The following is a 57,671-nucleotide window of genomic DNA, read 5'->3' as shown; positions in this document are numbered from 1 at the left end:
TAAAGCTCCTTCCCGGCCGGTGGGTCCGCCGTCACGACGTAGCCGGTTTGCTGGCGAAGTGAGTGAAGGGCTGCGGCGAGCGTGATCGGCCTCGGATCGATAGCGACCCGGCGGGGGGTGAACGCGATCCGGGCCTGGATCGCCGGGAGCAGTGCGAGCGCGCGGCGGCGGATCTCGGGGTCGTCGCTGGTGGTGGCGCGTTGCACCGCGGGCAGCGCGGCGGCCCCCAACACGCGCAGCGACTCGGACGCCTGTTCGCGGGTCGCGAACTCCGGGGCTCCGAGTTGCCGGGTGAGTTGTTCCGGGGAAGGGGCTTTTAAAGGGGGCTCGGCAGACGGGCCGAAACCGGCGCAAAGAACGAGGGCGATGAGCGAACGGGGCATCCGAATCGTCCCTGGTGTCGTTGGGCTCCCGCCTCCGCGGGCGGGCTGTGATACCCCGCAGCGTACGCGGGGCACGCTCCGATACCAAGAACAAACAACCGGCGGACTCAACCGGTCGCGATCACTTCATGATGTCCTTGACCACCACGCCGTGGACGTCGGTGAGCCGGAAGTCGCGCCCGCTGTAGCGATACGTCAGCTTCTCGTGGTCGATGCCCATCAGGTGCAGGATGGTGGCGTGCAGGTCGTGGACGTGAACCTTCTTGTCCACGGCCGCGAACCCGAACTCGTCGGTCGCGCCGTAGGTCATCCCGCCCTTCACCCCGCCGCCGGCCAGCCACACCGTGAAGCCGTGGTTGTTGTGGTCGCGGCCGTCCGCGCCCTCGCTCGTCGGGGTGCGGCCGAACTCGCCGCCCCACAGCACCAGCGTCTCGTCGAGCAGCCCCTGCTGCTTCAGGTCGCGGAGCAGCGCGGCCACCGCCTTGTCGGAGTCCTTCGCCTTGGTGCGGTGCCCCTTCTCGATGTCCCCGTGGTCGTCCCACGGCTGGCCGGACCCGTAGAACACCTGCACCATCCGCACCCCGCGCTCCACGAGGCGCCGGGCGGTGAGGCACGCGTCCGCGAAGTACCCCTTCCCGTAAGCCTCGCGCACCTTCACGGGCTCGCGCGACACGTCGAACGCCTCCTGCGCCTCCGTCTGCATCCGGTACGCGATCTCGAGGGACTGGATGCGGGCGTCGAGTTGGTCGTCGCCGCCCCGCGCGTCCTTGTGCAGCCCGTTGAGCCGGTTCAGCAGGTCGAGCTGCTCCCGCTGGGTGCCCGCGCTCACGCTGGTGTTGCGGATGTGGTCGATCACCCGCTTCGGGTCGAGGGACGAGATGTGGCAGCCCTGGAACACGCCGGGCAGGAAGCTGTTGTTCCACAGCGCCGGCCCGACCACCGGCTTGCCGGGGCACAGGACGACGAACCCGGGCAGGTTCTGGTTCTCGGTGCCGAGCCCGTAGGTGAGCCAGGAGCCCATGCTCGGGCGGATGGGCTGCGTGTTCCCGCAGGTCATCAGGAGCAGGCCGGGCTCGTGGTTCGGGATGTTGGTGTGCATCGACCGGATCACGCAGATGTCGTCGATGCACGCCCCGATCTCGGGGAACAGCTCGCTGACCTCGATCCCCGACTGGCCGTACTTCTTGAACGCGAACGGGGACTTGAACAGCGCACCCGTTTTGCGCTCGGTCGACTTCCCGGCGGCGCCGGGCGCCTTCCCGTGCTGCTTGGTCAGCTCGGGCTTCGGGTCGAACGTGTCCACCTGCGACGGGCCGCCGTTCATGAACAGGTGGATGACGCGCTTCGCCCTCGCGGGGAAGTGCGCCACCTTGGGGGCCAGCGGGTTCGCGCTCGCGCCGGACGCGCGGGCCTCCGCGCCCCGGGCCTCGTCGGCCAGGAGGCCGGCGAGCCCGAGCATCCCGAGACCGGTGCCGCTGCTCTTGAGCATGTCGCGGCGCGAGATCCCACCGTTAAGCATCGTCGGCACCCTCGGGGTTGTCTTCGTTGATCTCGTACAGGAAGACCTCGGACTCGGCGACCGCCTTGTCGTAGTACTCGACGTAATCGCTTTCCACGTCCTCGCGCTTGACCGGCGCGTGCTCGATCACCTCGGAAATGAACCAGCCGTGCTCGGCGATGTTCCCGGAGGTGATGTGCAGCGCGTTGTTCTGCGTCTGGTCCTTGATCCAGCAGTGGACGGTGGCGGTGCTGCCGTCCGGGTCGTCGCTGTTGGGGGCGGGCACCGTGTTCTCGTCGCCCTCGCCGCTGAAGTCGAGCCGCTCGGCCGTCACCTGGAGGTACTGCATTGGGATGCGGACCCAGTCGTTCTCGACCGGGTCGTCCCCGCCGGCCCGCGCGGCCGCCTCGAAGATGCGGCCCGCGAGCTCTTGCGCTTCCGGGGCGGTCAGGGCGGTGCCGCCGTCGGGGGCCTTCAGTTTGACCGTGTCGCCGTCGTGCGAAACTTCGATATCGGCCCGCTGGTTCGGCTGGCTGCTCATTCCGTCACCCGCTTGAGTTGCGTCCGTACTCGCGGGGCGGTGGGCGGTGCCCACCCGACGACCCCCGCAGCTCTCAGTCTACGTACAGCAGCTCGTTACTGGCGAGAAGAACCTGGGCGTATTGCTGCCACCGGGTGAGCTTGTCGCCGGCCTGCAGCGGCAGCGCCAGGAACCGCAGCGCGAGGTCCCGCTCCGATTTCTCGGGCGCCCGGCCGAACGCGAGCCGGTACGCCGCGGCCACCCGCGCCTCGTCGGTGGAAGCGGCCGCCTCCACCCGCTTCGCGAACGCCTGGGCCTGCGCCACCATGAACGCGCTGTTCAGCGCGAACAACTGCTGCTGAGGAACAGTGGTGACGGTGCGCTTGTCCGCGGTCACGTTCGCGTCCGGAAAGTCGAACAGTCGCAGGAGCCCGTCCAGCTCGTGCCGGCTCACCTTCGCGTAGACGGTCCGGCGGCGGGCGGCCGGGTCGCGGAGGTCGAAGGCGGGGCCGCCGAGCTGCGGGTCGAGGTTCCCGCTGACGGCCAGCAGCGTGTCGCGCCAGTCCTCGATCTCCAGCCGCTTGCGGGCGCCGCGCCACAGGTACACGTTCGCGGCGTCCACCTTGTCGTTGGCCGCGTCGGGGCGGCTCTCCAGTTGGTAGGTGGCCGCGGTCATGATCTGCCGGTGCAGCCACTTCGCCGACCAGCCGTTCTTCACGAAGTTGATCGCGAGCCAGTCCAGCAGCTCGGGGTGGCTCGGCTTGTCGCCCAGCGCGCCGAAGTTCGAGGGCGTGCCGACCAGCCCGCGGCCGAAGTGCCACGCCCACACCCGGTTCACGAACACCCGGGCCGTGAGCGGGTTGTCCTTCGAGCCGATCGCGTTCGCGAGGTCGAGGCGCGAGTACCCGCCGCCCGCCGCGACCGGCGACGGCAGCACCTGGAGGAACCCCTTCGGCGCGTCCTCGCCCTTCGTCGCGGGGTTGCCGCGGACGTACACCTTCATCCCGGCCCCGTTCCCGCTGATGACGTGCGCCACGGGCGGGGCCGGCGGCATCGTCTTCTTGATCTGGGCCAGCTCGTCGGTCGCGCCCTTGTACGCGAGCAGCTTCGCGAGCCGCGTGACCAGCGGGTCCTTCTTGGCCTTCAGTTCGCTCTGGAGCTTTTTGGACCGGTCCTCGGCCTTCTTGAGGTTCGCCTGCGCGGCCTGGTACGCCTTCACCTCGTCCGGCGCGCCGAGCTGCGCGTCGGACATGTCGGTACCCATGTAGATGCCCGCGAGGGAGTAGTAATCTCTCGTCGGGATCGGATCGAACTTGTGGTCGTGGCACCGGGCGCACGCGACGGTCAGCCCCAGGAACCCGCGCGTCACGGTGTCCACGCGGTCGTCCAGCTCTTCGGCGATCGCCTGCGCGGCGGCGGTGTTCTTGTAGTACTCGGCGCCCAAGCCGAGGAACCCCAGACCCGCGAACTTGGTGAACGGGTCGCTCGGCGCGTCCGGGAGCATGTCGCCGGCGATCTGGAGCTTCACGAACCGGTCGTAGGGCATGTCGGCGTTGAACGCGGCGACGACCCAGTCGCGGTAGCGCCACGCCTGGTTTCTGGGCTTCACCGCGAACGTGTGCGCTTGGTCCTCGGCGTACCGGGCCACGTCGAGCCAGTGCCGCCCCCACTTCTCGCCGTACTGGGCCGACGCGAGCAACCGGTCGACGACTTTCTCGAACGCGTCCGGCGCCTCATCGGCCAGGAACGCGTCCACCTCCTCCGGCGCGGGCGGCAACCCGGTGAGGTCGTAAGAGGCGCGGCGGATGAGGGTCCGCTTGTCGGCCCGCGCGACGGGCGTCAGCCCCTTTTCCGCAAGTTTGGCCGCGACGAATGCGTCGATCGGGTGCGTGGGGCCGGCAGGGACGGGAGCCGCTTTCGGTGCCTGGAACGACCAGAACTGCTTGCCCTTCTCGATGTCGATTCCAACGGCCTTCGCGGTTTCGCCGGTGCGCGGGTCAACGGCCCCGTCGGCGATCCACTTTTCGAAGTCCTTGATGACGGCGTCGGGCAGTTTGCCCTTCGGCGGCATTTGGAGGTCGCCGTCGTACTTGAGCGACTTGAGCAGCGTGCCGGCCTCGGGCTTCCCCGGCACGAGCGCCGCCCCGGTGTCGCCGCCCGCGAGCAGCGCGGCCTTCGTATCGAGCTTCAGGCCGGCCTTGAGCTTCTTGTCCTTCTCGGCGGTCTCGGAGTGGCACTTGTAGCACTGTTCGACCAGCACCGGCCGGATTTTCGTTTCGAAGAATTCGACCTTCTTCGCGTCGGCCGGCGCGGGATCGGACGCCCGGGCCACCGCCGACGGTGCAGCGAAAAGCGCGGCAACGAGTGCGAATCGCAGCATAGGTTTCAGCTCGGCAGGAACCCGAATCGCATTCGGGTCAGTGGCGGGAGAACCATCCGGTCGCAAGCAGGCGGGAGAGGCACGAGTCCGTGATTATATTATCAGCGTCGAACGGGCACAGCAAACGGGAAATTCGGCGCCTCACCCTTTCCGCGATCGATTGCAAGCACCGTGTTCTTCGCCCGGGCGGTTCCCGCGCACCGTCAGGGGGCCAGCAACAGCAATCCGTATTGCTTGCGTGGTGGGCGGTTCGGCTGCAACGAGCGTGCAGCATCCGGCCACCACGGCCGAGACGACTGGAGACGCCTTCCAACCAATACGAGCTATGCGGTCAGGGCGGCGATAACTCGTGCCAGTGAGTGCTCCGGGAGATGCGCTGCGGCCGGCCCGGGTGACTCACTCACAAGTGGCAAGACGGCCCCCAGTTCGACTCCGAACGCGTGCGTCAGATCCCGTTGCAGCACGGGATGGTCGAGGGAGCAGGGCACCTCGCTGAGTACCAGCGCGACGTGCGGGACACCTAACCGCCGAACCACCTCAACCGCGACCGCGGCGGCTTGGTACTCTTGCCGGTTCGGGCGCAGCACCAGCACCGCCCAATCGGCTGCGGCCGCGATCAGTAGCGCGTCTTCGTCCAGTCCCACCGGTGCGTTCACAAACAGGAAATCGAAGGACAGCGCGTCGGCTATTGTCCCTAAAGCGTCGCCGATCGCTTCGGCGTCGTAACCAACCAAGAACGGGCCGGACGGAATCAGGTGTACGCTCCCGGCCTTGGCCCCTCCGGCGAGAGAGACGCGGTACGCCGCGTCCCGAAGTGCGCATCGGCCGGTCAGGTGATCGCCCAAGGTGTGGGTGATTAGGCCGGGATCGAGGTTGAAAAGGGCACGTAACCCGGTTGATGCGGCACCGATCTCGATTACCCCGACGCGCATTCCCAGCCGCGCGACCGCCGCGGCGATGTGGGCGGTCGGGTCGCATTTGTTGGCGCCGGCCGGCGAGTGGACGGACACAATCTTGTGCATGGGTGAAACCTGAACGCGGAACCCGGGCGACGACCGCGGTGCGTGCCTCGGGCCGTTGAATCGGCGGACCGTCACTCTCCGATCACGTCCTCGAACTTGAACACCGCGACGTGGCGAACGTTCGGGTTCAGGTCGGTCTGATGAGCCCCGAAGTAGATCGTTCGCTTGCTTCCGGTGCTCGTCACGGTGCTGATCACCAGGGGCGTACACATAACGTTGTTCTCGTCGCGCCCGGCCCAATTGTAGCCAGGTAACTCGCCACGCCACCACACCACCGCTCCCGTCTGCGGGTTCAAACAGAACATCCGTCCTTCGCGTGACACCGCGTACACGGCTACCGGGAACCCGCCCTCCGCGGCTACCGCCGGCGCGCTCGTGACCGAACTGCCGATGCCGGCTTTCCAGCGCAGCTTGCCGGTGCGCCGATCGAGCGCGTACACGAACCCGTCGCGGCAGCCGGCGTAGATCGAGAACGCGTCGGCGGCGAGCCCCGTGTGAACCGACCGCGGTAACGGGTACCGCCACTTCTCCTTTCCGGTCGTCGCATCGAGACAGCACACGGCCCCAGCCGCCTCCGTGTCACGCGCCGCGCCCTCTTCGTCGTAGTGCCACACGTCGGCGCCCATGTTTCCGGTGCCGACGCCGTAAAACACATTCCCCTCACTCACAAGCGGCTGACCGAACACACGCAGCCCGAGGTCGGTGCGCCACTTCTCCGCCCCTGTAACGGCATCGAGCGCGACTGCGACGTAGGAGTACAGCCCGCTGCCGACGAACACGGTGCCGTTGCTCACCACGGGCGCCGCGTCGATGTGGATGCCCGTTTCTTTACCCCCCTTGAGCTGCCACACCGGCGCGCCGGTGTCGGCGCGGGCACAGTAGAGCCCGTCGTCGCCGGCCGGGAAGTACACCTTACCGCCCGCGACCGCCGGCGCCCCTTCGGTGTGGCTCGCGGTTTTGAACGGCTCCTTCCAAACGGGAACGCCGGTGCTGGCACTGACGCAGAACAGGCGCCGGCCGCGGTCCTCGTGCATTCCCTCGCCGCAGTACACCTTTCCGTTTGCCACGGTGGGCGTGCAGAACACCGCTTTCAAGTCAGGGTCGTCGAGCGCCCATTCCACTTTTCCAGTTGCGCGGTTCATGCAGAGCATGCGCCCGTCGGCCGGGCTCGCGCTAGTGCCGAACACGAGACGCTCACCGTCGAGGGCGAGGTTTGACATGACCCGACCGAACACCTTCTCTTTCTTGTTGCCCTCCAACTCGAAGGCCGCGATCGCAACGGGCTCTCCCACGAGGCGCGGCCCGAAAACCGTTTCGGCGTCGCCGGTTTCGGTGCCGGTCGCGACCGGACCGCTGGTTGGGGCGCTCGTGAGTAACACGGTTGCGAACCCGCACAGCACGAGCGTTCCGAGCGCGACCGCTTCTCCGGGAAGGCTGAGCCGCACGGCCGGCGCGCAACCGCCTGCGTCCGAGTCGGCGCGGTGGGTCAGTGCGCGGTAGCCGGCGTACAGCGTGGCGGCGAGCAGCGCCAACCCAATGAACGTGAACTCGCGCATCGGTACGCGGAGGGTGCTGTCCCAGCCCGCGAAGAGAGCGGTCAAGACCGTACCGAGCGCCGCAAAGGCTGTTAAGCCGGCCAGCGCGAGAATCTCAGTGCGGTCCGGCGGTGCGGTGACCTCGGGCGCGGCGGCCGCCATCCGCCGGTACCGGCACCCGGCCCACACGGACCCGACGAGCGCGAAAAGGGTGAAGTAACTGGCGATTGCGGCGGGTCCGAACCCGCTCCCCGGCGGGAGCCAATGCGGGCGGTACGTGACGAGTGCGAAGTACACGAGTGCGAGGGTACTGTTCAGACTCGCGACGACGAGAAACGCGCGCCAGCGTTTCATGCCGATCGCCAGGCGCGCGAACACTCCGGGGAAGAGCGCCGCGACGACCGCCAGCGGACCGACCAGCACGAACGAAGGGATCACGCCCAACAGTGCGAGCGAGCCGGGCTCTCCGGTGGCGGTAAACGATGGGTCTGTGGTGGCGCGTTCGAGCGGGGAAAGGGCGGCTGTGGCCGCGCGAGCCACTAAGGCAGACGCCAGAAGAGCGAGAAACGCGAGGGCGCCGAAGCGCGGGATCAACAAGCGCATAGCGAGTGGATTCCTCGGGGCGGCGTCCGGTTGAGTGTAACCGAACGCCGCCCGGAAGCCCACCCGCCCGTTACACGAGCCGCGACCGTCGCTGGAGCAGGGACTCACGTGCGCCGGAACTGCTTGTCCAGTTCGGCGCGGCTGAAGAGGAGTGATGTCGGGCGCCCGTGCGGGCAGTGGTGACTGTCCTCGGCCATCTCGCGCAGTCGGAGGAGATACGTGATCTCCTCCGGTGAGAGCTTGTCACCGGCCTTCACCGCGGCCTTACACGCCATCGTCGCCATCAGCAGGTGGAGGAGCGCTTCCTTTGTGGGGGCTCGCTCCTGCGTGACGATGTGATCGATCACCCCGCGCAAGATGACGTGCGGGGGTTTGCGTCCCAGCAGTGTGGGGTAACTCGATAGCAGGATCGTGTTGCCGCCGAAATCGGACACGTCCAGCCCCAGTTCGGCGAGCGCGTCGGCGCACTCCAGTACGAGCGCGGCCTGCTCGGCGGGCAAGTCGACAGGCTCGGGGATCAGGAGCCGCTGCACCTCGAGTTGGCCCGCGCGGATGCGCCGGCGGAGCTGCTCGAACAGGATGCGCTCGTGCAGCGCGTGCTGGTCAATGACCAGCATTCCGTCGGGCGTTTCGAGCACGAGGTACGAGTCGTGAAGCTGAATCGCAGAACTGGAACCGGCCGGCGCGCCCGCAACGGGCGGCGCGGTGCTCGCTGGCGCTGGTGGCGCGGGAGCCGGTGTGCTTTCTTGCGGCTCCCCGGGGCTAATCTGCTCCATCGGCGGAGCGCTCACAAATTGGCGAGCGGGGGCCGGAGGCGCTTCGGACGCGATTTGCGCGTCGAACTCGCTCGGCGCGATGTCTGTGTTCTCCTCTTCTTCAGAGCGGTCAACGGGGGACGGCTCAGATTCTTCTTGCTCTTCAAAGGGGGAGGAGGTGAGAGCCGCAGGTCTTTCGCTTGGCGCTTCGACAACCGCTGCGCGTGACGGCGGCGGAACCGGGCGTGAGGGCGGCTCCGTCACGCGCGATGTGAACAGTGACGGCCCGAACGATGACGATGACGCCGGCCGGACCGGCGTGCTGGTGCGAACCGGCTCCGCTTCTCGCGCCGCGGGTGCCTCGCGCACCTGAACGCCAGCGGGCGTGCGCCAGAACGGGTCCGCAGCCGCCCCGAGTTCCCAGGGCGCGAGGGTCTGCTCCGCCAGCTCGCGCCGCGGCGAAGTGAACAGCGACGGCGTTTCAATCTTCGGCTCCGGCTCCTCGGCGAGCGCGCCGTCCTCAATGCCCTGCGGGACCGTCAGGTGCGGGATGAGGTTCTCTTTCAGCAGCCGCTGCTTGATGGTGGCCCGCACGAGCGAGTAAACCAGCGAGTTCTCCTGGAACCGCACCTCGGACTTCGTCGGGTGAACGTTCACGTCGAGCTTGTCGGGCGGGAGCGTGAGGAACAAGAAGCCGATCGTGTACCGGCCCGCCATCAGCAGCCCGCGGTACGACTCTTGAAGGGCGTGCGACAGGCTCCGGTCGCGGAACCAGCGGCCGTTCACGAACAGGTACTGGAGCTTCGAGTTGCCGCGGTCGCACTTCGGGTCCGCGATGTAGCCCCGGAGCCGCATGGGGCCGTCGCCGGAATCGATCTCGTAGAGGGCGTCGCGCACCTCGCCGGTGAAGAACAGCGCGATGCGGTCCAGGAGGCCGGCGCTGCCGGGGATGTCGTACACGAGCCGGTTGTTGTGCCGCAGCGTGATGTGGAGCGCGGGGTGCGCGAGCGCGAGGCGCGTGACCGTTTCGCACACGTGCCCGAGTTCGGTGGCGACGCTCTTGAGGAACTTCTTGCGCACCGGCACGTTGTAGAACAGGTGCCGCACCTCCATGCGCGTCCCCGGGGCGCCGTTCCACGGGCGCGGGTCGGAGATCCCGTTGCCGTCGCATTTCACCTCGCACCCGCTCGCGGCCGTGTGCGTGCGCGACTGGAGCGTTATTTGCCCGACGCCCGAGATCGACGCGAGCGCCTCGCCGCGGAACCCCATCGTGCGGATCTGAAACAGGTCGTCGGCGGTGGTGAGCTTGCTGGTGGCGTGCTGCGAGAACGCCAGCGCGAGGTCGTCCGGGTCGATCCCGCACCCGTCGTCGACGACGCGAATGAGTTCGGTGCCGCCGGCGTCGAGGTCGATGTCGATGCGGGTGGCGCCGGCGTCGATGGAGTTCTCCAGCAGTTCCTTGACGACGGACGCGGGGCGCTCGATCACCTCGCCCGCGGCGATCTTGTTGACGACGTCGGGTGGCAGTTGGCGGATGCGTGACATTGAGAACCTGCGGGCACAGAAGGCGACGCATTTAGTATCGCGTTCTGGCGGGGCGAAAGTGAACCCCAGTTGGTTCGGCGCGCCGGTTGCAGTCGTGGCCGGGGGGCCATCGTTTTGAGAACGCATCGATATGCAGGAGCCACAAATGAAGCCGGTTCGCGCCACGGTTCTAACTGCCGCTACCTTTGCGCTCGTTATGCTCGTTGGGTGTGAGCGACCGGCGCCGAGCACGCCCCCTGCTGCACGCGAAAAAGAAACCGATATCCGCATTCGCACGCCCGGCGCGGATGTTGACATTCAGGGGCGCGGAAAGGGAGCCAACGATAAGGACCGCAAGGTCGATGTAGACGTGCGGACGAAGGACCGGTGACCCGTCGATGGGTCACCGGTGGCCGAAAAGCGCCTGAAAGTCGAGGAACGTGGAGCCGCCAATTGCGAGGTACAAGCCGACGAGGCACCCGAGGCAGGCCATTCACGGTGCCGTCCGTAATTGCAAGGTGTTTCCAGGGAACGATTAGTGCGCTCTATGGACGGGCGGCCTCATGATTCTTGGCGCGGTGCTCGAGCGGTTCATTAGCGAGAGCCCGTTGAACGTCATGTCACGGGCCAGCATCGAGCACGTGCTATCGGCTTCGGCCCTGGACGCGCTGTTCGCGCGGGTGGCGGAGCGCGTGTACACGCGAGAGCTGCTGTTCTCCACGGTGGTGGAGCTGATGGGTGCGGTGGTGTGCGGCAAGGCGCATCATGTGCAGTCGGCGTATCAGCAGATGGCCGATCGGATCCCGGCCTCCCTGAAGTCGGTGTACGAGAAGCTGCAGAACATCGAGGCGGCGGTGTCGGCGGAGCTGGTGCGGCATGTGGCGGATCGGTGCCACGATGCGTTCTTCGCGATCCGCCGACACGGGACCACCACACTCGACCCGGCCGGGGAATGGACCCCGGAAGTGCGCACCGATACCGGGTGGGTGAGCGAGCGACCGGTGTGGGTGTGCGTGGGCGGGGAGCCGGTGCCGCGGGTGCGCTGCGTGCGGGTGCGGTTGGACCATCCGACCGGAGACGGGGACGCGGAGATCGAGATCCTGGCCGACGTGCCGGAGGACGAGGCGGTCGCGGCGGTGGTGGCGGTCCTGTATCGGGGTCGGTGGCCATCGAAGGCGCGTTCCACGAGTTGACCGTGGCGCGGCGGTGCGAGGTGAACACACGCGGGTATCCGAAGGCCGCGCTGTTCGGGTTCGCGGTGGAAGTGGTGGGTACAACGTGCTGGCGGTGCTCAAGGCCGCGAGGCGGGCGGTACATGGGGCGGATGTGGTCGCGAGCCAGGTGCCCGGGTACTACATGGCCCTCGAGTTGGCGACCGTGTACACGGGCATGATGATCGCCCTCCCGCCCACCGAATGGGCCGCGTTCGGAACCATGTCGGGCGCCGAACTGGACCAACTGCTGCGCGCCTGGGCCGAGAAGATTAACCTGAACAAGGTTAAAAAAGCACCCGCGCGAATGCCCACAAAAAATAAACTCGAGCGCATAGAATACACGAGAAAACATGTATCGACTGCTCGGTTATTAGCTGACGAAAAAGAGACCTGTCAGTCGCAAAGCGGCAACCAAAACAAAGGCGCCCCCCATCGTGAATGGCCTGCCCACGGCGCGAATGCCGTCCGAGCTTTGACAACACCTGTGCAGCCGATTGTGTAAACGCCGAACCGCCGACCTTGCGGCCGGCGGTTCGTGAATGTGCGGGTGTTCGCAGGTCACTTGTCCAGGCAGTCTTCGGCGTAGGTGCTCTCGTACACGAACTTGGTGCCCTCGCCCTGGTGGTTGGCGAGTTCGGCCTTCGCGCTGAGGCGCGACGCCTGATACTTGCCAGCACTCGTGTTGAAGTACACGTCACCGGTCCAGAGCATCGGGACGAGCGGCACCTGCTCGCCGGTGGTCTTCGGCGGGGCCTTCAGCGCCGTTTCCACGCCCACGATCAGGTAACCGTCCTTCGTGCCCTTGTTGGTGTACTTCTGGGTGAAGTCGTAGCTCTCGCCGGTGCCGGCGGGCGGGTCGAGCTTGAACGCGAACGGGCGGTCCCAGGTCTTGCCCGCCTCGGGAGCGGCGTCCGGCAGCACCAGGCGGAACGGCAGCTCCGCTTGCAGCCGCGCCGCGGCCCCGCCCTTCGCTTCTTTCACCTCGACCAGTTTGCCTTGCGCATCAATGCGGACCGTGACGATCGGCTTGTTGAGGTACTCGGCCATCGCCTTCGCGTCCTCGGGCTTCGCGGAGTCGGTGGTCGTGGTGCTCCCGTCCGGCTGGCGGAACTCTTGCTTCATCTCCGCGATGCTCATTTCGAGCGTCGCAACGCCTTGCTTGTCAACGTCTTTCACGGTCCACTTGCGCACGAGAACGAGGCTCGTCTTGGCCTCCGTCGCGACCGGCTTTTCGCTCTTCTCGTCCAGCACCGTTTCCTTCACGATCGTCTGCTGGACGACGCGGTACGTGTGGACCTTCCCGGCCTCCCACTTGAACCGCGGCGCCGCGGGGGCGGGCTGCGCCAGAACGGGCGCCGCGCCCAGGAACGCAAGAGCGAACACCGTGAACCGCGTCATGCTGAAGCCTCCCGGGCCGGAAATGGGCCATGAGTGGCATGCACATAACGCGAACCGAAACCGGCGCGAAGGGCAATCAGGGGGCGTGTCGGTTCAGGAACGATACCAGCGCCGGCAGGTACAGTTCGCCGGGCAGCCGCACATGCCCGATGCCGTCGAGTCGCACGAACTCCTTCGGCTGGTTGGCCGCGACGTAGAGCTGCTCCGAGTGGCTGAACGGCACCACCGTATCGGCCCTGCCGTGAACGAAGAACACCGGTCGCGGGCACTTCGCGATTTTGGACAGGTTGTCGAACCGGGTGCGCATCAGCGTTTTCGCCGGCAGGAACGGGAAGCGGTTCTTTGCGGCGTCGGGCAGACTGGTAAAGGTATAGATGAGAACGAGCGCCCGGTGCTCGCGCTTCGTAGCCAGTTCGACCGCGGTTCCGCCGCCAAGCGATTCGCCGTACAGAATGATGCGGCTCGTGGCGACCTTCTGCTCGTCTGTGAGCCACTTGTACGCGGCTTCGCCGGCCGCGTAGCACCCGTTTTCGGAGGGTGTGCCACTGCTCTTCCCGTAACCGGGGTAGTCGAAGAGCAGCACCCCGGCGCCGGTCGCCAGGCGCAAATCGGCCGCGAGCCCGCCGCGGTGTGTGAGGTTGCCGCCGTTGCCGTTCGCGACCAGCACGGCCCCGTGGTGCGGCGTCTCCGGCGGAATCCAGCGCCCCGCGATTTTGTTTCCGTCGGCCGAGTCGAACGACACATCTTGCGAGCGGCGGTCTTCGGGTTCCAGCCACTCCTCCTGGGTCGATGTGGGGACGAAGACGAGCCGCCGTTCGAGGAACCAGAACACGATGACGATCCCCAGGTAGGTGATCAGGAAGAGCACGGCCCACCGGCGCGCCCGGCGCCAGAGTGAGCGTTGCGGGGCTTCGCTCACGAACTCTCCTCAACAATGAACCCCTCGGCGGCGAGGATCAGATCCGCGAGCGCCGCCCAGGCTGTGGACGGGTTGTCGCGGTCGACCAGCACGAACGGCACGCCCGCGAGCCGCGCTGCCTCGCCCTCCTCCTCGTCGGTGTCGCCGATGCTGGCGATCACCCGGTACTCGCGGGCGAGGGTCGCGTGGGCCTCGGCTTTGTGGCGCCGGGGGCTTTTCCAGTTGGGGCAGTAGTGGACGTTGCGGTAGCCCGGCAGGCGGTACTCCGCCAGGAAGTCCTCCGTCCCGCGGCGGCTCACGTCGGTACGGGCTGTGACGTAGTGAACTTCGACCTTCTGTCGGTGGAGGCGCGCGAGCACGTCGAGCGCCGCACGCAGCGGGCACGCGAAACTGGTGCAGACCGTGTCGTCAAGATCGACGATCAGCGCCAGCCGTTTGGGCGGCGCGTCCGCGCCGAAGAGCTGTCGGGCGAGGTCGGACATGATTTCGATCCGCAGCGCGACGCGGGCGAGCGCGGTTCGATGCAACAGAGACAGGCTTGTCGCTCGTACTGTGCTCGCCCGCGCCGCGGATGTTCCTTCATTTGCCTTACACGGCCGGCACGCACTCCAGGCCGAAGGTTTCGGCCACGGCCTGGTTCGTCACCTTCCCGGCCTTGATGTTGACGCCCGCCAGCAGCGCCGGGCTCTCCTTCACGGCCCGTTCCGGCCCCTTGCTGGCCAGTTGCATCGCGTAAGGAAGGGTCACGTTCGTGAGGGCGTAGGTGCTGGTGCGGCCCACCGCCCCGGGCATGTTCGTGACGCAGTAGTGAACGATGTCGTCCACGATGTAGGTCGGGTTCGCGTGCGTGGTCGGGCGGCTCGTCTCAAAGCACCCGCCCTGGTCGATCGCCACGTCGATCACCACCGCCCGCGGGAGCATGTACTTCAGGTCGTCCCGCGTAACCAGGTTCGGGGCCTTCGCGCCCGGGATCAGCACCGCCCCGATAACAAGGTCCGAGAACTGGAGGCACTCGCGGATGTTCAGCCGGTTGCTAAACACCGTGGTCACGTTCTGCGGCATCACGTCGTCGATGTACCGCAGCCGGTCCAGGTTCACGTCGAGGATGAACACGTTCGCGCCCAGCCCCGCCGCGACCCGGGCGGCGTTCGCACCCACCACCCCCGCGCCGATGACCGAAACCGTGGCCGGCGGCACGCCGGGGACGCCGGCGAGCAGGATGCCGCGGCCGTCGAACGGGCGCTCCAGGTACTTCGCGCCCTCCTGGATGCTCATGCGCCCCGCCACCTCGCTCATCGGGGTGAGCAGCGGCAGGGTGCCCTTCGCGTCGCGGATGGTCTCGTAGGCGATGGCGGTGATGCCCGACTTCAGGACGGCCTCGGTCAGGTGCCGGTCGGCCGCGAAGTGGAAGTAGGTGAACACCGTCTGGCCCGCGCGCATGTGGGGCCACTCGGACGGCATCGGCTCCTTCACCTTCACGATCAGGTCCGCCCGCGCCCACACCTCGGCGTCGTTCGACACGATCTGCGCGCCGGTCGCGGCGTACTGGTCGTCGCTGATGCCGGACCCCGCGCCGGCGCCGCTCTGGATGAGCACCGTGTGCCCCGCCCGGGTCAGCTCTTCCACGCCCGCGGGCACCATCGCCACCCGGTACTCGTCCTGCTTCACTTCTTTCGGAACGCCGACAATCATGAATGGCCTCGGAAATTCAACGGAGAGGTGTGTAGAGGCATTGTGGGGCTGCGGGGGAGTGAATCAAGTCGCGCGGCTCTCATGATGAAATCGGTTGCCCCCCGCGCCGTCAGTTACCTAGGATTGGGAAGGCGCCACGTCTCGCCGGTTCCTGTCGCAGGTGACCTCATGCCGCCGCGTATTGCCGTCGCGGGGATCGTCGCGTTCTGGATCGCCACCACCGGGTACGTCGCGTACCGGGACGTGTGGCCGCGGCTGTTCGCGTCCGGGCCGCCCCCGGTCGCCATCGAACTGGCCGACGAGGCGAAGCAGAACGTCCCCGCGAAGTGGACCCTGTACCGCAACGGGCAGCCCATCGGGAAGCTGACCACGCTGATGAAGTACGACGACGCGACCGACGAGTTCCAGTTCACTTACCGGTACAGCAAGCTCCGGCTCGAACAGGGCGGCGTCGCCCTGGAGGTACCGGACGCCACCTCGGACGTGCGCATGACCCGCGCCGGCGACTTCAAGGAGCAGGCGCTGAGCGGGAAGCTGGAAGTGGTCGCGGGCAAGTCGCGGTTCGGGGGGCAGATCGACGTCCGCGGGACCGTCAGCGGCGGCACGCTGACCGGCCACGGGTCGGTGAAGAGCTCGTTCGGCGACTTCGAGGCCGATCTGGAACCGGTCCCGGTGCGGCAGGGGCAGCCGCTGAACCCGTTGCAGCCGGTGAACCGGATCGCGGGGATACACGGCGGGATGCGCTCGTGGGTGGTTCACGAGTACAACCCGCTCCAGGACGCGCTCGCGGACCTCATTCGCAAGCAGCTCGCCAAGAGCGGGCTGCCGCTCGGCGCGGCGAAGCCGAAGGAGCCGCTGCTCGCGGAGGTGGCGGGCGAGCCTCGCGTCTTGAGCTGGCAGAACCAGGACATCCCGTGCTGGGTGATCGAGTACCGCCGCAAGGAGGACGCGATCGCCCGCACGTGGGTCCAGGTGCGCGACGGGAAGGTGCTGCGCCAGGAGGCGTTCGAGGGGGGTGAGGCGCTCCGGTTCGAGCGGGAGGATTGAGGGATGTGTGCACGCAAGCCCCGGGCGCCAAGACCTACCCCCCCCGGCCCCCCCTCCCTAAAGGGAAGGGGGGAGATCGAACCTTCGTGCACCGATAGCAAACCTGGCGCGCCAGAAGCAGGTGCGACGCGTCCCACCCTTCCCGGGGCAGAAGGTGAGTATGAACCTTCGTGCGCCGATAGCGAGTCCGGTGCGCAGGAGGCGAGCCAACCGGACTCCCCCTTCCCTTTAGGGAGGGGGGCCGGGGGGGTAGGTTCTTCGCGCCGCCCGCCCGTGCCGCACCTCGTGACCGGACAAGCCGTTGATCCGGCCAAGCGCGAACTCGCGTACCGGCTCCGCCGCGAAATGACTCCGGCCGAACAAGTCCTGTGGTCGCACCTCCGTGCGTCGAAATTAAACGGCCTCCATTTCCGCCGCCAGCAGATCGTTCACGGGTTCGTCGCCGATTTCTACTGCCACGCCGCCGGCGTCGTTGTCGAGGTGGACGGCGGCGTTCACGACACCCAGGTCGAGTACGACGCGGCTCGCGATCAGGCGTTCGCCATGCTCGGCCTGCTTGTCCTGCGGTTCCGCAACGAAAATGTGACCGAGAGCATCACGACCGTCCTTGATCGCATCGCCGCGGCCTGTGCGGAACGCATCGCAGCAGCTACGGGATCACCGGCCGGATGAGTGCCCGCCTGTCTCGCTCCCCTCCCTTTAGGAGGGGTGGGGGTGGGTCTTCGGAGCGAGTTTACCATGATCCAAATCGACACCGTCACGAAGCTCTACGGCCCGAAGGTCGCGGTGCGGGATCTTACCCTGCACGTGCCCGCGGGCGAACTGTTCGCGTTCCTGGGGCCGAACGGGGCCGGGAAGACCACCACCATCAAGATGCTCTGCGGGCTCCTGTTCCCCACCACGGGGAGCGTCCGCATCGGCGGGTTCGACGTGCGCGCCCAGGGCGACCAGGCCCGCGCGCTCGTCAGCTACGTCCCCGACCAGCCGTTCCTGTACGAGAAGCTCACCGGCCGCGAGTTCCTCCAGTTCACCGCGGACCTGTACGGAATGCCCCCGGGCCGGTCCGCGGACAAGATCGAGGAGGTGATCGAGCTGTTCCACCTCAACGAGTTCGTGGACGACCTCACCGAGCGGTACTCGCACGGGATGCGCCAGCGCACCGTGTTCGCCGCGGCGCTGGTGCACGAGCCCAAGCTGCTCATCGCCGACGAACCGACCGTGGGGCTCGACCCGAAGAGCATCCGCGAGCTGAAAACGCTGCTCCGCCGGCTCGCGGCCGAGGGGATGACGGTGTTCCTCAGCACGCACACGCTCGACATCGCCCAGGAGCTCGCCGACCGCATCGGGATTCTGGACCGCGGCACGCTCCTCGGGTGCGGCACACTGACCGACCTGCGCAAACAGGCCGCGATGGACGGCAGCCTGGAAGACCTGTTCATGAAGATCACCGAGGAAGACGCGCCGCAGCCGGCGCTGCCCCTCGCGTAGCGCGTCTGACCCGGCCCGCCCCTCACACCCACTGGTGGCCCATGTCCCCAACCATCGACGCCCGGCCGGCGGCGCCCGCGCAAGCGGCCCTGTTCCGGCGCCTGCGGCTGCAACTGTTCCGCAACGGGCTGCGCGTCGCGCTCGAGAACGGCCGCGTGCGGCTCGTCACCATGATCGCCACCAGCGCCGTGGTCGCGGCGTTCACGTTCGCGGTCAGCCTGTACCTGTTCAACCAGCTCCGGGTGAACAACATCCCGTTCAAGGGGGCCATCGTCGAGGCGCTCTTCGAGCTGCTGTTCTTCACGCTCGGGACGATGCTCATCTTCTCGACCGGCATCATCCTCTATGCAAGCCTGTTCACCAGCCCCGAGGCGCGGTTCTTGCTGTGCTCGCCGGCCCGCGCCGACCAGATCTTCGTCACCAAGTTCCAGGCCGCGGTAACGTTCAGCTCGTGGGGTTTCGTGATCCTCGGCGTGCCCATCTTCGTGGCCTACGGGCTCATGTCCGGCGTGCCGTGGTACTTCTACCCGCTGCTGCCGCTGTACCTGCTCGGGTACGTCATCCTGCCGGGCTCGGTGTCGGCCGCGGGGTGCCTCCTGCTGGTGCGGTACATGCCGCGGAACCGCAAGCAGTTCTTCGCGCTCGTGGGGCTCGTGGTCGCCGCCGGGCTGCTGTTCTGGGGTTACCGAATTCTCGTGGGGTTCCGCCGGTCGCTGGTGAGCAGCGGGCGGGAGCTGGACGACCTGATCGGCCAGTTCGACCTGCTCCGCAGCGGGTTCTCGCCGAGCCACTGGATGACCCGCGGCGTGATGGCCGCGGCCCGCGGGGACCTCGCCGCCGCGCTCGTCCCGCTGGCCCAGGTGTGGAGCAACGGGCTGCTGTGCTTCCTGGGCGCGGCGTGGGTCGCGAAGCGCGTGTACCGCACCGCCTACGACCGCCTCTCCGCCTTCGGGCGCGACAAGAAGGTCTACAAGACGAGCCCGCTCGACCGGCTCATGGAGGCGCTGGTGTGCTACCTCGACCGCCGGACGCGCGTGCTGGTGGTGAAGGACTTTCGCACCTTCCGGCGCGACCCGACCCAGTGGGCCGTGCTGGCCATCTTCGGCGTGCTGATGCTGATCGGGGCCAGCAACTTCCGGCAGTACTACTCCGCCGACCTCGGCATCATGGACAAGTACGCCATTAGCCTCATGAACCTGAGCGGGACGGCGATCCTCCTGTGCGCCGGGCTGAGCCGGTTCGTGTTCCCGCTGATCTCGCTGGAGGGGCGGAAGTTCTGGATCCTGGGGCTCACCCCGGTGAGCCGCGACCAGATCCTGTGGGGCAAGTTCGCGTTCGCGGCGACCGGGTCGCTGGTCGTGGCCGAGGCGCTCATCCTGACCAGCGACGCGCTCCTCGGGCTGCCGCTCGAAGGGCTGGCGCTGCACGCCGTGGCGGTGGCGGTGGCGGCCCTGGGGCTGAGCGCGCTGAACGTGGGCCTGGGCGCGTACCTACCGACGTTCCGCGAGACGGACCCGTCGAAGATCGTGGTCGGGTTCGGCGGCACCGTGAACATGGTGACCGGGCTCGCGTTCCTGGTCGCCGTCATCGGCGTGATGGTGGTGCCGTTCCACGTGGCCCAGCTCGCGAAGGGCGCGACCGCGGGGGCGGCCAAAATCAACCCGTGGGTGTACGCGGGCATCCCGGTGGGGCTGGTTCTGGGCGCGGCGGCGGCGGTGCTGCCGCTCCGCGCGGGGGCGAAATCGCTCCGCGAGATGGAGTTTTGAGCGCGGAACCGGAGTGGAAGCAGTTCTGACAGGATAAATAGGTGTCAGCAGCACTTCAGGATAAAGCAGACAGGAGAAAAGCAGTTTTTGACAGGATCGACAAGATGACCAGAATTTCAAAGACAACAGAACAGTGCTTGTCTTAAATCCTGTTCATCCTGTCGATCCTGTCAAAAACTGCCTCCATGTTGAACCAGCGTTACAGCGTCTTGAGGTACTCGATCACCTGGGCGCGCTCATCGGCGCTGAAGTCGTCGCCGTAGGTGTGGCCGGCGTTGCTCCGACCGGGCTTCGAGGTGTCGTAGATCTTTCGCGACTCGTGCGCGCTCAGCTTGCCGGGCACGGCGCCCAACTCGGTCACCTTCCAGCCCACACGCACCGGATCGTAGTTCGCCTCGTCGGTCTTGTAGCTGCGTGTGTACAGCTTCGGCCGCCCCTTCGAGTTCAGCACCCCGTCGAGGGTGGGCACGCTCGCGTTGTGGAGGTACGGCGCCGTGGCCCAGACGCCGTCCAGCGGCGGCGCCTGGTAGCCGTCGGTCCAGCGGAGCCGCTTCCCGTTCACGAACCACCCGCCGCTCTCCTCCTTCCCGAACCACGACTCCGAGTACTCCTTGCCGTAGTCGGCGCTGATGCCCCGGTGCCGCGCCGGGTCGGTGCCGATCTCCGCGAGCGGGATCACCTTGTTCGGGTACGTCCACTTCGCACCGTAGGTGCCGTGGCACGTGGCGCAGTGCTGTTTGAAGAGCGATTCGCCCTTGGCCGCTTTCGCCGCGTCGATCGGGAACGGGTACTTCGGCGGTTCGAGGTTCGCGAGGTATGCGGAGATGTCGCGGAACGCCGGCTCGTGCTTGTCGAAGTCCTTCGCGGTGGTGAGCGGGTGCATCATGAACTGCATCAGCGTGCGCACCGACCGCGCGTCGGTGGCCCCGGTGTAGTAAATGGTGCGCTTCTTCTTCATCAGCCACCACGCGGGCACGTCCTCGCACAGGTCGTCGTGCAGCCCCAATTCTTTCCGCGGGGTGCGGAGGCTGAGGTCCGGGTTGCGGAACCCGAGCAGGTACACGCCGAACCCACCGGCCTCGGTGGTGCCGCGGACGTTCGAGAACGTGAACGGCAGCTTCGGCGTCAGTCCCTCGGCCCGCGCCATGTCCTCGAACAGCGCCTGAATGTCGAGCGTGCTGTTCCCGAGCCCGACGTAGCTCTTCCCAAAGATCGAGCCGCCGTGGCACAGCATGCAGTCGATGCCGACGCCGGTGTTGAGGAGCAACGGTGCCTTGCGCAGCCCCATCGGTAGGCCGTCGTTGGGGTACGGCGCGGCGTGCAACCCGTAGCGCTCCAGAACCGCCCGGTCGTAGTCCGCGGGGCGCTCGCCCACGTCCCAGCTCTTCCAGGCGTTGGGCAGCGCGAGCCGGGTCCAGAACGCCGGTATGAACGCGGTGCGCGTGAGCGCCTGGTAGCCGCGCTCCGCGGGCGCCGGAGCCTTCTCCGCGGCGCCCGCCGGCGTCGCAACAGAAACCGCGAGCAGCGCGACGGCGAACCGTGTCATCACTTCCTCCTGCGAGTGGCCGGCGCCATTCTACCCGCCGCCCGGCCCGGCTCCAATCAACCGCAAACTCGGGCGGCACCAAACAGGGCGGCGCAAGCGGGCGGCGCCGGTGCGTCACAGGGGTGTCAGCGGGAAGAACAAGCAACTGTGCCGAACACCTCACCTCCGAACGGAGCACCCCGATGGTTCGCTCAACTCTTTTGGCTCTGGCCGCGCCGGTCGCGCTCGCCGCCACACTGTTCAGCCCCGGCACGGCGGAAGCCGCCAACCGGTTCGCGGTGACCGGGATCGAGAACAAGAGCACGCACACGATCACTTACCAGTACAAATGGGGCGACGACCCGTGGCACACCGCCACACTGAAGCCCGGCGAAACGCGGCTGCACTGGTGGACCTACAGCAAGGCGAACGAGAACAAGTCGCCCGCGCTACGGGTACGGTTCGACTCCGAGTTCGACCCGAAGCAGAAGCCGTTCTTCATCGAGTACGCGCTGAAGCGGAGCGCGGCCCCGGCCCACGACTGGGAGGACGCCCACAAGTACGTCTTCACGAACGACGGCAACAAGTTCTTCATCGACCTGCACGAGAAGAAGTGACCGCTTGAGGCAGAAGGCAAAAGTGAAAAGGCAAAAGGGAACCGCCTGCGGCGTAAGGCAAACGCTGAAAGGCAAGAAGGAAGAGGTTGCGGCCGCTCCCTTTTGCCTTTTCACTTTTGCCTTTTAGCTTGATCCGGTCGGGCTTGAATGTGGCTTCCGCACCCTGTTACAGTTTGCGGCGGGGGAAAGCTCACCATGCGTTGCATCGTCACCGGCGCCGCCGGGTTCATTGGCTCGCACCTGTGCGAGCGGTTACTCGCCGACGGCCACGCGGTCACCGGCATCGACTGCTTCACCGACTACTACCCGCGGCCGGTCAAGGAGCGCAACCTCGCGCACCTGATCGACAAGCCGCACTTCACGCTGCGCGAACTCGACCTGTCGCAGGGCGTGCCGGCGGACGTGACGGCCGGCGCCGAGTGGGTGTTCCACCTCGCCGCGATGGCCGGGCTGACGCGGAGCTGGCTCGACTTCGACAGCTACAACCGCCACAACCTCACCGCGACCCACCGCCTTCTGGAGTCGCTCAAGGGCTCGCCCACGCTGAAGCGCGTGATTTACGCGAGCACGTCGAGCGTGTACGGCAAGTACGCGAGCGGCGACGAGTCGCTCCCGACCCGCCCGGGCTCGCCCTACGGCATCACCAAGCTGGCCGCCGAGCAACTGTGCCGCGTGTACGCCGACGAGTTCGGCGTGCCCAGCGTGGTGCTGCGGTATTTCAGCGTGTACGGGCCGCGCCAGCGCCCGGAGATGGGCTACCACCTGTTCATCAACGCCATCCTACAAGGGAAGCCGATCAAGCTGACCGGCGACGGCCTCCAGGTCCGCGGGAACACGTACATCGACGACTGCGTGGAGGCGACGGTCCGCGCCACGCAGGCGATGCCGGGCGAGGCGTTCAACCTCGGCGGCGGCGAACTCGTCACCGTGCTCGAGGTGTTCAAGAAGCTCGAGCGGATCATCGGCAAGCCCGCGATCATCGAGCGGCACCCCGCCCGTGCCGGCGACCAGCTCTCGACCGGCGCCGACGTGACGAAGCTGTTCAAGCACCTCGGGTGGAAGCCCACCACCGGCACCGACGAGGGCCTCGCGAAGCAAGTGGAGTGGCAGAAGACGCTCCTGTGACCCAGAGGTGCCCATGCTCGCTCGCGCCGCAGTCGGCTCGATAACCTTGTGCGCGGTTGTTCTTGGCGGCTTGGCTCAGGAACCGAAACAACCGCAAGAGGTCAAGTTCAAGCCGACGCTCATTCTGACCGGTTCGCACAGCGCGATCCGGAAGAACAAGTTTGAAGTCGTTGCGAACGAACGAGATTGGCAGAAGTTGTGGAAAGAGCACCGCGGCGACGCGGCAGCGCGACTCTTCACCGACGCCGATCAGAGCTTCGACGTCGACTTTGACACGCATTACGTTGTGGCCGTTTTCTACGGCGGTTCCCCTGAAGGTCGGGTGACGCCCCGGCGGCGCGGCGAAGCGCTGCTGATCGGCTACGAAAACCTGTACTACCAAACCGAGGGAGGGGCCGTTGATACATCCCCTGATCTCTCGAAGGCGCAGGAAGCGACGACCGCACACTACGCCTTCCTCGTGCTCTCGAAGCCGATGAAAACGGTCGTGATCGAGCGGAACACGCAGCGAGTACTCGGCGAACCGCCCATCTGGGAAGAGCAAAAGCGTTTTCCGGCACCGAAGGACAAGAAGTAACGCGACGGATCGCCCCACTCAAGGACCGCACGGATGCTCGACACCCTGAACCGACACCTGATGCACCCGTTCATGGCGTGGCGGGCGGGCAGCAAGCACCTCAGGCACCTGCGGACCGTGGAGCGGACGCAGTTCGACCCGCCCGACGTGATCCGGGCGCGGCAGCTCGCGGCCCTCAAAGTTCAGCTCCAGCACGCCTGGGACACGGTGCCGTACTACCGCGCCGCCTGGTCGCGGGCGGGCGTGCACCCGTCCGATGTCCGCGAACTCGCCGACCTCGAAGCCTTCCCGGTCCTCACGAAAGCGGACATCCGCCGGCACAACCGGGCGCTGGTGTCGTCGGCCTACGACACCGCCCGGTGCCGGGTGAAGACCACCTCCGGTTCGACCGGCGTACCTCTCAAAATCTACTGCGACGAGCCCGCGATGCAGTGGAAGACGGCCTGCACCGTCCGCTCGGACCAGTGGTCAGGGTACCGGCTCGGGCAGCGGGTCGCGAAGGTGTGGGGCAACCCCGAGTACCGGCACTTCGGGCTGAAGGGACGGCTCCGCAACCACTTCTTCGACCGCGCCGTCTACCTCGACACGCTCAACCTCAACGACCAGCGCGTCGCGGAGTTCGCGCGCACTATCCGCCGGCACCGCCCCGGGCTGATCTTCGGGCACGCGCACTCGCTGTACCTGCTCGCGTGCGCGCTCAAGAAGTCCGGCGGGAGCGACATTCGCCCGAACGGCATCATCTCCACCGCGATGATCCTCCACGACTGGCAGCGGGCCGTCATTGAGGAGGTGTTCGGCTGCAAGGTGACCAACCGGTACGGATGCGAGGAAGTCAGCCTCATCGCGAGCGAGTGCGAGGAACACAACGGGCTCCACGTCAACGCGGACTCGCTGTACACCGAGGTGCCGGCCGACGGCAAACTGCTGATCACCGACATCTGTAACCGGGCGATGCCGCTGATCCGGTATCAGGTGGGCGACGTGGTGGTGCCGTCGAACCGGGCGTGCCGGTGCGGCCGCGGGCTGCCGCTGATCGAGCGCGTCGAGGGCCGCGACGCCGATTACGTGCTCACACCAGCGGGGAACCTGATCTCCGGCATCTCGCTCACGGAGAACTTCGCGGTGCTGGTGCCGGGGGCGGCGCAGGTGCAGATCGTGCAAGAGTCGATCACCCAACTGCGAATCCGGCTCGTCGCGGACGCCGCCTTCGGGGACAACAGCCGCCGGAAGATCGCGGCGCTGGTGCAGGACACGTTCGGGGATACCGTCTCGCACGAGGTGGAATTGGTAGACGCGATTCCGCAAGAGCCGAGCGGGAAGTACCGGTTCTGCATTTCCAACGTCGCCCGTGAGCGCATGCAGGAGTTGAGCGCGTGACGGAGGAACCTACCCCCCCCGCCCCCTCCCTGAAGGGAAGGGGGAAGTCCTCGCGCCTCGCGTCCGGCGCACCGGAAACGTTAGCGGTACTTAGCGGTTCTTCCTCCCCCTTCCCTTTGGGGAGGGGGGCCGGGAGGGTAGGTTTTCCCGCCGTCTCCATCGTGATGGCCGCGAAGAACTACGCCCGCTTCCTGCCCGAGGCGGTCGAATCGGTGCTCGCGCAGACGTTCGGCGATTGGGAACTCGTGATCGTCGATGACGGCTCGACCGATCACACGCCCGCGGTCGCGCGGCCGTTCCTGAGCGACCCGCGGGTGAGGTACTTCCGCTCGGACACGCTCGGCCAGCCGCGGGCCAAGAACCTCGGGATCAGTCTCAGCCGTGCGGCGCTGGTCGCGTTCCTCGACGCCGACGACGCCTGGGAACCTACCAAGCTCGAAAAGCAACTCGCGGTGTTCGCCGAGAAGCCCGAGGTGGGGGTGGTGTTCTGCCGGCGCACGTTGATGGACGAAGACGGCCGACCGGTGCCCGCGAAGAGCGAAACGCAGCCGCTCCGCGGCTCGGTCCTGCCCGACCTGTTCACCCAGAACTTCGTCTGCTTCTCGTCGGCGGTGGTGCGGCGCGACGTGCTCTCGCATGTCGGCGCGTTCGACCCGCAGTGGGATTTGGCGATCGATTACGACCTGTGGCTCCGCGTCTCGAAGTTCCACCGGTTCGATTTCGTGGACGAGCCGCTCGTGCGGTACCGCACCGGGCACGGGAACCTGTCGAAAAAGCTCCGCGACCGCGTCGATACGGCGATGTCGATCATGCACCGGGCCGAATCGCGGTACGCGGTCGGCGACACCGTGCCGGCCGAGGTGATCGCGGACGGCTACGCCTCGACGTGTCAAACAATCGGATTCGTGATGCGCGCCGCCGAGCCGGTCACGTCGCTGCGGTGGTACGCTCACGCGCTACGTTGGCCGGCGCGGCGAGTGATTTCGCTGAAGGGGATGATCGCGGGCGCCCTTGCCGCGGCGCGCGGCCGGCAGCAAGGGTCGCCCGAAAACGCGACGGTCAATCTGTAAGAGACCTGGGAAGAGATTGGCCACAAAAGAAGACGGAAGAGAGATTGGCCGCAAAAAAGCACAAAGGGCACAAAAGGAAACCAAAGGCAAAGACAGAAGAGTGAGTTCAAAACACTTCTCTTCGTCCTCGTCTTCTGTCTTCTTTTGTGCCCTTTGTGCTTTTTTGTGGCCAACCTTCTTTATCAATCTCAATACAGACCAATGTCGAGCGCGTTGGACAGTTCTCGGGCCACCCACCACGCCCCGCTCCGCCACCGCGAGTGGATCTTCACGCTCACGAGCTGCCCCGGGTCGATCGCGGTGTCCGGGTCGGTCATTTCGACCTCGACCAGGTATACCTGTGCGAGCGGCGCCAGCAGGTTCGGGTCTTCGTTCGGCTTCACCGCCAGCGAGCCGCCGCCCCGCTGGCTCAGGGCCAGCGGTATCGTCGCCGCGTTCTGGGCCGGCAGCTTGTCGCGGTGGACCTTGCCGCTGAATGTGCGGTCGCTTCGGCCCTTCACGCACACCGACACGTCCAGCTCGCTGCGCGCCGTCAGGTCCTCCTTGAGCAAGCGATAGTCGTAGGGCGTCACCGGCACTTTGAGCACCAGCTTCAGCGGGTCGCCGACCGAGAACACCGGGGTCGTTTCGGTGTACCCCTTGTCGAACAGCTTGCCGATCTCGTCGCGCTTGGGGGCGGTGATGAGCGTCCCGTCGCGCGTGGCCCGCAGCTCCCGCACCCCGATCTGGCGCTTCAGCAGGCGGGCCACGTCCCGTTCGGCGGTGTCGGCCTGCGCCTTGGCCCGCACGTACTCGTTCAGGAACCGCTGCTCGTTCGCGGCGTCGCCGGCGCCTTGGGCCTTGAGCACCTTCTTGTTCAGCATGTCGGCCGTCTGCTGCTGGGTCGCCCGCGCCGCTTTCGCCTTGGCCAGTTCGATCTCCAGCGCCGTGCTCTCAAAGGTGCCCAGGAGTTGCCCCTTGCGCACCGCCTGCCCGGGGCTCGCGCCCTCCAGCTTCACCAGCCGCGCCGGCTCGGACAGCATGACCCCTTCGAGGTGCTCCGGGTCGATCGCGACCAAACCCGTTTCGTGCACCCGGCTCACGGGCAGCGGCAGGAAGAAGAACGCCGCCACGAACGCCGCGAACACGGCGAGCGTGATGTAAACTCGTGCCGCTTTCATGTCTGGCAACCGCCCCCGTTGACGGATGTTCTTGATCACCTTGTAGGTCGGAAACACGAACACCGACGCCAGCGACATGAGCGCCAGCATCTGGCTCAGCACCTTCAGTTTCGGTCCCATGAAGTCCGCCAGGAACCACAGGATGCTGAACGTCACCACCCACTTGTACACCCAGCTCCCCACCGCGTAGATGACGAACAGCCACTTGCGCCACGGGGCCATGTACGCCTCCGGCGGCACGTCCACCCCCAGGCACTTCGACAGGAACAGGTTGTTGAGGAACCGGTTCGCCTTCTCCCGCAGGTTCGGCACCTCCAGCCAGTCCGCGAGCATGTAGTACCCGTCGAACCGCATCAGCGGGTTGGCGTTGAACATGACGGTGCTCACCGAGCACAGCACCATGATGCACAGCGCGATGTTGTTGGCGGTCGGGTACGCGGGCGTGTACCACCACACGAACGTGGCGATCGACGCGATCACCAGCTCCACGTAGATGCCGGCGAAGCTGATGATGATCCGCTTCCATTTGTCCGCCAGGGTCCACGCGTCGGTCACGTTCGCGTACAGCGCCGGCGAGAGGCACATGAGCAAGACGCCCATCTCGTGGCACTCGCCCTTGAACGCCTTACAGCTCAGCCCGTGGCCGAACTCGTGGATCACCTTCACCACGCCCAGCGACAGCCACATGTACAGCACCGAGTTCCAGGTGAAGAACTCCTGGTACGCGGGCAGCTTCGCCTGGAACGTGTTGTAGTGGAGCGTCACGTGCACGATCGCGGCGAGCATCAGCCCCACGCTGGCCGCGAAGAACCAGGCGGTGAAGACCCACCGCAGGTAGCCGTACATCCACGTGAGCAGCCGGTCCGGGTCGAAGACCGGGATCTTCAGGTACAGGATGTTGCTGACCGTGGCGAGCCGCCGCATGCGGCGCTGCTTGGCGCGGCGCTCGAACAGGTGCCGGGCGGCCCCGGGCTGCTCGTTCTGCACCAGCCCCGCGGTCACCAACTGGCGGGCGAACCCCTCCAGGTCCGCGAGTTCCAGCCGCATCGGCTTGAACTCCTCCTCGAACGCCTCCTGCACCTCCTCCATCGTGTGCTTGCCGTCGAACAGGCCGAACACGAAGTGCTCTTGCCGGCTGAACCGGTAGTACCGCAGGCACACCGGGTCCTTGATGACGGTGAACGTCTTCCCTTCGTACTTTTGCTCGAACGACTGCAGGTCGGGGCGCACCCGCAGCCGCACCGACTTGCGGCGCTCGGCGGGGTTGTTCAGGTTCGCGATGAGGTCGTTGGCCATGGGTCGGTGCGGGTGTGAGTGGAAAGAGGGGGAGCAACGGACCCGGGCTCCGGCGGCCCGGGTCGGCCGCCGGAGCCCGGCACTCACGCCGTCACTTGTCGGACGGGATGATCACGTTCGCGATGCTGTGGTCGATCAGTTGCAGCTCGCGGTTGTCCAGTTCCACCCGCACCGTGACGTACCGGGCGTCGGTGGCGTCGATGTTGACGATGCGGCCGGTGTGAGTCTTGCGGGCCTCGGACGGCGGCTTCCACAGGTGGATCGCGCCGCTGCTGGTGCCCACAGCCAGGAACCGCTCGCCGCGGACCGGGCTGAACGCGGCCGTGGTCACCGGCACCCGGCCCGGGGTGATGAGCCGCCCGACTTCCGAGCCGCGCCCGCTCCGCGGCGCCTGCCACACCTGCACCGTCCCCTTCAGGTCGCCGTCCCCGCCCGCGGTCGCCAGGAGGTGCGGCCGGTTCGGGTCGCCCTTCGCGCCGTCGGCGTTGGGCTCGAACACCGCTAGCGTCGAGAACGCGCCGGCCGAGCCCATGTTCTGGATCTGGCCCACCGTCTGCCCGTTCGACGGGTCCACGAGGTCGAGCCGGCCCTTGTCCTGGTCGAACAGCACGCGGGCGCCGTCGCTGCTCACCCCCAGCACGTCGACCGCACCGGCCCGGTGGTCCAGGGTGCGGGCCACGGCCGCGCCCTTGTCGCCAACCTTCCACACCTTCAGGGTGTTGTCCTTCGAGGCGGTGACCAGCGTGCACTGCGGGGTGAAGTTGATCGCGGTGACCGAGTCGCGGTGCTCCAGCGGCAGCGCGTACATCTTTTTGACGGTGGTCAGGTCCCACACGAACACGTCGCGGCCGGCGGCGGTGGCGAAGTACTTGCCGTCCGGGCTGACCGCGATGGCCTGCACCGCGGACGTGTGCGCGTCCTCGGCCACCACCTTCGGCGCGGTCGGGAGCTGCTTGCGGTTGGTCACGTCCCACACGCGTACCTTGCCGTCGTCGCCGCCGGTGATGACCAGCACGGTCCGGGCGGCGGCGGTGGCGGTCGCCACGCTCTTCACCCCGACCGGGTGCGGCAGGTTGTGGGGCACCGACACCGCGGTGTTCGCGTTCTTGCTCGCCAGCGGCGGGTCCCACACCAGGGCCGCGCCGTCGGCCCCCACCGAGACGACGAGCGGGCCGTCGGGGTGCGCGGTGACCGTGACCCCCGTGACCGCCTGCCGGTGGCCGCTGTGCGACGCCTCCGGCGCGCTGGGCAGCGCCGGCTCGACGATCACCTCCATGCCGATCCGCACCGCGCGGATGTACTGCACGTCGAGCTGGCCCTCGATCCGCACCTTATCAGTGCCCTCGATCTCCATGATCTTGTCGCCGGCCTTCACGTACTCGCCCGGCCGCTTGGCGATGGTACGGATGGTGCCGTTCACCCCGCTCCGGATCTGGTGCCGGCCCATCAGCACCACCGCTTCCTTGTAGTCCGCGTCGGACTTGGCGATCTGGCTGACCGCTTGGTCCTGGTTCTCGCGGAACCGCGTCAGGGTGATGAGGTCGTCGAGCCGCTCGCGCTGGGAGCCGGCGATCCCCATCGTTTTCTCGGTCACGCGGAGTTTCTCGTCCGCCGCCTTGACCCCCTCCTCCGAGTTCTTCTTCGCGCTGACCGCGGAGTCTTTAATCTGCTTCGCGCCCTCCATGCGGGCGCTGACGAGTTGGTCGTCCATGAACGCGACGATCTGTCGCGCCTCAACCGGCATGCTCTCGCGGATGCGCTTGAGCGGCTTCTTGGGGTTCCCGGTGTCGCGCGGGTGGTACAGGATGCGGTCCCGCTTCTGCTGCTCGGTGAGCTTCGGGTCGTCCATCAGAGCTTTCAGTTCGCCCGGCGTGTACGGCGTGGCGAGAAGCTCAATGGTGCCGTCCACCTCGGCCGAAACGATCTGCCGCTCGTCGTACTGGACAACGCAGTTGGGAACCACCAGCGGTTCGCCGCGGACGACGCCCGCGACAGAGGCCGGCAGCGGCGCGGGGACCCAGAGCGGGCTACCGGGGTCGACCGGCGCCGGCGGGTCCGTGGGGCCGTTTTTGCCGCCCGGACTGGTATTTTTGGGGCTACAACCGATGAGTAGGCCGCCGAGCGCGGCCGACAGGAGCGAGAACGCGAGAACGCGAGAACGCATGACGTTGTCCTCTTTTACTGGGACCGTAAGGGGTTGTGACCTGGGGCCACCGGTGCCCTGGCGCTCGCCAGTCGGGCCGGAAGGCGGGTTGTCGCGAGTTCCAGACTTCCGCTCCGGGTCGAAGCGCGAAGCCGTCCCTCTTCAGCCCGGAGTCTAGAACCCGGAACGGTTAGAAGAAGAAGATCACCTTCTCGTAGAACCACTCCCACACGCCGTGGAACAGCGTGTACCCGAGGGCGTGGTCGCCGCACCGGATGCGGGTGTTCACTTCCAGACCAGTCGTCAACTGCTCGCGCGGGATCCACTTGTCGGGATCAATGCCGTCGATGTTGAGTTTGACGTAGGCGGTCACGACGGGCTCGTTCTCGTCGTGCTCGTTCTTGTTCGGCACCGCCTCGGCCATCAGGTCCTCGCGGTACAGCCGGCCCTTGTACTGCGTGGCAGCCTGGCTCCGCAGGATCACGTCCACCTCGAGGTACTTGCGGCCGCCGCGGTCGGGGTCGGTGAGGTGCTGGGCCGGGTCGGCGAACGCCCGTAGCACCTGCCCCACGTTCCGCTGCGGGATCTTGAGTTCGAGATGCCACGGCCCTTCCAGGTGGGCGATCCGGAGCATCTCCTCGTTGGGCCGCATGGTGCGCCCGAGCAGGCTCTCGCGGTTGTCGTTGTTGAGGACGGTCCACTGGTCCCCGCCGGCGCGGGCCAGCGAGCCGAAGTCCGGGGCGTTGGCCCGGAAGAACCCGGGACCGCGGCCGTGCGCCTGGCCCTTCGCGGACGGGTCGGTGCTGACCCGGTTGTACTGCTGGTCCAGGGCTTCCATGTCGCCCCGCGCCTTATCGCGCCGACCCTCCGCAACCGACCGGTCGGCCTCGATCCGTCGCTTGTCGGCCTCGGGGGGCGACGACTGAATCTGCTTGTTGTATTCACCGATGAGCATGTTCTGTTCGAGCCACTCGCCCCGCGCCCGGTTGTATTCCTCGGAGAGTTGGTCGCTGGACAGCGTCACCAGTTCGTAGTTCGGGTTCACCCGCTGGCCCGGCTTGGCGCGGATGTCACGCACCACCCCCTCGCGGGGCGGGTAGATCTTCGCGATCTCCACCGGGAGCATCTGGCCCTTGGCTTCCACCCGCAGCGGCGCCGGAACAAGGGCCATCACGGTTGCCAGCACCACGACCAGCAGCACGATCCCGGCGGTGATGAACCGGCTCTTACCGCCGAGCCCCTCCTGCACCTTGGCGATGGGCCACCACAGGAACTTGAGCGGCACCCGCTTCATCTCGGCCGCGTTGTACAGCGCCGGGGCCGCGTGCTTGGCCACGATCTCGAACCGCTGGACGAGCGCCTCGGTCTGCTCCGGCGGGTTGAACACCTCCATCACCAGCACGCCGCGGGCGGGCTTGGCGGAGTCCTTCTCGCGCTCGTCGCGGATCGGCTGCACGATGAGCAGTTTGGGCTGGCTCTCGTGCAGGTAGTCGTCCAGCGCGTGGGACACGTCCGGGGGCAGCCCGGGGTCCTTCTCGCCCTTGAACGTGAGCGTCTCTCCCCACTGGAGCACGGCCTGCATCAGCAGCCGGAGCCGGCGCACGTGGGTGCTCGCCTTCTCGACCACATCCGCCCCGCTGACCGCCTCAACGGTCACCCGCTTCCGGTCGTGCCGGACGCCGACGCACAGCCGGTCGCACTCGATCAGCTTGCGGCCCTCGTTGGCGACGTGGTACGCCACCTCCGTGGGGTTCAGGCTGGAGTGGATGTGCCGGGCGAACGACTCGACCTGCGTGTAGGTCTTCTCGATGCCGGCGGCGACGCGGGCGTTGCTGAAGCTGTGGTACTGGCTGGCGTACCCGGCCATCTGGAACGCGTAGTTCAAGAAGGTCGGATACATGCGCGGGTCGTGGACCGCGTCCTGGAACACTTCCAGGATGCCGAGCGTCTGCTTCTCGGGGGTGACGATCGGCGCGAAGAGCGCGAAGTGGTCGGTCAGGTTGGCGGGCGGGACCGGGCCGGGCTCGCCGGGGCCGGGCGCCATGCGCCCGTTCGGCTCCAGCAGCACGGGCCGCGGCGGCGCGGCCTGGAACACCTGCCGCAGCACCTCGTTGTGGCACTGGCGCCCGCCGCGGCGGGCGTCCAGCCCCATCTTGTCGATGTTCTCCTGGCACGCGAGCTGCAAGAAACCCTGCGGCGTGCGCAGCCAGACCGCCCCGGCCGGCGCATCGATGGCGCTCAGGGTGCGGTTCAGGAACTCGCGGTAAAAGTCGGTTGGCGGAAGGGCCGAGCCGGCCAAGCGCCCGGCGGTTTCGAACGCTTCTTCGATCTGACGCGCGTATTTACTACGTGCGTCATCGCCGCCCCCGGAGGGGACGGCGGGAGCGGTCGTGGTCGGGTTCACGGCTTTTGGCCTCGCGTTACGGTTCCGAGCGTACCGTCTGGGGCGACAGACGCGGCCGGACGAATATCGTCGATCATATCTCGCAAACGGGGGTGCGGGCAAGCTCACGGTCGGATGCCGCACGATTCGCACTTTCGGCACGCCCGGCGCTGCCGGCACGGCCTACTCATCTTACACGCCGGCGTCGGTGCCGGGGTGCTGATTCTCCCAAGTCAGAATGTGATGCATCAGGTCGGCCGGGTCCATGTCAGTCGTCGGTAGCGGCCAGTCGAACCGCTCGGACGCGGCGAGCTGGATCGCGGCCCCCCGGCCGAACGGCTCGTTCCACAGCCGAACGAACTTGCCGATCGCGCGCCCCCGGCGGCAGAGCCGGTCGATGCACGATAAGGCGTCGTCTTCCGTGCGGGCCGCGTCGGAGAGCAACTCGGTCCAGTCCGCGAGCCACTCCACCAGCATCCGGGCCTCAATGTCGCCTAGCCCCCGGGTCAGCGCTTCATCTCGTAAAACGTAGCGAACGAGCAGGTCGCACTGCGTCGGCATGAGCCGTTCCCCCACGAGCCATATCACCCCACGGCCGGCAGGTCCCCCAACCCGCCGGCCCGATCCGCTCGGACGTTCATCGCGTGTGTGACGGGGCGTATAACGCGGGCGCCGGTCGGTCGCAAGCGCACGTGCCGCATTTCGCGGCTTGTGAGTTCGCCCAGTAGGCACAGGTGAGTAAGCCGGATAAGGTGGGCTGGAACCTCCCGGCCCCGTTCCTGCCGCGCCCGAATTCGGCGCGACCGGGACACGCCAGCTCCCTTGGATTGCCCATGTTGGTCGAAGCGGTCACCGTTCTTCTTGTAACTTTCTTCGCGCTGGCCGGGGCGGCGTGGCTGGCCCCCGCTCTGTTAAGGCCCTTTCTGTGGGTACTGGTGCGGGTGCTGTACCGGTTCACGGTGTACCACCGCGCGCGCGTTCCCCGGACGGGGGGCGTGCTCGTCGTCTCGAACCACGTGAGTTACGTCGACTGGCTGGTGCTGTGGGTGGCGTGCCCGCGCCCCGCGACCTTCGTCCTGTGGGAAGGGTACTACCGCCACCCGTTGCTGCGGTTCTTCTTGTCATGGGGGCGGCACAACACTGTTCGCGTGGCGGAAGGCGCCCGGCCGCACGCGGTTCACGACAGCCTGAAGCGGATTGCGGAGGTGCTTGATGCCGGTCGGGTGGTGGTGATGTTCCCCGAAGGCGCGCTGACGCGCTCCGGGAACATGCTCCCGTTCGGACGCGGCGTCGAACACGTCCTGAAGTTCGTCACGACGGACGTGAAAGTGGTTCCGGCGTGCGTCGGGGGGCTGTGGGGGGGCTTCTTCAGCCACGGGGGCGGGCCGATCCTGCGGAAACTGCCGACGGCCTTTCGCCCGCGGGTGAGTGTGCTGTTCGGTGCGGCGGAAGAGGACCTACCCCCCGGCCCCCTCCCTGAAGGGAAGGGGAGCGAAAACCCTTTTGAACCGCCTTGCACACCGGACCCGCGTGGCGCTGCGCTCGCACTCCCCTTACCTTCAGGGAGGGGGCCGGGGGGTAGGTCCTCTTCCGCTCCAGATCTGCGCCTGGCGGTGCAGGAGTGTACCGCCGACCTCGCGCTCCTCGAAAGCGCCCACCTGCTCCCGGTCCACCGGCGGTTCGTCCGACAGGCCGCGAAGTTCCGCCGGCTGTTCCGCCCTGCGATCACCGATTACTCCGCCGGGCCGCCCCGTACCCTCACGTGGGCGAAGCTGTTGGTCGCGGCGCTGTGCGTTACGAGGTACCTGCGCCCGCGGGTCGGCGCGGCGCAGAACGTCGGCATCTGGCTGCCCACGGGGCTGGGCGGTGCGCTAGCGAACATCGCGGCGGCGTTCCTGGGCAAAACGTCGGTGAACTTCAACTACACGGCCGGCACCGCGGCCGTGCGCTCCGCCGCCCAGCAGGCGGGAGTGCGGGTCGTCGTGACCGCGAAGCGGTTCACCGCCCGCGTGCCCCTCGACCTGCCCGCAGACGTGCAACTGATCTACCTCGAAGACGCCCTTGAAGGCGTAACGAAGTGGCAGCGCGTCTCGACGTTCCTGCTCGTGCTGGCGCTGCCGGGATGGGCCATCGACCGCTTCGTCCTGGGGCTCCACCGGCACCAGATCGACGACATCATCACGATCATGTTCTCCAGCGGCAGCACCGGTGAGCCGAAGGGCGTGGTGCTCACGCACCGGAACGTCGCGTCGAACGCGGACGCGTCGCTCCGCACGCTGGAGGTCGCGACGGGCGAGGTGCTGTTCGGGTTCCTGCCGTTCTTCCACAGCTTCGGGTACACGGTGTGCCTGTGGCTGCCGCTGAACACGCCGTGCGCCGCGGTCTACTTCCCGGACCCGCGCCAGGCGAAGGAGGTGGGCGACATCGCCCGCACGACGAGGGCCACCGTGATGGCCGCGACCGCCACGTTCCTGCGGTTCTACATGCGGCGGTGCGGCGCCGACGACTTCCGCACGCTGCGGCTCATCATCTGCGGCGCGGAAAAGCTGCCCGTTAAACTGCAGGACGAGTTCCGGGAGAAGTTCGGGGTGCTCCCGCTGGAGGGGTACGGCTGCACTGAGTTGTCCCCGGTGGTGTCGTGCAACATGCCGGACGTGGACCGCGGCGGCCGGCGGCAGCAGCGGAACATGCGCGGCACGGTGGGGCAGCCGATCTTCGGCGTGTGCGTGAAGGCGTTCGACCCCGAGACGCGCGTCCCGCTCCCGGTCGGCGCCGGGGGCGTGCTGTGCGTGAAGGGGCCGAACGTGATGGCCGGCTACCTGCACCAGCCCGAGAAGACGGCCGACGCCGTCCGCGCCGGGTGGTACAGCACCGGGGACGCGGGGTTCATCGAGCCGGAGGGGTTCCCGCGGATCACCGGGCGCCTGTCCCGGTTCGCGAAGATCGCCGGCGAGATGGTGCCGCTGGAAAAGTTGGACGACGAGATGCACGAGGCGCTCGCGACCGGGGGCGACCGGGTGCTGGCGGTGGCCGCGGTGCCCGACGAGAAGCGGGGCGAGCGGTTGGTGGTGCTACACCTGCCCGAGGTCGGACCGCGGCTGGCGGACCTGCTCGCGGCGCTGCCGAAGCGCGGGCTCCCGAACCTGTGGGTGCCGGACCGGCGCGACTGCCACCCGGTCGACGCCATGCCCGTGCTCGGCACCGGCAAGCTCGACCTGAAGCGGCTCGGGGATCTGGCGAAGCAACTCGCCGGGGCGGCTCCTGCCGCCGATCCGCGGAAGTAGCTTCGGGCTCACGGCTTCGCGGCGCCGGCGGGCGCGTGGCCGCGCTCGCCCCGGGCCACGAACACGGCGGTCGTGAGGTCGGCCGTCACGTTCACCATGGTCCGGCACATGTCCAGCAGCCGGTCCACCCCGATGACCAGCGCGATCCCCCCGGCCGGCACGTCGAACTGCACCAGGATCAGCCCGATGAGCGGGAGCGACCCGCCGGGGACGCCGGCCATCCCGCTCGCGGTCAGGATGCACAGCACCAGGGCCACCAGTTGCTGCTCCGGGTTCAGGTGAATGCCGAACGCCTGCGCGAGGAACAGCACCGTCACCGCCTCGAACAGGGCGGTGCCGTTGTGGTTCATGCTTGCCGACAGCGGCAGCACGAAGTTCGACACCTCCCGCGGCACGTTCAGGTCCTCCTCGGCGCACCGGATCGCGGTCGGCAGCGTCGCGCTGGAGGAGCTGGTGCTGAACGCGGTCACCATGGTGCCGCGGGCCTTGGTGAAGAACTCCGTCGGCGACATCCCGCCCAAGAACTTCACCAACAGCGGCAGCACAACGAACAGGTGCAGCGCCAGGCCGCCGAGCACGGTCAGCACGAACGCGCCGAGCGAGAACAATAGCGTGTACCCCAGTTTGGCGGTGGTCGAGAACAGCAGCGCGAACACCGCGTAGGGGGCCACGGCCATCGCCCACCGCACGATCACCTCGGTGACCTGGTTCACCCCCTCCAGCACGGCGACCAGCGGCGCGGCCCGGGCGGGCTCGATGCGGGTCAGCGCGAACCCCACCAGCAGGCCGGTGAACACGATCGCGAGCATGTCCTTCTCGACGAACGCGACGAGCGGGTTGGCGGGCACGACGTTCACGAACGTCTGCACCCCGAACTCCTTCTTCTTGGCGGTCGCCAGCTTCTCCTCGGCCTCCTTGCCGTACTCGGCCATGAGCCCGTCGCGGAGGTCGCGGGCGGCGGTGCCGGGCTCGATCAGGTTCACCAGCGTCAGCCCGATGGCGGCGGCCAGCGCGGTGGTGATCAGGAAGTAGAGGATCGTCTTCGCCCCGATGCGGCCGACGTTGCCGGTGCCGCCGAGCCGCGACACCCCCAGCGCCAGTGACGCGAACACGAGCGGCAGAATGGGTAGGAACAGCAGGTTCAGGAACACCGCCCCGACCGGGCGGGCGAGGTACTTCACCACCCAATCGACCGGCCCCGCGGGCACGACGCCCTTGCTGACGAGCGCGTTCGCGAGGCACCCGAGGGCGGCCCCGCCGATCAGGCCGAACAGGATGCGCGTGTGCGGGACCGTGTGGGCAGCGGCCATGAGTGCTCCGTTGTGGCGCCGGGGGCGGGAAGTTCGGAACAGTTTAGCGAGCGGTCCAGGCCGGGTCGCCCCGAAACCGCACGCCGTGGTGCCGGTCGCGCCCACCAGCCAGCCCGCGCGACCGGCACCACGGGCGCATGCGAACTACCCGCCGGCCCCGGACCTGCCCCGCACTCGGTTCGTCCGTAAGGTACTTCAGAACTTCCTCACTGCGCACGGGCGTGCCGGATTACCTCATCCGGAACGGACGCATTGTGGATGCGCACGTCCACGGCGACAGCCGGTTGCACGCCGAACGCGGCACGAGCCGGGCGTCCGCCGGGGCGTGATCGCGCGTGATCGCCCCGGAGGCTTACGGGCGGAAGAGGCGGTGAAGAGCTTCGTCGGTAGGTGCGCGGAGGCGGGCGGGGCTCCGTCTCGGTAAATCTGTGCTCGCGTACCGACGAGCGTGACCTCATTTTGGTGTCTTAATGAAGCACTTGCTGGGGCTGGAAGGGGTTTCGTCCGCGGAACTGACCCGCATTCTCGACGCCGCGGAGCGGCTCGACCGCGTCGGGGTCGGCGACGTGCCGAAGCGCGACGACCTGAAGGGCAAGGTCGTTGTGAACCTCTTCTACGAGCCGTCCACGCGGACCCGGGTTAGCTTCGGGCTGGCGGCCCGGCGGCTCGGGGCCGACGTGCTCGATTTCTCCCCGAGCGGGTCGAGCACGTCGAAGGGCGAGTCGTTCATCGACACCGCCAAGAACATCGAGGCGATGGGCATCGACATGGTGGTCGTGCGGCACTCGTCGCCGGGCGCGCCGCACGTGCTGGCGAAGCACCTGATGCCGCACGTGCGGGTGGTGAACGCCGGCGACGGGGCGCACGAGCACCCGACGCAGGCGCTGCTCGACATCCTCACCATCCGCAAGAAATTGGGCCGCGTCGCGGGGCTCACGGTCGGGTTGGTGGGCGACATCGCGCACAGCCGCGTCGCGCGGAGCAACATTTACGGGCTCACGACGCTCGGCGCGAAGGTGATCGTGTGCGGCCCGACCACGCTGGTCCCCCAGGAGGTGGCCCGGTTCGGGGTGGAGATCGCGGACAAGCTCGACGACGTGATCCCGCGGTGCGACGTGCTGAACCTGCTGCGGGTGCAGTTCGAGCGGCAGCGGAGCGGGCTGTTCCCGTCGATCCGCGAGTACCGGCTGCTGTTCGGGGTGGACGCCGACCGCATGAAGCGGGCAAAGCCCGGCGCGCTGCTCCTGGCCCCGGGGCCGATCAACCGCGGGGTGGAGATCACCCCGGAGGTTGCCGACGGCCCGCACTCCGCGATCCTCGACCAGGTGACCAACGGCCTCGCGGTGCGGATGGCGGTGCTGAGCGAGCTGAGTCGGGCGGTGTGACGCCTGGACCCCGAGCCGGCTGGCTATGTCTGTGCCACAAAGGCACAAGCCAAAAACGGGCACCAGCAACCGGACCGCAAAGAGGCTCCAATCCAGGCCACAGTAGTCAATCCCGTGTTTCGCACTCCCTCCCGCCACGCTGACGCGGGCGGTTCGCCTCACGGCTCGCCGAGCGTTTGCCTGCTGCTGTCAGCGGCAAACGTTCGCGCGTCTCGATCTCGTCAAAATTCGCGACCTTGAAACGGCGGAACTCCGCCTCCGGTGAAGGCATTCCGATGATGCCCGTTCGCGCTCATTTCACCCGAAGGCGAACAAATAGCCGTTCGTTTCAAAATTTCGCTCGTGTTCCGATCGGCGCTGTGGCAGACTGACGTTTCTTCAACACAAACGTCTTCTCGCCCATGAGTACCGTACCGACCGCCGAATTGTTCCTGCGGCACCACGCCCGCGTCGCGCAGGGCGTTCCCACAATCGCGGTTCTGGTCGGCCCGGTCGGGCTCGGCCGGCGCGCGTGGAGCCTCTGGGTTGCCAGCTTACCGCGGCCACATGCCGTAGCGGCCACGGCCGAACCCGACGAGGTGCTGACTGCGTGGGTCGCGGTCGCACTCGGCGCGACGGACGCCGTTGCTCTCGCGGTCCGGTGTGTTGAGCGCTGGGCCGGCCCCGGGGCGGCCGCCGTCACCCTGCCGGCCCGCCCGACTCTCTACGACCTGGACGTCCTGTGGCGCGGCCTGCCGATCGACCCGCGGGCGCCGGCTGCAACCGCCGCGCGGCTCCTCCTGTCCGACCGGGCGCAAGGGGCTGCGACCGATCCGCCGCGGTTCGTGCGCGAGGTGGCGGGTGCGTCCGGCGACCCCGGCCGGGTGGTGCGCGCGGTCGCGGATCTGTACCCGCCGGAGCTGTGGCCGGCGCTGCTCCTCACCCCGGCCCCCGGCGCGTTGCCGGCGGCACTGCGGCTCCTTGAGGCCGTCGCCGTCACCGAACCGCGCGTGCCGGTCGGGGCGGCCGTTACCCGCGACGAGTACGACCAGTTCGCGGCGCAATTCGAGGGGACGCGGACCGCCGCGCTGGCGAGCGAGGGGTTCATCGAAGTTCGCGGCGTCGCCGGGAACGATCTGGAAGCGCGGCTCCGCGCGGCCGGCCTCGACCCGCCGGTCGCGACGGTGGCCCGGCTCGTGAACGACGGGGTGGCGGACGACGTGGCGTCGGCGTTCGTGGGCGCGGCGCGGGTCGTCCGGAATCCCGCCCCGGCGGACCTCGCGTCCGACTTCCGCAGCGTCCACGAGGAGTTTCTGTTCGGGCAGTTGGAATCGCTGCCGGAGACCGCCGGCCTGTTCCGCCCGAACCAACCGCTCCCGTTCCAGCACGGGAACCAGACGGCCGAAGCCGTCCACCTCCACCGCCGGCCTGAAGCTGGCGGTGGAGGTGGACGGCGCGTTCTACCACCTGAACCCCGAGCAGTACCGCCGGGACCGGCGCAAGGACCACCTGTACCAGAAGCACGGGTACCGTGTGCTGCGGTTCCTGGCGGAGGACGTGGTGACCGACCTCGAACGGATTCTGAACACGATTCTGGAGGTCGTGGCCGAGCGCCGCGGCCCCGCCCAACCCACAGGTGCCGCATGAGTGCGACCGCCCAACTGGCCCCGCCCCCATCCCCAACCGACCCCTCGGCGGCTGCGGCGCCGGGCCTCGCCGACCTGATCTTGCTGCGACTGCTACCCGCGTCGAAGAGCGTCGGCGAAAGTGATCTGCGGAAGGATCTGGCGGTCTTCTTCTCCCGCAGCGCCCCCACGGCCGACGACGTGACGCAAGCGCTGACGGGACTCCGGGCGGAGGGGTACGTGACCGCGAAGGGCCAGCGCGCCACCGACGCCGGCCGCGTCCGCGCGTTGCAGTTCTTGGGCGTGGAGCAGTTGCCGCCCCGGGCGAACTGGGGCACCGTAAAGGCGAAATTCCTCGTGCCGCGGGCGCTGGGCACAACCCCAGACGCGTTGAAGGGCGAGAAACTCGCCGCGCTACTGCTGAAGCGGGAACTCGGGCTTCCGGTTGCGACCGGCGACACCCTCAAAAAGGTGTTCGAGGCCATCGCCTGTCAGGCGCTCGGGTTCGCCGACCACACGGAGCTTAAAACACTCGTCCCGCTTCTTCTCGCGCGAAAGATGGGCCGCGAGGTCCCTCCGGACGAGCGTGACATGACCAACACCGTTCCGCGGGTGCTTTTGGACGCGCCCGGGACCGGCACGAACGGCCTCCGCGCGGTCGCGTTGCGTGGATGGGCCGACGGATCGCACACCGAGCCGCGCCCGAAAGCTGCGGACCCGCACCCGGAGCCCTCGAGCCGGCCTGCGGACCCGGAGCCGTTCGACCTGGAGGCGTTCGCGAATACGGTGAAGGCCGCTGCACGACGGTGCCCGACTGGACGGTTCGGCGGGTACAAGGTGTTCATCAGCCACGTCTGGGAACAACTGCGCAACGACCGACCGTTCCACGCACTCGGCCTCGATGGCTTCAAAGCCAAATTGATCGAAGCGAACCGCGAGCGTCTGCTGACGCTAAGCCGTGCCGACCTCGTGCAACTCATGGACCCGGCCGACGTGCGGGCGTCCGAGACGACCTACCTGACCGCCACCTTTCACTTCATCCTGATCGAGGGGAGCTAAGCCATGTCGCCCACCGCTTCTGTTCTGCCCGCGTCCGTGCCGGCGGCGACCGATCCGCGAGTCGCGGCGTACTGCTCGCCCGACGGCCCCGAGGTGTTTAGTGGGGTCGTGTTCGGCAGCCAGCTCTGGACCACGGACCCCTTCGACGTGGGTGCCGTACACCCGGAGGCCCGTGCGGCCTTCGACCGACTGCTGGCCCGCGCGTCTGACGCTGATCTACCGCCGCACGGGAAGAGCCTGCTCCTGCTCGGCGAAGCGGGCTGCGGCAAGACGCATCTGATGCGCGCGTTCCGCACTGCGGCCCACGAGAGCGGTGCTGGGTATTGCGGCTATCTACAGATGCTCAGCCGATCCGACAACTACTCGCGATACATCCTCAGTTACCTCCTCGATTCGCTCGAGCAGCCGTACAAGCCGGGCGACCCGACGACCGGGCTCATGCGTCTGGCTCGCGGGTTGCTCGACGCGATCGGGATCGCCGACGCCGACCGTGACAAGTTACTCAGCGACTGGCTCGAGCCGGACGAGACGGCACGGATCGTGTTCCGGTTCGCTGATGTTGCGGCCCAGGACGAGCGGTTCGCGGGAATCGATCTGAACCTGTTGCGCGCGGTCCTTTTCCTCCTCCCGAACGACGGCCGAATTCGCCCGCGGGCGCTGAGCTGGCTGCGGTGCGAGGATCTGGCGAAGTACGACCGTGAGATGCTCGGCGACTTGGTTCCTCGACCCGGTCCCGAGATGCCGCTCAAGACGATCGTCGGCCTCGGGCGGCTGATGCGCGCCGTGCATTCGGCGGCGTTTGTGCTGCTGGTCGATCAGTTGGACGAGATGATTGAACTCGCGAAAGGTGACTCCGAGCCGGGCGAACTGTTCCGGTGCGCGATCAACACGCTGATCGACGTTGCCGACGCCTTGCCGAACGCAGTGGTGGTGATCGGGTGTTTGAGGGAGTTGTTCGACAGTTCCAGAGAAAAGGGATACCTTCCGCGTCCCAAACTCGACCGACTCGAACATGATCCGGAGCCGATCCGTCTCACCGAAGTGCGCACAGGCGACGAAGTCCGCGCAATGCTGGCGCGGCGGCTAGAAGTCTTCTTCAACGCTGTTGGGGTCGAGCAAGATCCTACCAACCCCCTCGCCCCGTACACCACCGCGGATGTCGCGCGGCTGGCCGGTATAGTGGACCCCGAAAACTGGACCGCCGGTTAAGCTATACCGGAGGCCCAGGAAAGGGGAACCCATGGCGGGCAAGCGGAAGAGTCACTCGGCGGCGTTCAAGGCCCAGGTCGCGCTGGCGGCCCTCAAGGGCGACAAGACCATCAACGAACTGGCGAGTCAGCACGGCGTCCACCCGACCCTGATTCATGGGTGGAAGAAGCAGTTGCTCACCGGGGCCGAGGCCGTGTTCGCCTCGGGGGCGAAGGGCACCGGCCCCCCGGAAGACAAGACGACCGAGTTGTACGAGCAGATCGGCCGCCTCAAGGTGGAACTCGACTGGGTGAAAAAAAAATCGGCCGCCCTCGGCTGAGGCCAAGCGTGCCCGGATCGAGGCCGAGCACCCGGAGCTGAGCGTCCGGCGCCAGTGCGAGCTGATCGGATTGAACCGCTCGACGGTGTACTACGAGCCGACCCCGGAGAGCGCGGAGAACCTGACGCTGATGCGGTTGATCGACGAGCAGTACACGACGTGCCCGTTCTACGGGAGCCGGCGCCTGGCCGCGTGGCTGGGCACCCAGGGCCACGAGGTGAACCGCAAGCGGGTGCAGCGGCTGTTGCGGATCATGGGGTTGGAGGCCCTGTACCCCAAGCCCAAGCTGTCGGTCGGGTCCGGGCACAAGGTGTACCCGTACCTGTTGCGGGGCGTGGCCATCGACCGGGTCCATCAGGTGTGGAGCACGGACATCACGTACATCCCGATGCCCACCGGGTTCATGTACCTGGCCGCAACGATGGACTGGTTCAGCCGGTACGTGGTGGCCTGGCGACTGTCCAACACGTTGGACGGGTCATTCTGCCAGGACATGCTGGAGGAGGCCTTGGGCCGGGGCAAGCCGGAGGTGTTCAACACGGACCAGGGAGTCCAGTTCACGGCCGCCGCGTGGGTCGGGCGATTGGAGCGGGCCGGGGTCGCGGTGAGCATGGACGGGCGGGGCCGGTGCCTGGACAACGTGTTCGTGGAGCGCCTGTGGCGGAGCGTCAAGTACGAGGACGTGTACCTCAAGGGTTACGAGTCGGTGCCGGCCCTGGAGAGTGGGCTCCGGGCGTACTTCGGGTTCTACAACACCGAGCGGTTACACCAGTCCCTGGACTACCGCACCCCGGCTCAGGTGTATGGCGTCGGAGCCACGAAGGCCCCGACGAAACAGTAGCGAAGGATAGCAACTTTTTGGTCTAGACAATGGGGTCCACTGTACGGGATGCGCACACGCGAAGTCCTTGACCACTTCCGCAAGCATCACGAACAGTGCGTCCGAGGCGGTGGCATCGCGGTCGTCGGACCCGTCAGCCCTCCCCCTCCTCCGCCACCACCGCGCCCGGATTTCAGCCAGTTGTGGGCAGAACTACTTCCCAAGGTTAAACCGCCGATCGTGGACGAGACGAAGCTCGCCGAGCTGCTGGGGTGGGCCATCGGGGCCACGTCCAATGAGATGCCGAACGGAGTCGTATTCAGCCCGGACCCGGACAGCCGGTTCGTCCAGGTTGAGGTTCAAAGCGGTAACGCAGCCGACAAGGTGCTTGTTGCAATTTGCGACCGGGGCGCACAAGGTAGCGGGCTGAAGAACCAGATTGAGGAGACGGTCAAGCAGTGCGGCGAGTTGCCGTCGGTGTTCGTCCGCTCGACCGACTTCCCGAAATCGCCACAAGCCGAAGTCGCCAAGCGCCTCGGGAAGCTGTGCGCGCCGGTCGGTAAGCACCGAAAGGTTGTCGTCGAGAACGCCGACTGGCGGGCCATGGTCGCGTTCCGCCAGTTCGTCCAACAGCACCAGAAGGCGGACGGGTTCGGCGCCTGGCGCCAGCAGGTCCGGCCGCTCGCCAACCTGCCCTCCCTTCGCCGGGTGCTCGATCTGGACCGACTCGAAGCGGCGGCCCCGAAGCCGCAGCCGCCCGCGCCGCCGCTGCCGCCCGCGGGCCTCGCCAAGGCGGCGCCGCCGGCGGCCGTCCCCGCACCGGTCGCGCCGCCCGCGGCGCCGGCGAAGGCGGCGGGAGCGATCCGGTTCGCCGTCACCCGCGGCGCGCTCCCGGCGCCCGTCGAACTGGAGCCCAAGAGCCTGTGCCGGCACGCGGCGTTCCTCGGCGGGTCGGGGAGCGGGAAAACGACCGCAGCGCTCGCGATCATTGAAGAACTGCTCCTGGCCGGGGTGCCGGCCGTGCTGCTCGACCGCAAGGGCGACCTGGCCCAGTACGCCGACCCCGCCGCGTGGGCCGCGCCCGAACCGGACGCCGACCGCGCGGCCCGCCGGGCACGGCTGCGCGCGGCGATCGACGTTCAGCTCTACACGCCCGGGACGAACGAGGGGCGCCCGCTGGCCATTTCGATCGCCCCGCCCGGGCTGGCAACCGCCCCGGCCAGCGAGCGCGAGCAACACGCCCAGTACGCCGCCGCCGGACTGGCCCAGATGATGGGGTACCGGGGCCGCGGCATCGACCCCAAACTGGTGATCCTGCAAAAGGCCATTGAGGTGTTGGTCGCGGCCGGACGCGCGGTCACCGTGGACACGCTGCAGAAGCTCGTCAGCGATCAGGACGATGCGCTCCTCATGGAGTTCGACGGCCAGTACGAGGAGCGACACTTCCGGACGCTCCGGCAGGATCTGTACTCGCTCGGCGCCCGGCACCGGCGGCTGTTCGAGGCCCCGGAAGCGCTCGACATCGACGCGCTGCTCGGGCGCGGGGCGTTCGCGGCGCCCGGACGCACCCGGCTCACGGTGCTCAACACCGGCGCGCTCGGGGACGCGGCTACGATCGACTTCTGGGTGTCCCAACTGCTGCTGGCGCTCGACCAGTGGCGGCAGCGGCACCCGGCGCCCGGCGCGTTGCAGGCCGTGTTCCTGTTCGACGAGGCGGACGCGTACCTCCCGGCGGTCGGGAAGCCGGCGACCAAGGGGCCGATGGAGAGCCTGCTGCGGCGCGCCCGGTCCGCCGGCCTCGGCCTGTTCCTGGCGACCCAGAGCCCCGGCGACTTCGATTACAAGTGCCGGGACCAGATCACGACGTGGCTGGTGGGACAGGTCAAGCAGCCGGTGGCGATCGAAAAGCTGAAACCGGTGCTCCAGTCGAAGCCCGGCGCGGCCGATCGGGTCGCGGACCAGAAGGTCGGCGAGTTTTGGCTGGTGCGCGAGGGGGACGTGCGCGCGATCCAGGCGGCGCGGAACCTGATCCCGACGGAGCAACTCTCCGAGGACCGGATTCTGGAACTCGCCCGCGTGGGGCGTGCCGTTTGATGCCGGGTTCTTGGCTTCAAGGTGGTCCGCTCGCCCCGCGAGCGGTCGCGTGGCCATGACCCGTGTTGCCTGCCCGGCACAAGGTCGGGGCTTTTTAACGTGCCGTAACGAGCTACGACCGCCGGGACGGGGATGTGTATCCCCGTCCCGGCGGTCGCGGCTCGTCAAACGCGAAACCACGGTTGCCCGCTTCGCTCGCGGAGTGAGCGGGCCGCACTGAAATCCCGTCGCACAAATACGGCGGCCACAGTCCCAGGGGCGAGCGGCTTTACGCGCCGGCGATCTGGGGAGAGGTCTCCTTCTCGCGAATCAGGTTCTGCACCCGGTCCAGCTTCGAGCCGATGAACAGCACGTTGTGCAGGTTGAAGTCCAGGTTCGACGGGCCGCCCGTCTTCACGTGCAGGTCGCCGCTGCCCAGCCCCAGCAGCCAGTGCCGGAACAGGTCGTCGCGCTTCTTCTCCAGCACCAGCCCCGAGGCGTCCACGGCGACCTCGCCGTCCCCGATCTCGCGCCGGATGCGGATCTGGCCGCGGGCCACAATGATGTACGTGTAGTGGTCGTAGATGAACGTCGCGAACAGCCACATCACGAGCACCGGGATGCCGATCGCCAGGTAGCCCCCGGCGTTCATCCGCACGTCCACCCCGCCGAGCCACATGAGAATCTTGTCCCACCACCCCAGCAGCGCGATCGTCAGCCCCGCGATGACCAGCAGCGCGATGACGATCACCGAGGCCAGCCCGCGCAGCGTCAGGTTGGTGATCGCGATGACCAGGATCAGCACCCCCGCGAACACCACGCCGTAGGCGTTCGTTGCGGCCACCCGCAGCTTCGGCTGCGCGTCGGGGCTGGTGGCGGTGGCGGGCGGTACCGACTTGTTCTCCGGCACCACCAGCGCCTCCTGCGTCTTCTCGCTGCCCGGCGCCGTCTGCACCTGCCGCACCTCGGTCCCCTGCGGCACCACGGCCATCAGGTGCCCGTCGAGAAACGTCAGGCCCGCCATCAGGAACGCGACCGCCCAAACCGGCCACCAGTAGAACAGGTCGCTGTGCCCGTACAGGCGGATCTCTTCGTCCGGCTTGGCGGCCGCGGCGGCCTCGGCGTGTGGGGCGGGGACGGCCCCCGGGGGGTAGCCCGGAACGGCGGAACTCATTGCAGTTTCTCCGGAAGCGCGGTGGCCCGGGCGCCCTCGGTCGCGCCGGGGCCGGTGTGCGGCAACCAGAGCAACCCGCGTGCCGGCGGCGGAGGTTCCCGCGCCCCGCCGCGGTCGCTACACTGTCGACTGACTCGGTCGCCGGGCCGACGGGCGGTCCGGCGGTCGGTTGTTTCAGGAGGAAGCATCATGAAGCGGTTCGTCTTCGCCGGCGCCCTGGTCGCCCTGGCCGCCCCCTTCACTGTCGCCGAGGAAAAGCCGGCAGCGACCCCGCCGGCCGCCCCGGCCGTCGCCGCCGCACCGGTCGTCGAGTCCGCACCGGTCGTGACCACTGCCGCCCCCGCCCGCCGCGGGCTGTTCGGCCGGCTCCGCAACCGCGGCACCACGACCTACGCCGTGCCGGTCACCGGCACCACCGTTGTGCCCCCGGGCACGGTCATCACCCCGGCCCCGGCGACCGCCGCCCCGGCGCCGACCCCGATGCCGATGCCGAAGCCGAAGGTGGACACGAAGACCGACACAGCCGCCGCCTCGAGCGAGATCACCCTCGGAAACTTCGTCGCGACCGCCGACCCGGTTGTGGTGCAGGCGTCGGCCACAGAGACGGCCAAGTCGCGCCGCGGGCTGTTCAGCCGGCTCCGCAGCCGGTAAGTGGTTCCGGCAGGTTCAGGAACTCGAATCTGCCCGATCCGCACGCTGACCGAAACGACGCCCGCGGCACGCCCTCGCGCCGCGGGCGTTCCGCCGCGCCGCGGCCAACCCTTCGCCCCCGCAGGTTCCGACCCCATGCCGACTCCCGCTCCGCTCTGCCTCCGCAACGGCCGCGTCATCGACCCGTCCCGCGACTTCGATCAGGTGACCGACCTCTGGCTCGCCGACGGCAAGGTGGCCGGCACCGGCCCGCGCCCCGCGGGCCTTTTGGGCGACGAGCAGACGCTCGACTGCACGGGGCTGATCGTGTCGCCGGGCATCATCGACATGCACGTCCACCTGCGCGAGCCCGGGCGTGAGGAGGACGAAACCATCGCCACAGGCACGGCGGCGGCGGTCGCGGGCGGGGTCACGTCGGTGGCGTGCATGCCCAACACCGAACCGGCGCTCGACACGCGCATGTCGGTGGAGTTCGTCATCCATCAGGCGCAGCGGGCCGGGTTCTGCAACGTGTTCCCGATCGGCGCTGTGACCAAGGAGCGCGCGGGGAAGGAGCTGGCCGAGTTGGGCGGGCTGGTGGAGGGCGGCGCGGTCGCGTTCACCGACGACGGCGCGCCGGTGTACTCGGCGGAGATCATGCGCCGCGCCCTCGAATACTGCAAGATGTTCGATAAGGCGGTGCTGGTCCACGCCGAGATCCTCGAACTCACGCAGGGCGGCGTGATGAACGAGGGGCTCGTGAGCGTGCAGCTCGGGCTGCGCGGGATGCCCGGCGTGGCCGAGGACATCATGATCTACCGCGACATCGTGCTCGCGGAGCTGACCGGCGGGAAGGTCCACATCCTGCACGTCTCGACGGCCGGCGGGGTGGACCTCATCCGCCAGGGCCGCAAGAAGGCGGAGCAACTCAAGGCGGCGGGGAAGCCGTCGTTCTGGATCAGCGGCGAGGCGTGCCCGCACCACTTCATTCTGACCGACGAGAGCCTGCGCACGTTCGACAGCAACTACAAGATGTCGCCGCCGCTGCGCACCGAGGCGGACCGGCAGGCGATCCTCGAGGGCCTGAAGGACGACTCGCTGACGGTTCTGGCGACCGACCACGCCCCGCACGCGCCCGAGAAGAAGGAGCGCGAGCTGGACCAGGCGCCCAACGGCATCCTGGGGCTCGAAACCTTCCTGCCGCTGTGCGTCACGCACCTGATCGAGCCGGGGCACCTGAGCTGGCCGCAGATGCTGGCGAAGATGACCTGCAACCCGGCGGCGGTGCTCGGCATAGAGCGCGGCACGCTGCAACCCGGCCGCCCGGCTGATGTCACGGTGATCGACCCGAAGGTGCGCTGGACGTTCGACAAGCGCGAGTCGAAGTCGAAGAGCCTGAACACGCCGTTCCACGGGACCGAGCTGACCGGCCGCGCGGTGGCGACAATCGTCGGCGGCGCGGTGAAGATGTCACGCCTGGGGTGATGCTGTGACGGGAGAGGCACGACAGGTGTCCGCCGGGCCGAGGATATCAGAGTGTATTTTGAAACTGATGTCGCTTAGGAATGTGGGATTGGGTACAGGGTTTGCATGAGTCGCAAGCCGTACCCAACCGACCTGACCGATGAGCAGTGGGAGCGACTGGCCCCACTGCTTCCCAAGTCCAAGTCCGGCACGCCCCAAGGCGGTCACCCGGTCGTCGTGGATCGGCGGGAGGTGCTCAACGCCATCTTCTACCACCTGCGGGCCGGTGGGGCATGGCGGGTGCTCCCGCACGACGTCCCGACCTGGCAGACCGTTTACGGGTTATTCTGCGACTGGCGGCTGGGCGGCACCTGGGAGAAGGTTCGCGTCACCCGGCGGGAGGGGGTCCGCATCGAGGCCGGTGCCCCACCGCCCCCGGAAACCCTGCGGGTGGACGCGCAGACGGTCAAGACGACCCGCCGCGGCAGCCCCAAGGGGTACGAAGGGGGGAAAAAAGGTGGTCTCATGAGGTGTCAGAGGTGAATGGCTGGCGCTAACTTCAGGCCAACATGGCTCTTGCTGCCCACAGTCCACCTGGGATGCCACATGAGCCATCGACGATTCCGGCGGTCGCGTACCACTCCGCCTTGGCCGTCAGGTCCGTGTGCAGCGTCGAGTCAGACACCTCGACCACCAGCGCGGCCACCGTTGGGTGACCTTGGTTGTACCCTGGTCGCCCTGCAACGACCGCGAGGTCGGGCATCGGGTTGTTGAACTGATCGAGGTGCAGTGGCGTTTGGCCCCGGAACCGCCAACCGGCCTCGAAAACCGCACGAACGGCTTCCGTTAGTACCTCCAGCGCGTTCGCGTGCGGCGGGTCCATCGGTCCTTGCTGCAGAATGACGCCGTCGAGGAGGAGCGCCCGCCGGCCCTCGAAGCACCCGAGCGCCCCGAGCCGGTCGAACTCCTGGACGGTCACTTGCGCGGCTGCGGCACCACGCTGGACGGCTTCCACGGCGGCGGGGACGAGAGTGCGGACATGGTTCACCTCCACCGAACAGCCTACTCTCATTCGTAACCGAGTACGAGGTCAGCAACCCAGCACCCACGCACGTGAACTTGTTGCGGATCGCGGCAGTGCGCGAGTATGTCCGCGCAGTCACACCCGGCGTCTTGAAGGGCGTCGGCCAGAACCGGCATCGCGCTGAAGTCGCGTGATTCGTACATCTGCCGCGCGATCGCGATTGCGGTATCGGTGCGCCACCCCGGAGCAAAGCGCACCGGGCGAAACGGGTTGCCGAAGATGTCGCGCACGAGGTCGGCGTTGGCCCGGCGCACCGGCTCGAGTTCCTCAAGCGGGACGGGAGGATCGTCGGCGTCGAGGTCATACTCGGCATTGGCGGTGATCCAGACGCAACCCAGAGCGTCAGCGATAGCAGCGTACTGCACTTTCGTTTGGCCTTGGTTAAATTGAGCGAGAACGTTCGCTTCGGCGTCAGCGTTGAAGCTCTCGTCGTCAAGGTCGCAGTTCTCCACCCCGCCTCTGAGGTACCGTTCGGCCAATTCGACCCACCTGTGCAGTGCTTCCGTCTTCAACTCCGGCTCACGCAGGCACACCGCTATCGCATAAAGCAGCGGCTTGCGAGCGTTCCCGTCGGCGTTGAGGTGGTGCAGCATCGCCACCGGCGAGGCACTCGCGAGCCACTGCTGTTCGGTCATTGAAGCGGTCCCCATAAGCGGTCCGGATAATCGGGTTGGGTGATTTCTGCGCCCACGACTGTCCGCCTCACGCGATCCAAATATTCTCCCTTGAAACCGCGACCTCGCGCCCTAAAAATGGGTGTGTCAGGCTGAATGAAGTGCGGGTGTAACTCAGTGGTAGAGTACCTCGTTGCCAACGAGGTTGTCGTGGGTTCAAGTCCCATCACCCGCTCTGACCGATGTAACGCCCAGTACACTTTGGCGTAAGACGAAGCCGGGAAGTCGCGGGCCGACGGCGGGTATGCAATCCCGCCAGCCCACTACTTCCCGGCTTATCGTTTTTTTCACATACTTCCACATACGGGCGACGTAATCGGACGGAACGGCCCGGCTTCATCAAGGGAGGAAACACCCATGGCGAACGACGACGAGACCACCCCGCCGGCCGAAGCCACCGCCGTCGCGGAAGCGCCCGGCGCAGAAGCTGGTGAGGAAAACGGCAAGCTGGTTCAGACGGTCGAGATCAAGGACATCGGGCCGTGCAAAAAGCACGTCAAGGTGACCGTGGACCGCAAGGCCATCGACGATCGGTTCAACGAGAAGTTCACGGAACTGACGCTCAGCGAGGAGCCGCAGGTCCGCGGGTTCCGCCCGGGCAAGGCCCCGCGCAAGATGATCGAGAAGCGGTACTACACCACCGTCGCCGACGAGATCAAGTCGCAGGTGCTCATGGCGAGCCTCGAGCAGCTCGCCGACGAGCAGGCCATCTCGCCGCTCAGCCCGCCCGAGTTCGACCCGAACCTCGTGAACATCCCCAAGGAGGGGCCGTTCGTTTACGAGTTCGACATTGAGGTCCGGCCCGAGTTCGACCTGCCCGAGTACAAGGGGCTGAAGCTCCGGCGCCCCACCCACACGTACACGGCCGAAGAGGTCGCGAACGAGAAGAAGCGGCTGCTCGACCCGTACGGCCAGATCGTGCCGAAGGACTCGGGCGTCGCCGAGCTGTACGACGTCATCTCCGCGGACGTGGCCATCTCCTTCCAGGGCAAGGAGATCAACAAGCTCGACGAGGTGCAGGTCAAGGTCGAGCCGCAGCTCGCGCTGTCGGACGGCGTCGCGGCCGACTTCGGCAAGACGATGGCAGGTGCCAAGTCCGGCGACGTGCGGGTGGTCGACATCACGCTGTCGCAGGAGACCGCGACCGAGCAGCTCCGCGGCCAGACCGTGCAGGCGCAGTTCACCGTCAAGGACGTGAAGACCACCCGGCAGCCGGAGCTCACGTCGGACCTGCTCGAATCGGCGTTCGGGGTCAGCACCCCGGAGGCGTTCACCGAGCTGGTCGAGGCGGTGCTGAACCGCCGGCTCGAGTACACCCAGCGCCGCGTGGCCCGCGAGCAGGTGCTCCAGCAGATCGCCGCCGCGGCCGCGTGGGAGCTGCCGCAGGACATGCTCCGCAAGCAGGCCCGCAAGACCCTGGCCCGTAAGGTCATGGAGATGCGGAACGCGGGCATGAGCGACGAGCAGATCCGCGGCCGCAGCCGCATCCTCGAGCAGGACGTGCTGAAGAGCACCGCCGAGGCGCTCAAGGAGCACTTCGTGCTCCAGAAGATCGCCGAGGTCGAGAAGATCGAGATCGAAGAGGACGACATCGACACCGAGATCGACCGGATCGCGGACCAGTCGGGCGAGAGCCCGCGCAAGGTCCGCGCCCGGCTCGAGAAGGAAGACCTGATGGAGGCGGTCGCGGCCGACCTGCTCGAGCGGAAGGCGCTCGACCTGATCCTCGGCAGCGCCACCTACGAGGACTACGAGCTCAACTCCGAGGCGCAGCAGGGCGAGGTGGCGACCGTGGAGCAGGCGGTGCTGCCCGACGCCCCGGCCCCGGCGCCCGCCGAGGGCGAGGCCAAGGGCGACAGCGCCAGTTGACCGCACGCGTACAGTGTAACTGACCCTCTTTCTCGTTCGCCGCGACTCAGGACGGAGTGCCCGCGCTCTCTGGCCCCGGGTCGCGGCGAAGTGGCGTAAGCCCGGAAGGCCAACCATGTTCCCACCGTTCGACCCGACGGCCGCGGCCGGCCCGTTCGAGCCGCTCCTCCAGCGCGGCCAGTACGCGCGCCAGCGGACGCTGACGCTCGACGACCTGCTGCTCGAGCAGCGCATCATCTTCCTCAACTGGCCGATCAACAACGACGTCGCCACCCTCGTCATCAAGCAGCTCCTGTACCTCGAGTACGAGAAGAAGAGCGAGGACATCAGCCTGTACATCAACAGCCCGGGCGGGTCGGTGTCGGCGACGCTGGCGATCTACGACACCATGCAGTTCATGCAGTCGCCGATCAACACGTTCTGCATGGGCCTCGCGGCCAGCGGGGCGGCGGTGCTCCTGGCCGCCGGCAGCCCGAAGAAGCGGTACGCGATGCCCAACTCGAAGGTGATGATCCACCAGCCCTACGGGCAGGTCGGCGGGCAGGTGTCGGACATCGAGATCCAGGCCAACGAGATCCTGCGCGAGCGGGGCCGGCTGAACGAGATCCTGGCGAAGCACACCGGCCAGCCGGTCGAGATCATCGCGCGGGAGACGGACCGCGACAAGTACTACCACGCCGACGAGGCCAAGGCGTTCGGGCTGGTGGACGAGGTGCTGGTCCGCCCCGAACTCAAGAAGTGACCCGGGGTGCGGGAGTGAAGGCGGGCAAACCGTACCGACCGGTGCGGCACTTCGGGTTCTGAGCCCGCGCCCCGCGCCCCGCACCCCGCATTCCGCATACACCCCCAATCACCCGCGCGCCGCCGGCCCGATATAAGAGCCGCGGCGGCCCGCCCGGAGAGCCTGACATGCCGCTCGTACCGATCGTGGTTGAGAGCCGGGGCCGCGAAGAACGCGCCTACGACATCTACAGCCGGCTGCTGAAGGACCGGATCATCTTCATGCAGGGCGTCGTTCAGGACGACATGGCGAACCTGATCGTCGCCCAGATGCTGTACCTGCAGTTCGAGGACCCGAAGCGCGACATCAGCCTGTACATCAACAGCCCCGGCGGGAGCGTCACCGCGGGCATGGCGATCTACGACACGATGCAGTTCATCACCTGCGACGTGGCGACTTACTGCATCGGCCAGGCGGCCAGCATGGGCGCGATGCTGCTGACCGCGGGCACCAAGGGGAAGCGGTACGCGCTGCCCCACGCCCGCGTGATGATCCACCAGCCCAGCGCCGGTAGCGAGGGCACCGCGGAGGAGATCCTGATCCACGCGAAGGAGTTCCTCCGCACGAAGGAGACGCTCAACAAGCTGATGGCCGATCACTGCGGCCAGCCGGTCGAGAAGATCCTCAAGGGCACCGACCGCGACAACTTCATGTCCGCGCAGGAGGCCCGCGAGTTCGGCCTGATCGATAAGGTGCTGGAACGGATGCCGGCGGAAGCGTTCGCGGCGGCCCGCCCGCCGGAGTAGCGGGCCGCGACCAGTGGGCAGTAGGCAGGGATGCAGACGAACCACACACCACCGCCGGGTCAGTCGCTGCGGCACCGCCGGCGGGCGGTCCGGTGGTTCGTCTGCACACTCCTCGCCGCCCACTGTTCGCTCGGCACCGGTTGCAAGTCGTCCAACAACCGGTACGACCTGATCGAGGCCGAACTCCGCACCCGCGAGCGCGAGTTGGCCGACACCCGCGCGGCGCTGGAGCAATCTCGCAACTTGCTCCGCGCGTACGAAACCGCCCAGCGCCCGGAACCGCAGCCCGGAACGCCGGTGAGCGGCCGTGGGGGGCCGTTCTATCCGATCAAACAAATCGACATCGCCCGCGGCACCGGGGGCATCGACGAGGACGGCGCCCCCGGCGACGAGGGGCTGATGGTGGTGATCGTCCCGCGCGACGAGGACGGCTCCGCGATCAAGGTGCCTGCCCGGGCGCTGGTCGCGGCGTGGGAGATTTCGCCCGCGGGCCTCAAGAGCCCGGTCGGGTCGTGGGAAATTTCGGCCGAGAAGCTCCGCGGGACTTGGAAAAGCGGGCTCATCAGCACCGGGTACTTCGTCGCGGTGCCGTGGCAAACGCTCCCGTCTTCGGACCGCGTGCGCGTGGCGGTCCGGCTCACCACCGCCGACGGACGGGCGTTCGAGGCCGATCGCGACATAACGGTGCGGGTCACGGTTCCGCCCCGCGGCCCCGGCGGAGCCGTGCTCCCTTACCCGCAACCGGTGCCGGGCGGCCCCGCCGTGCCCCGAATGACCGTCCCCCCGGGCGGCGGGCGTACACGGCTCCTCCCAGAGTCACCGCCGCCGGGCGTGCCGCCCGCATTACCCGCGGGCACGGAAGAGTTGCCGCCGCCGATGCCTTCGAGCGGAGAACGCGGCGCCCGGCTGCTTCCGCCGGTGAGACCATGAGCGCAGCCAAAGCCTGACCGTTCGTGCCTCCCTGCATCCGACCTATGCGAGGGGAGCCGGCTACACCAGTATCAACCACGATTCGGCGTTAAGCCCACCCATGACCACCCTCTCGCACTTCGACGACTCGGGCGCCTCGCGGATGGTGGACGTCGGCGCGAAGGCCGAAACGCACCGCGTCGCGCGGGCGTCGGCCCTGGTGCGCATGCAGCCCGCCACGCTCGCCCTGATCCGCAACAAGGAGCTGGCGAAGGGCGACGTCCTTGAGGTCGCCCGGCTCGCCGGGATCATGGCCGCCAAGAAAACGGCCGATCTCATCCCGCTGTGCCACCCGTTGACGCTCACGTCGGTGAAGCTCGAGTTCAGCTTCCCGGCGGCCGATGCGCTGCGGATCGAGGCTGTTGTGACCGTTTTCGCGCGCACGGGTGTTGAAATGGAGGCCCTGACCGCGGTTACGGTCTCAGCCCTGACGGTGTACGACATGTGCAAGTCCGCCGACCGCGGTATGACGGTCGAGGCGGTCCGCCTGGAGGAGAAGGACGGGGGGCGCAGCGGGCACTTCGCCCGCGACCCGTCGTAACTCCCCCGGCAATTGACGGTTGGCACCGCGGGCGTATGCTTTCCGGATTGCGGCACGCACCGGAATGCGGGAGGGCCGCGTGATGGGGACCGCAATGGCAACTGTTTCGCCCGCCGTGACCGGCGGACCCGCCGCGGGGCTCGACCCCGCGTACCGTAACGGCCTGAAGGCGGCCCTGATGTTCGGCCCGATCGCGAGCGACATCGCCGAAGCGGAACGCATTTTCGACCGCACCCTGGCCCCGCACAAAGGCCCGTTCGGCCCGCTCGTCGAACACCTCCGGCACTACCGCGGCAAGCGGCTCCGCCCCGCGCTGCTGCTGCTCACCGCGGAGGCGTGCGGCGGGGTGGCCCCCGCGCACCACACGCTGGCCGCCGCGATGGAGATGATCCACACGGCCACGCTCGTTCACGACGACGTGCTGGACGAGGCCGACGTGCGCCGCCACGCCCCCACGTTCCGCGCCGGGTGGGGCAACAAGGTCAGCATCCTGCTCGGCGACATGCTGTTCACGCACGCGTTCCACCTCACCAGCACCGTGGACGGCCGCGCGTGCCAGATCACCGGCGAGGTCACCAACCGCGTGTGCGCCGGCGAGCTGCGCCAGGTGACCGAGCGCGGCAACCTTGAGCTGAGCGAGGCCGACTACTTCGCGGTCATCGACGGCAAGACGGCGGCCCTCACCGAGTGCTGCGGGCGGCTGGGTGCGCTCTACGCCGGCGCGTCGGAAGAGGTGGCCGCGAAGATGGCGAGCTACGGGCGCTCGGTCGGGCTTGCGTTCCAGATCGCCGACGACCTGCTCGACCTCACCGGCACCGAAGAGGCGGCGGGCAAGACGCTGGGCACCGACCTCGAACAGCAGAAACTGACCCTGCCTGTCATCCACTGCCTGAACCGGCTCCCCGCGGGCGAAGCGGCCAAGCTCCGCGACCTGATCCGGGCCGGCGGCGAGGGGCTGGGCGCCCGGGTGCTGCAAGCCCTGGAGAAGACGCAGTCGGTGACCTACGCGAAGCGCCGCGCCGAGGAGCTGTCCCGCTCCGCGCGGCAAGAGCTGGAGTGCCTGCCCCGTGGGGACGCCCGCTCCATCCTGGAAGCCGTCACCGAGTGGAGCATCCGCCGCGAAAAATGAGCCGCGGTGGGAATGACTGCGCGGAAGCGTCGTCTTTGTCCGTGGATTGCCGATTCCGGTGGTTTCGAGCGCGATCCGGCACGTTCACGGTGGGGGCCCCCCCCGGTTCCGGTGAGATTCGAATCACGCCAGCCAGAAGCGACTGGCCCCGGAGCGGCGCCACGACAAGAGGCACGCGATGGAGTTCACGATCATCATCGTTGGTGTGGTCTGGTTTCTCGGGCACGGTCCCGTCGCTGGCGCGCTCATCATCGGGATGTTTTGGGCCGCGATGGGTTCCCCGGAGCGCGTCCGCAACCGGTCCGAATTTCGCCTCGCGGTGCTGTGCTTGGGCGCGGCCGTTCTGTCCAGCGTGGTCGTCCCTCTCGTGGTTTTGGCGTTGAGGCTGCCCAGACCTGATCGCGGAATCGGCGACGGTGGCGCTCTTTGGATCATTAGTCTTCTCGCAATCCCTTCTATTTTGACGACACTCGCGATCCTGCTCGGGATTGATTCCGTCATGCCGGGCCGGCCCGCTTCGGTGCTGGCCA

The 57,671-nt window shown here is 67.7% G+C and carries 48 protein-coding genes and 1 tRNA gene (2 of these 49 only partly in view); 29 read left to right on the top strand and 20 right to left on the bottom strand.

Translation table 11 applies throughout. From position 1 onward, the window contains the following. From GobsT_RS34080 to mutL, 7 genes are all read right to left on the bottom strand, one after another. Positions 1-383 carry the beginning of a HEAT repeat domain-containing protein gene (locus GobsT_RS34080; protein WP_010036645.1) on the bottom strand. 520 nt of this gene lie to the left of the window's left edge, so the window shows 383 of its 903 coding nt (coding positions 1-383); its start codon is at positions 381-383; its stop codon lies off the left edge, out of view. A gap of 121 nt (positions 384-504) precedes the next feature. Beyond that, complete coding sequence (locus tag GobsT_RS34075; protein WP_010036646.1) at positions 505-1,902, bottom strand: DUF1501 domain-containing protein; 1,398 nt, start codon at positions 1,900-1,902, stop codon at positions 505-507. Continuing rightward, complete coding sequence (locus GobsT_RS34070) at positions 1,895-2,422, bottom strand: hypothetical protein (RefSeq protein WP_010036648.1); 528 nt, start codon at positions 2,420-2,422, stop codon at positions 1,895-1,897. The genes GobsT_RS34075 and GobsT_RS34070 overlap by 8 nt, the downstream gene beginning before the upstream one ends. A gap of 73 nt (positions 2,423-2,495) precedes the next feature. Further along, the gene (locus GobsT_RS34065; RefSeq protein WP_010036650.1) at positions 2,496-4,781 is read right to left on the bottom strand and encodes a PSD1 and planctomycete cytochrome C domain-containing protein; all 2,286 of its coding nucleotides are present in this window, start codon (positions 4,779-4,781) and stop codon (positions 2,496-2,498) included. Between the two features lie 323 nt (positions 4,782-5,104). Then, positions 5,105-5,803 carry a MinD/ParA family ATP-binding protein gene (locus tag GobsT_RS34060; protein ID WP_029600740.1) on the bottom strand — a complete coding sequence of 233 codons (699 nt, stop codon included), beginning with the start codon at positions 5,801-5,803 and terminating at the stop codon, positions 5,105-5,107. A gap of 71 nt (positions 5,804-5,874) precedes the next feature. Then, entirely contained in the window at positions 5,875-7,941 is a 2,067-nt protein-coding gene (locus tag GobsT_RS34055) for an outer membrane protein assembly factor BamB (protein ID WP_010036652.1), read from the bottom strand. A gap of 104 nt (positions 7,942-8,045) precedes the next feature. After that, entirely contained in the window at positions 8,046-10,241 is a 2,196-nt protein-coding gene (gene mutL / locus GobsT_RS40220; RefSeq protein WP_010036653.1) for a DNA mismatch repair endonuclease MutL, read from the bottom strand. Positions 10,242-10,386: 145 nt separating this feature from the next. On the opposite strand from mutL, the gene GobsT_RS34040 reads away from it, so the two are divergent. The 3 genes from GobsT_RS34040 (at position 10,387) to GobsT_RS40210 (ending at position 11,936) form a co-directional block, all read left to right on the top strand. Then, the gene (locus GobsT_RS34040; RefSeq protein ID WP_148087977.1) at positions 10,387-10,611 is read left to right on the top strand and encodes a hypothetical protein; all 225 of its coding nucleotides are present in this window, start codon (positions 10,387-10,389) and stop codon (positions 10,609-10,611) included. A 172-nt stretch (positions 10,612-10,783) separates the two neighbouring features. Then, on the top strand, positions 10,784-11,413 hold the full coding sequence (locus GobsT_RS40215) for a hypothetical protein (protein WP_010036655.1): 630 nt from the start codon (positions 10,784-10,786) through the stop codon (positions 11,411-11,413). 85 nt (positions 11,414-11,498) lie between these two features. After that, positions 11,499-11,936, top strand: a complete 438-nt coding sequence (locus GobsT_RS40210; protein ID WP_232068439.1) for a hypothetical protein — start codon at positions 11,499-11,501, stop codon at positions 11,934-11,936. Positions 11,937-11,992: 56 nt separating this feature from the next. On the opposite strand, the gene GobsT_RS34030 is transcribed toward GobsT_RS40210, so the two are convergent. From GobsT_RS34030 to ald, 4 genes are all read right to left on the bottom strand, one after another. Then, entirely contained in the window at positions 11,993-12,832 is an 840-nt protein-coding gene (locus GobsT_RS34030) for a hypothetical protein (RefSeq protein WP_010036657.1), read from the bottom strand. Between the two features lie 76 nt (positions 12,833-12,908). Then, positions 12,909-13,751: an alpha/beta hydrolase gene (locus GobsT_RS34025; RefSeq protein ID WP_010036658.1), complete on the bottom strand. Its 843-nt coding sequence runs from the start codon at positions 13,749-13,751 to the stop codon at positions 12,909-12,911. After that, on the bottom strand, positions 13,748-14,233 hold the full coding sequence (locus GobsT_RS34020) for an HAD family hydrolase (protein WP_148087976.1): 486 nt from the start codon (positions 14,231-14,233) through the stop codon (positions 13,748-13,750). The genes GobsT_RS34025 and GobsT_RS34020 overlap by 4 nt, the downstream gene beginning before the upstream one ends. 106 nt (positions 14,234-14,339) lie before the next feature. Further along, positions 14,340-15,443: an alanine dehydrogenase gene (ald, locus tag GobsT_RS34015; RefSeq protein ID WP_010036661.1), complete on the bottom strand. Its 1,104-nt coding sequence runs from the start codon at positions 15,441-15,443 to the stop codon at positions 14,340-14,342. A gap of 168 nt (positions 15,444-15,611) precedes the next feature. Here ald and GobsT_RS34010 point away from each other — a divergent pair, with 168 nt between their 5' ends. The 4 genes from GobsT_RS34010 (at position 15,612) to GobsT_RS33995 (ending at position 19,744) form a co-directional block, all read left to right on the top strand. Then, positions 15,612-16,490 (top strand): hypothetical protein, encoded by an 879-nt coding sequence (locus tag GobsT_RS34010; protein ID WP_010036662.1) that lies wholly within the window; start codon positions 15,612-15,614, stop codon positions 16,488-16,490. A 285-nt stretch (positions 16,491-16,775) separates the two neighbouring features. After that, positions 16,776-17,162 carry an endonuclease domain-containing protein gene (locus tag GobsT_RS39140; protein ID WP_197905163.1) on the top strand — a complete coding sequence of 129 codons (387 nt, stop codon included), beginning with the start codon at positions 16,776-16,778 and terminating at the stop codon, positions 17,160-17,162. Positions 17,163-17,228: 66 nt separating this feature from the next. Further along, positions 17,229-17,978, top strand: coding sequence for an ABC transporter ATP-binding protein (locus tag GobsT_RS34000; protein ID WP_010036664.1), 750 nt, complete (start codon positions 17,229-17,231; stop codon positions 17,976-17,978). Between the two features lie 41 nt (positions 17,979-18,019). Further along, a complete protein-coding gene (locus tag GobsT_RS33995) occupies positions 18,020-19,744 on the top strand; it encodes a putative ABC transporter permease subunit (RefSeq protein WP_010036665.1) in 1,725 nt (574 codons plus the stop codon). A 199-nt stretch (positions 19,745-19,943) separates the two neighbouring features. On the opposite strand, the gene GobsT_RS33990 is transcribed toward GobsT_RS33995, so the two are convergent. Beyond that, positions 19,944-21,290 carry a c-type cytochrome gene (locus GobsT_RS33990; protein ID WP_010036666.1) on the bottom strand — a complete coding sequence of 449 codons (1,347 nt, stop codon included), beginning with the start codon at positions 21,288-21,290 and terminating at the stop codon, positions 19,944-19,946. Between the two features lie 182 nt (positions 21,291-21,472). Here GobsT_RS33990 and GobsT_RS33985 point away from each other — a divergent pair, with 182 nt between their 5' ends. The 5 genes from GobsT_RS33985 (at position 21,473) to GobsT_RS33965 (ending at position 26,035) form a co-directional block, all read left to right on the top strand. Continuing rightward, positions 21,473-21,886, top strand: coding sequence for a hypothetical protein (locus GobsT_RS33985; protein WP_010036667.1), 414 nt, complete (start codon positions 21,473-21,475; stop codon positions 21,884-21,886). Between the two features lie 195 nt (positions 21,887-22,081). Further along, complete coding sequence (locus GobsT_RS33980) at positions 22,082-23,011, top strand: NAD-dependent epimerase/dehydratase family protein (RefSeq protein WP_010036669.1); 930 nt, start codon at positions 22,082-22,084, stop codon at positions 23,009-23,011. A 13-nt stretch (positions 23,012-23,024) separates the two neighbouring features. Beyond that, positions 23,025-23,588, top strand: a complete 564-nt coding sequence (locus GobsT_RS33975; protein WP_010036670.1) for a hypothetical protein — start codon at positions 23,025-23,027, stop codon at positions 23,586-23,588. A gap of 33 nt (positions 23,589-23,621) precedes the next feature. Further along, positions 23,622-24,965 carry a phenylacetate--CoA ligase family protein gene (locus GobsT_RS33970; protein WP_010036671.1) on the top strand — a complete coding sequence of 448 codons (1,344 nt, stop codon included), beginning with the start codon at positions 23,622-23,624 and terminating at the stop codon, positions 24,963-24,965. After that, positions 24,962-26,035 (top strand): glycosyltransferase family 2 protein, encoded by a 1,074-nt coding sequence (locus GobsT_RS33965; RefSeq protein ID WP_261340041.1) that lies wholly within the window; start codon positions 24,962-24,964, stop codon positions 26,033-26,035. The genes GobsT_RS33970 and GobsT_RS33965 overlap by 4 nt, the downstream gene beginning before the upstream one ends. 188 nt (positions 26,036-26,223) lie before the next feature. Here GobsT_RS33965 and GobsT_RS33960 read toward each other — a convergent pair whose 3' ends face one another. From GobsT_RS33960 to GobsT_RS33945, 4 genes are all read right to left on the bottom strand, one after another. Further along, positions 26,224-28,491, bottom strand: coding sequence for a site-2 protease family protein (locus tag GobsT_RS33960; RefSeq protein ID WP_010036673.1), 2,268 nt, complete (start codon positions 28,489-28,491; stop codon positions 26,224-26,226). 91 nt (positions 28,492-28,582) lie between these two features. Then, the gene (locus GobsT_RS33955; RefSeq protein WP_109571420.1) at positions 28,583-30,655 is read right to left on the bottom strand and encodes an HlyD family efflux transporter periplasmic adaptor subunit; all 2,073 of its coding nucleotides are present in this window, start codon (positions 30,653-30,655) and stop codon (positions 28,583-28,585) included. A gap of 169 nt (positions 30,656-30,824) precedes the next feature. After that, entirely contained in the window at positions 30,825-33,038 is a 2,214-nt protein-coding gene (locus GobsT_RS33950) for an HlyD family secretion protein (protein WP_010049979.1), read from the bottom strand. Positions 33,039-33,209: 171 nt separating this feature from the next. Further along, positions 33,210-33,578, bottom strand: a complete 369-nt coding sequence (locus GobsT_RS33945; RefSeq protein ID WP_010049981.1) for a hypothetical protein — start codon at positions 33,576-33,578, stop codon at positions 33,210-33,212. Positions 33,579-33,751: 173 nt separating this feature from the next. Here GobsT_RS33945 and GobsT_RS33940 point away from each other — a divergent pair, with 173 nt between their 5' ends. Continuing rightward, positions 33,752-36,301, top strand: a complete 2,550-nt coding sequence (locus GobsT_RS33940) for an AMP-binding protein (RefSeq protein WP_148087975.1) — start codon at positions 33,752-33,754, stop codon at positions 36,299-36,301. Between the two features lie 8 nt (positions 36,302-36,309). On the opposite strand, the gene GobsT_RS33935 is transcribed toward GobsT_RS33940, so the two are convergent. Next, complete coding sequence (locus GobsT_RS33935) at positions 36,310-37,611, bottom strand: dicarboxylate/amino acid:cation symporter (protein WP_010052213.1); 1,302 nt, start codon at positions 37,609-37,611, stop codon at positions 36,310-36,312. A 470-nt stretch (positions 37,612-38,081) separates the two neighbouring features. Between GobsT_RS33935 and GobsT_RS33930 the strand changes: the two genes are divergently transcribed. From GobsT_RS33930 to GobsT_RS33910, 5 genes are all read left to right on the top strand, one after another. Next, positions 38,082-38,996, top strand: coding sequence for an aspartate carbamoyltransferase catalytic subunit (locus GobsT_RS33930; RefSeq protein ID WP_010048936.1), 915 nt, complete (start codon positions 38,082-38,084; stop codon positions 38,994-38,996). Between the two features lie 401 nt (positions 38,997-39,397). Continuing rightward, complete coding sequence (locus tag GobsT_RS41440; RefSeq protein ID WP_232068438.1) at positions 39,398-41,659, top strand: hypothetical protein; 2,262 nt, start codon at positions 39,398-39,400, stop codon at positions 41,657-41,659. Between the two features lie 3 nt (positions 41,660-41,662). Next, a complete protein-coding gene (locus tag GobsT_RS33920) occupies positions 41,663-42,868 on the top strand; it encodes a P-loop NTPase family protein (protein WP_010048945.1) in 1,206 nt (401 codons plus the stop codon). A 31-nt stretch (positions 42,869-42,899) separates the two neighbouring features. Further along, positions 42,900-44,028, top strand: a protein-coding gene (locus tag GobsT_RS33915; RefSeq protein ID WP_417936319.1) for an IS3 family transposase whose coding sequence is annotated in 2 segments (ribosomal slippage) — positions 42,900-43,178 and positions 43,180-44,028 — 1,128 coding nt in all. Because the reading frame shifts where the segments join, the coding sequence is not laid out codon by codon here. A gap of 219 nt (positions 44,029-44,247) precedes the next feature. Continuing rightward, positions 44,248-46,101, top strand: coding sequence for an ATP-binding protein (locus tag GobsT_RS33910; protein ID WP_050790368.1), 1,854 nt, complete (start codon positions 44,248-44,250; stop codon positions 46,099-46,101). Positions 46,102-46,369: 268 nt separating this feature from the next. Here GobsT_RS33910 and GobsT_RS33905 read toward each other — a convergent pair whose 3' ends face one another. Continuing rightward, the gene (locus tag GobsT_RS33905) at positions 46,370-47,254 is read right to left on the bottom strand and encodes a hypothetical protein (RefSeq protein ID WP_010042273.1); all 885 of its coding nucleotides are present in this window, start codon (positions 47,252-47,254) and stop codon (positions 46,370-46,372) included. Between the two features lie 189 nt (positions 47,255-47,443). Between GobsT_RS33905 and GobsT_RS33900 the strand changes: the two genes are divergently transcribed. The 3 genes from GobsT_RS33900 (at position 47,444) to GobsT_RS33890 (ending at position 49,891) form a co-directional block, all read left to right on the top strand. Further along, on the top strand, positions 47,444-47,905 hold the full coding sequence (locus GobsT_RS33900; RefSeq protein ID WP_029600995.1) for a hypothetical protein: 462 nt from the start codon (positions 47,444-47,446) through the stop codon (positions 47,903-47,905). 135 nt (positions 47,906-48,040) lie between these two features. After that, positions 48,041-49,369, top strand: coding sequence for a dihydroorotase (locus tag GobsT_RS33895; RefSeq protein WP_010042275.1), 1,329 nt, complete (start codon positions 48,041-48,043; stop codon positions 49,367-49,369). A gap of 105 nt (positions 49,370-49,474) precedes the next feature. Further along, positions 49,475-49,891 carry an IS5 family transposase gene (locus GobsT_RS33890; protein ID WP_010042277.1) on the top strand — a complete coding sequence of 139 codons (417 nt, stop codon included), beginning with the start codon at positions 49,475-49,477 and terminating at the stop codon, positions 49,889-49,891. A gap of 16 nt (positions 49,892-49,907) precedes the next feature. Here the strand turns inward: GobsT_RS33890 and GobsT_RS33885 are convergent, their stop codons facing one another. Both GobsT_RS33885 and GobsT_RS40200 read right to left on the bottom strand, forming a co-directional pair. After that, positions 49,908-50,402: a Uma2 family endonuclease gene (locus GobsT_RS33885; RefSeq protein ID WP_010042280.1), complete on the bottom strand. Its 495-nt coding sequence runs from the start codon at positions 50,400-50,402 to the stop codon at positions 49,908-49,910. A gap of 14 nt (positions 50,403-50,416) precedes the next feature. Beyond that, positions 50,417-51,067, bottom strand: a complete 651-nt coding sequence (locus GobsT_RS40200) for a hypothetical protein (RefSeq protein ID WP_010042282.1) — start codon at positions 51,065-51,067, stop codon at positions 50,417-50,419. Between the two features lie 142 nt (positions 51,068-51,209). On the opposite strand from GobsT_RS40200, the gene GobsT_RS33875 reads away from it, so the two are divergent. The 8 genes from GobsT_RS33875 to GobsT_RS33840 form a co-directional block, all read left to right on the top strand. Further along, positions 51,210-51,281, top strand: a tRNA-Gly gene (locus GobsT_RS33875). Positions 51,282-51,463: 182 nt separating this feature from the next. After that, positions 51,464-52,975: a trigger factor gene (gene tig / locus GobsT_RS33870; RefSeq protein WP_010042284.1), complete on the top strand. Its 1,512-nt coding sequence runs from the start codon at positions 51,464-51,466 to the stop codon at positions 52,973-52,975. A 115-nt stretch (positions 52,976-53,090) separates the two neighbouring features. Then, complete coding sequence (locus GobsT_RS33865) at positions 53,091-53,717, top strand: ATP-dependent Clp protease proteolytic subunit (protein WP_010042286.1); 627 nt, start codon at positions 53,091-53,093, stop codon at positions 53,715-53,717. A 167-nt stretch (positions 53,718-53,884) separates the two neighbouring features. Next, the gene (locus GobsT_RS33860) at positions 53,885-54,502 is read left to right on the top strand and encodes an ATP-dependent Clp protease proteolytic subunit (protein ID WP_010042289.1); all 618 of its coding nucleotides are present in this window, start codon (positions 53,885-53,887) and stop codon (positions 54,500-54,502) included. A 30-nt stretch (positions 54,503-54,532) separates the two neighbouring features. Next, positions 54,533-55,432 carry a hypothetical protein gene (locus tag GobsT_RS33855; RefSeq protein WP_010042292.1) on the top strand — a complete coding sequence of 300 codons (900 nt, stop codon included), beginning with the start codon at positions 54,533-54,535 and terminating at the stop codon, positions 55,430-55,432. A 100-nt stretch (positions 55,433-55,532) separates the two neighbouring features. Continuing rightward, positions 55,533-56,012, top strand: a complete 480-nt coding sequence (gene moaC / locus GobsT_RS33850; RefSeq protein WP_010042294.1) for a cyclic pyranopterin monophosphate synthase MoaC — start codon at positions 55,533-55,535, stop codon at positions 56,010-56,012. Between the two features lie 94 nt (positions 56,013-56,106). Then, positions 56,107-57,141, top strand: coding sequence for a polyprenyl synthetase family protein (locus GobsT_RS33845; RefSeq protein ID WP_081471715.1), 1,035 nt, complete (start codon positions 56,107-56,109; stop codon positions 57,139-57,141). 178 nt (positions 57,142-57,319) lie between these two features. Then, on the top strand, positions 57,320-57,671 hold the 5' portion of the coding sequence (locus tag GobsT_RS33840) for a hypothetical protein (RefSeq protein ID WP_010042298.1). 41 nt of this gene lie beyond the right edge of the window; 352 of the gene's 393 nt are visible here — the first part of the coding sequence; its start codon is at positions 57,320-57,322; its stop codon lies beyond the right edge, outside the window.

Source organism: Gemmata obscuriglobus (assembly GCF_008065095.1).
Classification (GTDB): domain Bacteria; phylum Planctomycetota; class Planctomycetia; order Gemmatales; family Gemmataceae; genus Gemmata; species Gemmata obscuriglobus.
The sequence above is the reverse complement of the archived record's forward strand: the minus strand, read 5'-3'. Positions and strand labels throughout refer to the sequence as shown.

Bases quoted from the DNA above. Each gene is read 5' to 3' on its own strand.
- GobsT_RS33890 (WP_010042277.1), top strand. From the start codon at position 49,475: ATGAGTCGCAAGCCGTACCCAACCGACCTGACCGATGAGCAGTGGGAG.
- GobsT_RS33980 (WP_010036669.1), top strand. From the start codon at position 22,082: ATGCGTTGCATCGTCACCGGCGCCGCCGGGTTCATTGGCTCGCACCTG.
- GobsT_RS34065 (WP_010036650.1), bottom strand. From the start codon at position 4,781: ATGCTGCGATTCGCACTCGTTGCCGCGCTTTTCGCTGCACCGTCGGCG.
- GobsT_RS33975 (WP_010036670.1), top strand. From the start codon at position 23,025: ATGCTCGCTCGCGCCGCAGTCGGCTCGATAACCTTGTGCGCGGTTGTT.
- GobsT_RS33990 (WP_010036666.1), bottom strand. From the start codon at position 21,290: ATGACACGGTTCGCCGTCGCGCTGCTCGCGGTTTCTGTTGCGACGCCG.
- GobsT_RS33985 (WP_010036667.1), top strand. From the start codon at position 21,473: ATGGTTCGCTCAACTCTTTTGGCTCTGGCCGCGCCGGTCGCGCTCGCC.
- GobsT_RS41440 (WP_232068438.1), top strand. From the start codon at position 39,398: ATGAGTACCGTACCGACCGCCGAATTGTTCCTGCGGCACCACGCCCGC.
- GobsT_RS33855 (WP_010042292.1), top strand. From the start codon at position 54,533: ATGCAGACGAACCACACACCACCGCCGGGTCAGTCGCTGCGGCACCGC.
- GobsT_RS34020 (WP_148087976.1), bottom strand. From the start codon at position 14,233: ATGTCCGACCTCGCCCGACAGCTCTTCGGCGCGGACGCGCCGCCCAAA.
- GobsT_RS33905 (WP_010042273.1), bottom strand. From the start codon at position 47,254: ATGAGTTCCGCCGTTCCGGGCTACCCCCCGGGGGCCGTCCCCGCCCCA.
- GobsT_RS40200 (WP_010042282.1), bottom strand. From the start codon at position 51,067: ATGACCGAACAGCAGTGGCTCGCGAGTGCCTCGCCGGTGGCGATGCTG.
- GobsT_RS33945 (WP_010049981.1), bottom strand. From the start codon at position 33,578: ATGCCGACGCAGTGCGACCTGCTCGTTCGCTACGTTTTACGAGATGAA.
- tig (WP_010042284.1), top strand. From the start codon at position 51,464: ATGGCGAACGACGACGAGACCACCCCGCCGGCCGAAGCCACCGCCGTC.
- GobsT_RS33920 (WP_010048945.1), top strand. From the start codon at position 41,663: ATGTCGCCCACCGCTTCTGTTCTGCCCGCGTCCGTGCCGGCGGCGACC.
- GobsT_RS33930 (WP_010048936.1), top strand. From the start codon at position 38,082: ATGAAGCACTTGCTGGGGCTGGAAGGGGTTTCGTCCGCGGAACTGACC.
- GobsT_RS34070 (WP_010036648.1), bottom strand. From the start codon at position 2,422: ATGAGCAGCCAGCCGAACCAGCGGGCCGATATCGAAGTTTCGCACGAC.
- GobsT_RS34000 (WP_010036664.1), top strand. From the start codon at position 17,229: ATGATCCAAATCGACACCGTCACGAAGCTCTACGGCCCGAAGGTCGCG.
- GobsT_RS34030 (WP_010036657.1), bottom strand. From the start codon at position 12,832: ATGACGCGGTTCACGGTGTTCGCTCTTGCGTTCCTGGGCGCGGCGCCC.
- GobsT_RS34010 (WP_010036662.1), top strand. From the start codon at position 15,612: ATGCCGCCGCGTATTGCCGTCGCGGGGATCGTCGCGTTCTGGATCGCC.
- GobsT_RS34060 (WP_029600740.1), bottom strand. From the start codon at position 5,803: ATGCACAAGATTGTGTCCGTCCACTCGCCGGCCGGCGCCAACAAATGC.
- GobsT_RS40215 (WP_010036655.1), top strand. From the start codon at position 10,784: ATGATTCTTGGCGCGGTGCTCGAGCGGTTCATTAGCGAGAGCCCGTTG.
- GobsT_RS34075 (WP_010036646.1), bottom strand. From the start codon at position 1,902: ATGCTTAACGGTGGGATCTCGCGCCGCGACATGCTCAAGAGCAGCGGC.
- GobsT_RS34055 (WP_010036652.1), bottom strand. From the start codon at position 7,941: ATGCGCTTGTTGATCCCGCGCTTCGGCGCCCTCGCGTTTCTCGCTCTT.
- GobsT_RS33955 (WP_109571420.1), bottom strand. From the start codon at position 30,655: ATGCGTTCTCGCGTTCTCGCGTTCTCGCTCCTGTCGGCCGCGCTCGGC.
- GobsT_RS33935 (WP_010052213.1), bottom strand. From the start codon at position 37,611: ATGGCCGCTGCCCACACGGTCCCGCACACGCGCATCCTGTTCGGCCTG.
- GobsT_RS33900 (WP_029600995.1), top strand. From the start codon at position 47,444: ATGAAGCGGTTCGTCTTCGCCGGCGCCCTGGTCGCCCTGGCCGCCCCC.
- GobsT_RS33865 (WP_010042286.1), top strand. From the start codon at position 53,091: ATGTTCCCACCGTTCGACCCGACGGCCGCGGCCGGCCCGTTCGAGCCG.
- GobsT_RS33895 (WP_010042275.1), top strand. From the start codon at position 48,041: ATGCCGACTCCCGCTCCGCTCTGCCTCCGCAACGGCCGCGTCATCGAC.
- GobsT_RS33860 (WP_010042289.1), top strand. From the start codon at position 53,885: ATGCCGCTCGTACCGATCGTGGTTGAGAGCCGGGGCCGCGAAGAACGC.
- GobsT_RS33970 (WP_010036671.1), top strand. From the start codon at position 23,622: ATGCTCGACACCCTGAACCGACACCTGATGCACCCGTTCATGGCGTGG.
- mutL (WP_010036653.1), bottom strand. From the start codon at position 10,241: ATGTCACGCATCCGCCAACTGCCACCCGACGTCGTCAACAAGATCGCC.
- GobsT_RS34040 (WP_148087977.1), top strand. From the start codon at position 10,387: ATGAAGCCGGTTCGCGCCACGGTTCTAACTGCCGCTACCTTTGCGCTC.
- moaC (WP_010042294.1), top strand. From the start codon at position 55,533: ATGACCACCCTCTCGCACTTCGACGACTCGGGCGCCTCGCGGATGGTG.
- GobsT_RS33845 (WP_081471715.1), top strand. From the start codon at position 56,107: ATGGCAACTGTTTCGCCCGCCGTGACCGGCGGACCCGCCGCGGGGCTC.
- GobsT_RS33995 (WP_010036665.1), top strand. From the start codon at position 18,020: ATGTCCCCAACCATCGACGCCCGGCCGGCGGCGCCCGCGCAAGCGGCC.
- GobsT_RS33960 (WP_010036673.1), bottom strand. From the start codon at position 28,491: ATGGCCAACGACCTCATCGCGAACCTGAACAACCCCGCCGAGCGCCGC.
- ald (WP_010036661.1), bottom strand. From the start codon at position 15,443: ATGATTGTCGGCGTTCCGAAAGAAGTGAAGCAGGACGAGTACCGGGTG.